The organism is Pseudoalteromonas sp. B131b, assembly GCF_037162545.1.
Classification (GTDB): domain Bacteria; phylum Pseudomonadota; class Gammaproteobacteria; order Enterobacterales; family Alteromonadaceae; genus Pseudoalteromonas; species Pseudoalteromonas fuliginea.
This window is the reverse complement of sequence record NZ_JARLUZ010000001.1, coordinates 461,372-519,042: the sequence shown is the minus strand read 5'-3', so window position 1 is coordinate 519,042 and position 57,671 is coordinate 461,372. Positions and strand designations below refer to the sequence as shown.

Annotated in this window: 39 protein-coding genes, 1 tRNA gene and 14 pseudogenes (2 of these 54 running past the window's edge); 31 read left to right on the top strand and 23 right to left on the bottom strand. The window is 38.8% G+C overall.

Features of this window, described 5'->3' with window-relative positions:
• A pseudogene (locus P4S65_RS02515) lies at positions 1–110 on the top strand (efflux RND transporter permease subunit) (its annotated part extends 289 nt beyond the left edge of the window); the annotation flags it as partial.
• A 197-nt stretch (positions 111–307) separates the two neighbouring features.
• Positions 308–762: pseudogene (locus P4S65_RS02510) on the top strand (hypothetical protein).
• Between the two features lie 47 nt (positions 763–809).
• On the opposite strand, the pseudogene P4S65_RS02505 reads toward P4S65_RS02510, so the two are convergent.
• From P4S65_RS02505 to P4S65_RS02495, 3 genes and pseudogenes are all read right to left on the bottom strand, one after another.
• A pseudogene (locus tag P4S65_RS02505) lies at positions 810–2,296 on the bottom strand (Ppx/GppA phosphatase family protein).
• Positions 2,289–4,375, bottom strand: a pseudogene (gene ppk1, locus P4S65_RS02500) (polyphosphate kinase 1). Before ppk1 ends, P4S65_RS02505 begins: the two co-directional pseudogenes overlap by 8 nt.
• A 96-nt stretch (positions 4,376–4,471) precedes the next feature.
• Positions 4,472–4,978 carry a glycine cleavage system protein R gene (locus P4S65_RS02495; RefSeq protein ID WP_007375981.1) on the bottom strand — a complete coding sequence of 169 codons (507 nt, stop codon included), beginning with the start codon at positions 4,976–4,978 and terminating at the stop codon, positions 4,472–4,474.
• A gap of 382 nt (positions 4,979–5,360) precedes the next feature.
• Between P4S65_RS02495 and P4S65_RS02490 the strand changes: the two are divergent.
• From P4S65_RS02490 to P4S65_RS02460, 7 genes and pseudogenes are all read left to right on the top strand, one after another.
• Positions 5,361–7,593: pseudogene (locus P4S65_RS02490) on the top strand (ABC transporter permease subunit).
• A gap of 15 nt (positions 7,594–7,608) precedes the next feature.
• Positions 7,609–9,257 (top strand): annotated as a pseudogene (gene pstA / locus P4S65_RS02485) (phosphate ABC transporter permease PstA).
• A gap of 27 nt (positions 9,258–9,284) precedes the next feature.
• The gene (gene pstB, locus P4S65_RS02480) at positions 9,285–10,112 is read left to right on the top strand and encodes a phosphate ABC transporter ATP-binding protein PstB (RefSeq protein ID WP_007375984.1); all 828 of its coding nucleotides are present in this window, start codon (positions 9,285–9,287) and stop codon (positions 10,110–10,112) included.
• Between the two features lie 46 nt (positions 10,113–10,158).
• Positions 10,159–10,860 carry a phosphate signaling complex protein PhoU gene (gene phoU / locus P4S65_RS02475; RefSeq protein ID WP_007375985.1) on the top strand — a complete coding sequence of 234 codons (702 nt, stop codon included), beginning with the start codon at positions 10,159–10,161 and terminating at the stop codon, positions 10,858–10,860.
• 150 nt (positions 10,861–11,010) lie between these two features.
• Positions 11,011–11,687: pseudogene (locus tag P4S65_RS02470) on the top strand (TIGR00153 family protein).
• Between the two features lie 39 nt (positions 11,688–11,726).
• On the top strand, positions 11,727–12,995 hold the full coding sequence (locus tag P4S65_RS02465) for an inorganic phosphate transporter (RefSeq protein WP_007375987.1): 1,269 nt from the start codon (positions 11,727–11,729) through the stop codon (positions 12,993–12,995).
• An 82-nt stretch (positions 12,996–13,077) separates the two neighbouring features.
• A complete protein-coding gene (locus tag P4S65_RS02460) occupies positions 13,078–14,004 on the top strand; it encodes a hydrogen peroxide-inducible genes activator (RefSeq protein WP_007375988.1) in 927 nt (308 codons plus the stop codon).
• 18 nt (positions 14,005–14,022) lie between these two features.
• Here P4S65_RS02460 and P4S65_RS02455 read toward each other — a convergent pair whose 3' ends face one another.
• Together P4S65_RS02455 and P4S65_RS02450 are read right to left on the bottom strand one after the other, a co-directional pair.
• Positions 14,023–14,235, bottom strand: a complete 213-nt coding sequence (locus P4S65_RS02455) for a hypothetical protein (protein WP_007375989.1) — start codon at positions 14,233–14,235, stop codon at positions 14,023–14,025.
• Between the two features lie 200 nt (positions 14,236–14,435).
• On the bottom strand, positions 14,436–16,949 hold the full coding sequence (locus P4S65_RS02450) for an EAL domain-containing protein (protein WP_337119507.1): 2,514 nt from the start codon (positions 16,947–16,949) through the stop codon (positions 14,436–14,438).
• Positions 16,950–17,134: 185 nt separating this feature from the next.
• Here P4S65_RS02450 and queA point away from each other — a divergent pair, with 185 nt between their 5' ends.
• From queA to P4S65_RS02415, 7 genes are all read left to right on the top strand, one after another.
• Positions 17,135–18,166 carry a tRNA preQ1(34) S-adenosylmethionine ribosyltransferase-isomerase QueA gene (queA, locus tag P4S65_RS02445; RefSeq protein WP_007375991.1) on the top strand — a complete coding sequence of 344 codons (1,032 nt, stop codon included), beginning with the start codon at positions 17,135–17,137 and terminating at the stop codon, positions 18,164–18,166.
• 270 nt (positions 18,167–18,436) lie between these two features.
• On the top strand, positions 18,437–19,564 hold the full coding sequence (gene tgt / locus P4S65_RS02440) for a tRNA guanosine(34) transglycosylase Tgt (RefSeq protein ID WP_007375992.1): 1,128 nt from the start codon (positions 18,437–18,439) through the stop codon (positions 19,562–19,564).
• Positions 19,565–19,590: 26 nt separating this feature from the next.
• Positions 19,591–19,929 (top strand): preprotein translocase subunit YajC, encoded by a 339-nt coding sequence (gene yajC / locus P4S65_RS02435; protein WP_007375993.1) that lies wholly within the window; start codon positions 19,591–19,593, stop codon positions 19,927–19,929.
• Between the two features lie 19 nt (positions 19,930–19,948).
• Positions 19,949–21,808, top strand: coding sequence for a protein translocase subunit SecD (gene secD, locus P4S65_RS02430; protein ID WP_008138893.1), 1,860 nt, complete (start codon positions 19,949–19,951; stop codon positions 21,806–21,808).
• 9 nt (positions 21,809–21,817) lie between these two features.
• A complete protein-coding gene (gene secF, locus P4S65_RS02425; protein ID WP_096793847.1) occupies positions 21,818–22,765 on the top strand; it encodes a protein translocase subunit SecF in 948 nt (315 codons plus the stop codon).
• 132 nt (positions 22,766–22,897) lie between these two features.
• A complete protein-coding gene (locus P4S65_RS02420; protein WP_008138895.1) occupies positions 22,898–24,682 on the top strand; it encodes a GGDEF domain-containing protein in 1,785 nt (594 codons plus the stop codon).
• A gap of 17 nt (positions 24,683–24,699) precedes the next feature.
• The gene (locus tag P4S65_RS02415; protein WP_007375997.1) at positions 24,700–25,509 is read left to right on the top strand and encodes a substrate-binding periplasmic protein; all 810 of its coding nucleotides are present in this window, start codon (positions 24,700–24,702) and stop codon (positions 25,507–25,509) included.
• Between the two features lie 121 nt (positions 25,510–25,630).
• On the opposite strand, the gene suhB is transcribed toward P4S65_RS02415, so the two are convergent.
• Positions 25,631–26,434, bottom strand: a complete 804-nt coding sequence (suhB, locus tag P4S65_RS02410) for an inositol-1-monophosphatase (RefSeq protein WP_007375998.1) — start codon at positions 26,432–26,434, stop codon at positions 25,631–25,633.
• A 234-nt stretch (positions 26,435–26,668) separates the two neighbouring features.
• Between suhB and P4S65_RS02405 the strand changes: the two genes are divergently transcribed.
• Positions 26,669–27,085, top strand: coding sequence for a VOC family protein (locus P4S65_RS02405; RefSeq protein ID WP_096793846.1), 417 nt, complete (start codon positions 26,669–26,671; stop codon positions 27,083–27,085).
• Positions 27,086–27,406: 321 nt separating this feature from the next.
• On the opposite strand, the gene P4S65_RS02400 is transcribed toward P4S65_RS02405, so the two are convergent.
• A complete protein-coding gene (locus tag P4S65_RS02400; protein WP_337119506.1) occupies positions 27,407–28,072 on the bottom strand; it encodes a LiaF domain-containing protein in 666 nt (221 codons plus the stop codon).
• A 316-nt stretch (positions 28,073–28,388) separates the two neighbouring features.
• Between P4S65_RS02400 and P4S65_RS02395 the strand changes: the two genes are divergently transcribed.
• The 5 genes from P4S65_RS02395 (at position 28,389) to P4S65_RS02375 (ending at position 31,620) form a co-directional block, all read left to right on the top strand.
• The gene (locus P4S65_RS02395; protein ID WP_007376001.1) at positions 28,389–28,955 is read left to right on the top strand and encodes a BON domain-containing protein; all 567 of its coding nucleotides are present in this window, start codon (positions 28,389–28,391) and stop codon (positions 28,953–28,955) included.
• A gap of 64 nt (positions 28,956–29,019) precedes the next feature.
• On the top strand, positions 29,020–29,178 hold the full coding sequence (locus P4S65_RS02390) for a YqaE/Pmp3 family membrane protein (protein WP_002957822.1): 159 nt from the start codon (positions 29,020–29,022) through the stop codon (positions 29,176–29,178).
• Between the two features lie 280 nt (positions 29,179–29,458).
• Positions 29,459–29,535: transfer RNA gene (locus tag P4S65_RS02385), tRNA-Ile, on the top strand.
• Positions 29,536–29,852: 317 nt separating this feature from the next.
• Positions 29,853–30,353: a RipA family octameric membrane protein gene (locus P4S65_RS02380; RefSeq protein WP_337119505.1), complete on the top strand. Its 501-nt coding sequence runs from the start codon at positions 29,853–29,855 to the stop codon at positions 30,351–30,353.
• A gap of 112 nt (positions 30,354–30,465) precedes the next feature.
• Positions 30,466–31,620 (top strand): PIN domain-containing protein, encoded by a 1,155-nt coding sequence (locus P4S65_RS02375; RefSeq protein ID WP_337119504.1) that lies wholly within the window; start codon positions 30,466–30,468, stop codon positions 31,618–31,620.
• A 36-nt stretch (positions 31,621–31,656) separates the two neighbouring features.
• Here P4S65_RS02375 and P4S65_RS02370 read toward each other — a convergent pair.
• A pseudogene (locus P4S65_RS02370) lies at positions 31,657–31,890 on the bottom strand (site-specific integrase); the annotation flags it as partial.
• A gap of 67 nt (positions 31,891–31,957) precedes the next feature.
• Here P4S65_RS02370 and P4S65_RS02365 point away from each other — a divergent pair.
• Positions 31,958–33,137 (top strand): annotated as a pseudogene (locus tag P4S65_RS02365) (IS3 family transposase).
• Positions 33,138–33,404: 267 nt separating this feature from the next.
• A complete protein-coding gene (locus P4S65_RS02360) occupies positions 33,405–35,003 on the top strand; it encodes an EAL domain-containing protein (RefSeq protein ID WP_337119503.1) in 1,599 nt (532 codons plus the stop codon).
• 69 nt (positions 35,004–35,072) lie between these two features.
• On the opposite strand, the gene P4S65_RS02355 is transcribed toward P4S65_RS02360, so the two are convergent.
• On the bottom strand, positions 35,073–35,402 hold the full coding sequence (locus P4S65_RS02355; RefSeq protein ID WP_007376008.1) for a 5-carboxymethyl-2-hydroxymuconate Delta-isomerase: 330 nt from the start codon (positions 35,400–35,402) through the stop codon (positions 35,073–35,075).
• Between the two features lie 204 nt (positions 35,403–35,606).
• Here P4S65_RS02355 and P4S65_RS02350 point away from each other — a divergent pair, with 204 nt between their 5' ends.
• From P4S65_RS02350 to P4S65_RS02325, 6 genes and pseudogenes are all read left to right on the top strand, one after another.
• Positions 35,607–36,128, top strand: coding sequence for a CreA family protein (locus P4S65_RS02350; RefSeq protein ID WP_337119502.1), 522 nt, complete (start codon positions 35,607–35,609; stop codon positions 36,126–36,128).
• Positions 36,122–36,894, top strand: a pseudogene (locus P4S65_RS02345) (hypothetical protein). The gene P4S65_RS02350 and the pseudogene P4S65_RS02345 overlap by 7 nt, the downstream one beginning before the upstream one ends.
• Positions 36,895–36,905: 11 nt before the next feature.
• Entirely contained in the window at positions 36,906–37,544 is a 639-nt protein-coding gene (locus P4S65_RS02340; RefSeq protein WP_337119501.1) for a LysE family translocator, read from the top strand.
• Between the two features lie 26 nt (positions 37,545–37,570).
• A complete protein-coding gene (locus P4S65_RS02335; protein ID WP_337119500.1) occupies positions 37,571–38,065 on the top strand; it encodes a gamma-glutamylcyclotransferase family protein in 495 nt (164 codons plus the stop codon).
• Between the two features lie 15 nt (positions 38,066–38,080).
• Entirely contained in the window at positions 38,081–39,622 is a 1,542-nt protein-coding gene (locus tag P4S65_RS02330) for a serine hydrolase (RefSeq protein WP_337119499.1), read from the top strand.
• 103 nt (positions 39,623–39,725) lie between these two features.
• Positions 39,726–40,643 carry a histone deacetylase family protein gene (locus P4S65_RS02325; protein WP_337119498.1) on the top strand — a complete coding sequence of 306 codons (918 nt, stop codon included), beginning with the start codon at positions 39,726–39,728 and terminating at the stop codon, positions 40,641–40,643.
• Positions 40,644–40,656: 13 nt separating this feature from the next.
• Here the strand turns inward: P4S65_RS02325 and P4S65_RS02320 are convergent, their stop codons facing one another.
• The 14 genes and pseudogenes from P4S65_RS02320 to rsmD all read right to left on the bottom strand — a co-directional run bounded on the left by P4S65_RS02320 (position 40,657) and on the right by rsmD (position 56,491).
• Positions 40,657–40,950, bottom strand: coding sequence for a hypothetical protein (locus P4S65_RS02320; RefSeq protein WP_337119497.1), 294 nt, complete (start codon positions 40,948–40,950; stop codon positions 40,657–40,659).
• 6 nt (positions 40,951–40,956) lie between these two features.
• Complete coding sequence (locus P4S65_RS02315) at positions 40,957–41,766, bottom strand: DUF2797 domain-containing protein (RefSeq protein ID WP_337119496.1); 810 nt, start codon at positions 41,764–41,766, stop codon at positions 40,957–40,959.
• A gap of 22 nt (positions 41,767–41,788) precedes the next feature.
• Positions 41,789–44,328, bottom strand: a pseudogene (locus P4S65_RS02310) (EAL domain-containing protein).
• Between the two features lie 113 nt (positions 44,329–44,441).
• Positions 44,442–45,725, bottom strand: a complete 1,284-nt coding sequence (gene purD, locus P4S65_RS02305; protein WP_337119495.1) for a phosphoribosylamine--glycine ligase — start codon at positions 45,723–45,725, stop codon at positions 44,442–44,444.
• Between the two features lie 15 nt (positions 45,726–45,740).
• On the bottom strand, positions 45,741–46,562 hold the full coding sequence (locus P4S65_RS02300; protein WP_007376020.1) for a class I SAM-dependent methyltransferase: 822 nt from the start codon (positions 46,560–46,562) through the stop codon (positions 45,741–45,743).
• Between the two features lie 106 nt (positions 46,563–46,668).
• Complete coding sequence (gene purH / locus P4S65_RS02295) at positions 46,669–48,255, bottom strand: bifunctional phosphoribosylaminoimidazolecarboxamide formyltransferase/IMP cyclohydrolase (RefSeq protein WP_337119494.1); 1,587 nt, start codon at positions 48,253–48,255, stop codon at positions 46,669–46,671.
• A gap of 324 nt (positions 48,256–48,579) precedes the next feature.
• Positions 48,580–48,870 carry a DNA-binding transcriptional regulator Fis gene (gene fis / locus P4S65_RS02290; RefSeq protein ID WP_002957804.1) on the bottom strand — a complete coding sequence of 97 codons (291 nt, stop codon included), beginning with the start codon at positions 48,868–48,870 and terminating at the stop codon, positions 48,580–48,582.
• A gap of 19 nt (positions 48,871–48,889) precedes the next feature.
• A pseudogene (gene dusB / locus P4S65_RS02285) lies at positions 48,890–49,860 on the bottom strand (tRNA dihydrouridine synthase DusB).
• Between the two features lie 280 nt (positions 49,861–50,140).
• Complete coding sequence (gene prmA, locus P4S65_RS02280; RefSeq protein WP_096793830.1) at positions 50,141–51,022, bottom strand: 50S ribosomal protein L11 methyltransferase; 882 nt, start codon at positions 51,020–51,022, stop codon at positions 50,141–50,143.
• Positions 51,023–51,090: 68 nt separating this feature from the next.
• On the bottom strand, positions 51,091–52,941 hold the full coding sequence (gene rpoD / locus P4S65_RS02275) for an RNA polymerase sigma factor RpoD (protein WP_007376024.1): 1,851 nt from the start codon (positions 52,939–52,941) through the stop codon (positions 51,091–51,093).
• A 124-nt stretch (positions 52,942–53,065) separates the two neighbouring features.
• Complete coding sequence (dnaG, locus tag P4S65_RS02270; protein ID WP_008136894.1) at positions 53,066–54,817, bottom strand: DNA primase; 1,752 nt, start codon at positions 54,815–54,817, stop codon at positions 53,066–53,068.
• A gap of 242 nt (positions 54,818–55,059) precedes the next feature.
• Positions 55,060–55,506: a GatB/YqeY domain-containing protein gene (locus tag P4S65_RS02265; RefSeq protein ID WP_007376027.1), complete on the bottom strand. Its 447-nt coding sequence runs from the start codon at positions 55,504–55,506 to the stop codon at positions 55,060–55,062.
• A gap of 19 nt (positions 55,507–55,525) precedes the next feature.
• Complete coding sequence (gene rpsU / locus P4S65_RS02260) at positions 55,526–55,741, bottom strand: 30S ribosomal protein S21 (RefSeq protein WP_002957797.1); 216 nt, start codon at positions 55,739–55,741, stop codon at positions 55,526–55,528.
• A gap of 145 nt (positions 55,742–55,886) precedes the next feature.
• Positions 55,887–56,491: pseudogene (gene rsmD, locus P4S65_RS02255) on the bottom strand (16S rRNA (guanine(966)-N(2))-methyltransferase RsmD).
• A gap of 483 nt (positions 56,492–56,974) precedes the next feature.
• On the opposite strand from rsmD, the pseudogene ftsY reads away from it, so the two are divergent.
• A pseudogene (gene ftsY / locus P4S65_RS02250) lies at positions 56,975–57,671 on the top strand (signal recognition particle-docking protein FtsY) (it continues 982 nt past the right edge of the window).

Here is a 57,671-nt window from a genome sequence, read left to right as displayed (position 1 = left end):
TGAGCCGAATAGCAGCGCCTGTGGTTGGCGGTATGGGCAGTGCAATTGTACTTACTTTACTTGTTATTCCTGCGGTTTACCTACTGTGGCGCAAACAAGGACTTAAATAATATAAAGCAACAAGACGATAGAGCAGTGCGGTTACTTCCCACGCATTGCTCTATAAAAATTACCTATAATTTGTAAGTTGTTCTATTAAATAGCTAGTTATTACTCATATTTAAATTAACCAACTGTTTTTAAATACCTTTTTAATTGGCACGCTTTACGCAACATTGTACTTCAGTCAACTAAATAAGGAATGCAGATGCAAGTTAAAACAATTAAAGAGGTATACGATTGGACCATTTTGTTTCATACGCAAATGGCGGCTAATTTTCATAGCGTAAAGGATTTACTTGATGAACATAATGCAATGCTGGTGGACTATTACTTAAATTATGAAAAAAACTGGCTGAAGATTTGGTCGGGTTTAAAGCGATAACCGAAATAAATACGCTCGATACGTACTGTTATGAATACTTTGCTAAAAACCCTGAGCTAATTACTTTTGAAGATATTAGTAAAGATCAGCAATTTGATGAAGAAGTTATTCAAGGCTATTTAGCACAGCAACATCAAAAAGTAATTGAGTTATACGAATACTTACTTGAACGCGCCGAAACCCAAAGCGGACAAGAAAAGCTTCAACAAATATTAGAGCTCGAAAAGCAAGGCATAAAGCAAATGATGCAAAGCACTAACCGTCATATGGATATGTAGCTGAAAAAGCGGGGTATTACTGATCCTGCTTTTGATATATGTTAGTTTTAGGAGCAATCAAGCGCTATACCCACTTTCTTTAAGTAACGCTGTTCTTGTATTAAATCAGCTTGTAGTAGTGTGTGTTCTTGCAAGTAGTTATCGCAAAATTTTATAAATAAGCCGGTGCTATTTGCGCTAATTTCCATATTGGGTTTTTGGCTTACTTGGCGTTTTTGATTAAATAGAATCGCTAAACGCAAAATAGTAATAAGCTTGAGCACTTGCTGCTGAGAAATAGTTATGAATTCAGGTAACTCATCGAGCCTAATTTTTTCCGGTAAAAGCGAATCAACGAACTTAATATTACCTGTTCTTGTTGGGTAAAGCCGGGCAGCTGGCTGTTAGCAACAATATAAGCGCTGTGTTTATTAATACCCGAAGAGTTAATTGATAGGCCAATTTCATGAAGACTAGCAGCCCATGTTAACAAGGCAATATCATCATTGTTATCAAGCTGCCACGGCGCTTTAAGTTGCTCATAAAGCCAAGTTGCAGTGTTAGTAACACGGATTGCATGTGCTTTATCTACAGTGTATCTATCACTTACGTTATTAATGGTATTGCTACGAATGTCTTTATCGGCCAACTTTTGCTGCATTTCATGTAATAAACCTTCACGTAGCGAAAAATCACTATAAGTTAGTTCTTTAATCAAAAACTCTCTAAAAATAGCAATGAGTATCGCTAAACCGCCACAAATACTTTGCTGTCGTTCCGGTGTTAAACCTTCAATGAGTAAATTATCGCTATGTCTGGCATTTATGAATTGTTGTTTAAGGGTGACTAAATCATTGTAGGTTATACAAGGCTGATGCGGATTTTGGGCGCCCACCATAGCCAAAATAGATTTAATAGTGCCAGATGTACCAATAACGTTTTGCCAACCCTCATTGATGTAATTAGCAAAAATAACCTCTATTTCTTGTTCTGCTTTTATCTCTGCTTTATTAAAGCGTTTGGCGTTTATTATGCCGTCACTAAAAAATTGCTTGGTATAACTTACGCACCCTATATTTCGGCTTGTGAGTAACTTATGTTTAAAGTGCTTACCTATTATTAGCTCGGTGCTGCCGCCGCCAATATCAATTACTAAGCGGTTTTCTTCATTGTGTACATAATGCGCGACACCTTGATAAATGAGCCGTGCCTCTTCTTGCCCTGCAATAACATCAATATGAAATGGAAAGATCTTACTGGCTTGTGTTAAGAACGCATGGATATTTTTAGCTCGTCTAAAAGTATACGTTGCAGCTACTTTTACATTACATGCAGGGAAGTCTTGTAGAGTATTTGCAAATTGTTTAAGCACTATTAAGGCACGATCAATTGCTTGCTGGCTTAGCCTAAATTTATCGTCTAGCCCGTCAGCTAAATATACACGTTGCTTTTCTTTATGCAGAATTTGCAGTGTGCCATCCACTTCACGGGCAACCACTAAATGAAAGCTATTAGAGCCTAAGTCGACAGCGGCAATAGAGGGGTGATCATCCATTATTATAGTTACCTTCCCACTTTTTTAGGTGGTCATAAATCGCTATTTGCGAGCGGATTTTTTTACGGTTTCCACGTCTTACATAGGCATTTTTTTGTTCGCTATCGATTAAGCGTGCTTTTGTACGGTCTTTAAATTGCAGTTCTAGAATATCAATAATGAGCTGCTTTAATTTCGCATCTAAAATAGGCACACCTACCTCAACGCGGTGATCGAGATTACGGGTCATCAAATCAGCAGATGAAATATAAACTTTGTCGTTTGCGTTATTACCAAAAACCATTACCCTTGGGTGTTCTAAAAAGCGATCTACAATGCTTATTATTCTTATATTGTCGCTAAATCTAGCTACCCCAGGTATTAATGAACACATGCCACGTACAATTATACGTATTTTAACGCCGCGACGACCAGCGTAGTAGAGTTTATCAACAAGCTGTTTATCAACAAGGTTGTTTACTTTAATAGTAATTTCACCTGCACAACCGTTCTCTACATGCTGAATTTCTTTATCGATTAAATCAAGTAAAGTGTCACGAGCATTTACAGGTGACAGCATTAAGTATTCAAAATTAAAAGGTTTGTAGCTACTTTCTATAAATTTAAATACGCTATCGCATTCCTCGCAGATCCCACCATGTTTTGTGAATAAACTAAAGTCGGTATAGATTTTTGCTGTTTTTTCGTGAAAGTTACCAGTGCCAATGTGTGCATACTTTACTATTTGACCTTTCTCTTTACGATGAATAATACATAACTTACTGTGTACTTTTAACGCGGGTATACCAAAAATCACTCTAATACCTGCGCCGCTTAATATCTTTGCCCACTCGATATTATTTTGTTCATCAAAGCGGGCTTTTAGCTCGACCATTACAGTGACTTGTTTACCATTTTTAGCGGCATTGATGAGTGATGATATCAATCGAGATTTACTGGCAACGCGATAAATATTAACTTTAATTTGCGTAACTTTTGGGTCGAATGCTGCTTGACGCACATACTCTAGTAAGTGGTTAAATGTGTGGTACGGATAATAAAGGAGAATATCTTGTTCGCTAATAGCATCAAATACGCTGGTGTGTTTATTAAATGCAGTGCTTTGTAATGCCGGCAGCGGTTTATTTTCAAGGTACTGACGCCCTACATTAGGAAAGGCTATAAAGTCTCTAAAGTTACGATAACGACCTGCTGGGATAAGTGCGTCGTGATGAGTTACGCTCAGGCGCTTTTTCATTACTTTAAGCATATTATCAGGCATGGTTTCGTCATATACCAAACGAACGGGCTCTGCGTAAATACGCTGTTTGAGGCCTTTAGACATTTTATCTAATAAGCCCTCTTCTAGTTCATCATCAAGATTGTATTCTGCATCGCGAGTAAGCTTAATTGAGTAACCTTGAATTGTTTTAAAACTAAAAAAGCTATTAAAAACATCATTTAAAAAATATAAAATAACGTCATCAAGCATCACAATTGTTTTATGGCGACGAGTTTTTTCAGACGGTAAATTTATAAATCTTGGCACGCGGTCTGTGGGTACTTCGAGCATAGCGTAATGGCTTTTTTCGTCACACATTTCTACGAATAGATAGGTCATGGTGTCGTTAACGTAATCTGAGTAATCTTTATTTTCATCAAGTAATATGGGCGAGATATGCTGTAGTACATTGTCATTAAAGTAAATTTTCAACCAATTTAAATGGAATTCGCTTAGCTTTTCAGGACGATCAACATGGATGTTATGTGCGGTTAAGTCACTTAAAATTTGCTGGTGAACTTGGTTAAATTTTTTACCAAGCAATAATACTTTTTTTGTACTTGGCCTAAAAGAACTTCGTCTTCTTCAAAATTAGCATCAGGTAGTTTGCTTAATAAAATACGACGCTTAACATCGGCCACTCGAACTCTGAAAAACTCATCAAGGTTGTTTGAAAAGATACCTAAGAAACGCATACGCTCAATGATTGGGTTACTTTTGTCTTTTGCTTCTTGTAATACGCGCTCGTTAAACGATAGCCAGCTTAACTCTTTTGCAAAATATTCAATAACTTGCGTTTTTCCTGTATGGGCATTCATATTTTATTCCGCGATTAGATGCTAAATAAAATATAGTGCAAGTTCATGACATTAAAATGACATGCGTGTCAGGTTTATGACACGCATTAAGGAAACTTAAACGTCTTCAACATCAACAATCAAATCGCTAGTTATCGATTCGAGAGCATCAATTACTTCATCTTTATTCATTCCATTGGGTAACGTTATGGTAGCTACGGCGCTAAAAATAGGGACTCCCCAGTTTGGGGCGCTCTGTTGCCTTGAGTTTAAATGGGTAATGTTAGCGCCCTTATGGCGAATAACACTGGCAAGTTCTTGTACTATTCCAGGGCGATCGTTTCCTGTAATCACAAAGTTTAGCTGTTCAAGTTCAACATGTTCTATTTCTGTATTGCCGGTTTCAATACGTACATCAAGCTTAGGCAATGCGTTTAATGCATTTTGAAGTGATTGTAAATGCTCTTCAGCGACCTCTAGCTGTATGATCCCCGCAAAGTGACCAAGCAAATGACTTAAGTTACTGCTGAGCCAATTACCGTTATTTTTTAAAATAATGGTTGAGATGCTTTCTACTAAGCCAGGGCGATCTTTCCCTAAAATTGTTATAACCAACTGCTTCATAAATAATTCTCTTTTTTAAGCCCAAAGAAGGTAAATGCATAGGCATTAAGTGTTTATCTAACTTAAATCTAAATATTATGGGTTGTTTTATAAACGATAGGTTCAAACCCTAGAGTTGTGCGCGTCTAGCAATGTGCACTAGGTGCTTAGCTCATTGCTATTGTTATTTATTAGGCGCCTTTCAGTATTGACCTCGATAAATACTTTGTCCAATAAATTTATAATTAAGTTCACTTATAAACTATTCGTTTAATGCAAAATATGCAATGAATTAAACCACCTTATTATTACCTGGCTAAAAAGGTTTATTGTTACCGCTGTAACAATACTGTCATCTTGATGAAATATAATTTATGCAACGTTAAGATTTAAGGGTGTTTTGATGACTTCCAATCCGAATAAGCCGACTTTTAATACGGATCGAAGCCGTCTATTTAAAGATCGGTTTGCCAAGTTTGGCATAACCGCAGGTGGAGTAATGGTATTAATAGCGCTGCTATTAATTTTTTCTACCTCCTTTATGTAGTACAACCGATTTTTGAATCAGCAAAAGTTGAAAAGCGCGACAGTTTCAATGTTGCCAATGCAGATCAAATTGTTGGTTTAGGTGTTGAAGAGCAAACAGAAGTTGCTTTTTTACTTAGCAAGCAAGGCAATGTAGATTTTTACAATGTAGAAAAAGCTAGTTTTGGTAAAAAACTTAAAACACTTGATGTAGAACTACCAAGTGAAGTGAGTAGCTTTGCGACCAGCGCACCGTTTCAGGGGCAATATGCCTATGGCTTACAAAACGGTTCGGTGGTGATTGTTGCACCTAAATTTTTAGTCACGTTTCCAAATAATGAACGTAAATTAACGCCGCGAGTTGATTATCCACTTGGCGAAATGGCGCTAGAAGTAGATGAAGAAGGCGCTGCTATATCGCGTTTTGCATTTAGTCATTATGAAGATAAAACAGCTGTTGTGGCATTAACGGCTGACAAACGTGTTTTGTTTAGTAGCTTTGTAGCTGAAGAAAACATGTTTACTGGCGAGGTAGAATGGGTTGTTGAACGTACTGAGTTGAACATTGAAGGGCGCGTCGATGAGCTTTTAATTTCACCTGATACAACGCGTACTTTTATTCGTTCAGCTAATCAAATTTATGTATACGATACACGCGATTCAAGCGACGTTGAGCTAATTCAATTACTTTCGGCAAATGAAGAAAATGCAAATATAGTATCTGCACAATTACTTGCCGGTGCTAACTCATTGATGCTTGCTAATGATAATGGTGAGGTTTCACAATGGTTTGAAGTAAATACTGAGACTGGTCGTGAATATCAAAAAATCCGCTCATTTGAAACAAGCAAACAAAGTAAGTTAAATATATTTACAGAGTTTTATCGCCGAACTTTTTTACTACCAGCAGTAATGGCGAACTTGGTGTGTACTATACAACAAGCGAAGCCAAATTATGGCAAGGCAAGGTGAGTGAAGGTGCTATTAAAGACTTTGCTATTGCACCACGCTCTAACGCCGCATTAATTTTAGCTGACAATAAACTTACGGTACTTGAAATACATAACGAACACCCTGAGGTAACCTGGTCTGCGCTATGGGAAGAAGTATGGTACGAAGGCTACCCTGAGCCGGGTTATATTTGGCAGTCAACATCAGCAAGTGATGACTTTGAATCTAAGTTTTCACTCGTACCTATTTCGTTTGGCACAATAAAGGCAGCATTTTATGCCATGTTATTTGCGGTACCTATTGCACTTTCTGCAGCCATTTATACAGCCTACTTTATGTCGAGTGAGCTTCGTAAGGTAGTGAAACCAACCGTAGAAATAATGGAAGCATTACCCACTGTTATTTTAGGTTTTTTAGCTGGTCTTTGGTTGGCTCCTTTAATTGAAGAGCATTTGCCAGCCATTGTTGGGTTATTAGTATTACTGCCATTGGGCATTTTAGGTACGGCATTAGGCTGGACAAAGTTGCCAGCAAGCATTCGCCATAAAATACCAGAAGGTTCTCATTCAATCATCCTTATTCCGGTTGTGTTACTTATTGGCTGGTTTTCGTTCGCAATGAGCGAAACAATTGAACTGTGGATGTTTGATGGCAATGTTCGTCAATATTTAACGAATGAATTAGGCATGACGTTCGATCAGCGAAACTCGTTAGTTGTTGGTATTGCGATGGGGTTTGCGGTTATTCCTACTATATTTTCGATTGCTGAAGATGCGGTATTTAGTGTGCCAAAACATTTATCAAACGGTTCATTAGCTCTGGGAGCTACTCAGTGGCAAACGCTTGTGCGTGTTGTATTACTAACAGCCAGCCCAGGTATTTTTTCAGCAGTAATGATGGGGTTAGGCCGTGCAGTTGGCGAAACAATGATTGTATTAATGGCGACAGGTAATACACCTATTATGGATTGGAGTATTTTCCAAGGCATGCGTACTCTTGCGGCAAATATTGCGGTGGAAATGCCAGAGTCAGAAGTGGGTAGTTCACATTATAGAATTTTGTTTTTAGCCGCTTTTGTACTATTCATATTCACCTTCATTTTTAACACAGTGGCTGAGTTTGTTCGTCAGCAACTACGTGAAAAATACAGCTCAATGTAAGTGGAGAGACACGACATGATAAAGCAGTGGTTTAGGTCTGGTTCTCCTTGGATTTGGATGACCGGTGGTGCAGTGAGCATCAGTTTAATTTCAGTGCTAGGTATCCTAGCAATGATAGCCTGGAAGGGATTAAGTTTTTTTGGCCTTCTCAAGTTGTACAGTTTGAACTTGAAGGGTCAATTGCAAAACAAACCGTAATAGGTGAAATTTACGACCGTGAACTTGTTCCTAAAGAGCGTCTGACGGCAACGGGTATTGATGTATCTGCATTCGATAAAGAAGAGTTTGAACGTTTACTGATAAAAACGGGTAATCGGGAATACGTAGATTTAGATTTTCGTTGGATATTAGAAACTGACATAAAAGATAAATCAACGCCAGCGGCACTTGCAGTATTCGAACGTAGCAAAAACGGTAACTTTTATGGCTATGTAGAAAATGTAATTAAAGATGGCAAGCCGGTGGCTGGCGATAAAGTAGAAATACTACATGAGCTTGTTGAACGTGCTGTTGATTTAAACGATGAGGCACTCGATTTACAAAATGGCGATATAGGCCATATTAACTACGAACTTGAGCGTCTTCGTTTAAAAGAAAAGGGCTACTTACTCGATAACGCATTAACAGATGAACGTGTAGCAGACCTTGCTCAAGCGCGTGCTGATTTACGTGCCGAATATGGCGTACTTGAAAAAGATTTATTTGCACTACGTAAGCAAGCTAAACGTGACTACGTAACCGTAAAAGATATGCGCGGTGAAATTGTTACTATTCCTATGTACCAAGTACTTGATGTTTGGTTTCCAAACGACATGGGCTTTTTTGCAAAGTTAGGGCACTACTTTGTACAGTTAGGTAAGTTTGTATCTGATGACCCACGTGAAGCAAATACCGAAGGCGGCGTTTTTCCTGCTATATTTGGTACAGTGTTTATGGTTATGTTGATGGCTGTAATCGTGACGCCGTTTGGTGTTGTTGCTGCAATTTATTTGCACGAGTATGCCGCTAAAAATGCTATCACTAAAATGATTCGCATCGCGGTGATTAACTTAGCGGGTGTTCCTTCAATTGTATACGGTGTATTTGGCCTTGGCTTTTTTGTATACATGTTAGGTGGCAGCTTAGACCAATTATTTTATCCAGAAGCATCACCAACCCCAGTATTTGGTACACCTGGTGTAATGTGGTCGGCGTTAACGCTCGCTATACTGACTTTACCTGTTGTTATTGTATCGACTGAAGAGGGTTTATCTCGTATTCCTAGTACTGTGCGCGATGGTTCACTCGCACTTGGCGCAACAAAAGTTGAAACGTTATGGCGTATAGTAATTCCAATGGCAAGTCCTGCAATTATGACCGGTTTAATATTGGCAGTTGCACGTGCTGCAGGTGAAGTTGCACCACTAATGTTGGTGGGCGTTGTGAAAATGGCACCTACATTACCACTGGATGGCAACTTCCCGTACTTTCACTTAGATAGAAAGTTCATGCATTTAGGTTTTCATATTTACGATGTTGGCTTCCAAAGTCCTAATGTTGAAGCGGCGCGTCCGCTGGTATACGCAACGGCCTTTTTATTAGTGTCGGTGATTATTACGCTTAACATAACGGCTATTGGTATACGTAATCATTTACGTGAAAAATTCAGATCGCTTGAACACTAATTTGTAAAGATTTTATAGGTAACAAACATGATTACAGTCGCTCCACAAGTAAACCAAGCAAATTTAGGCTTGAAGTTAGATTTAGAAAACTTAACTGACGATCAAAAAGCGTTAGAGATTAAAAATCTCGATCTTTACTACGGTGATAAGCAAGCACTTAATAAAGTGAATATGAACATTCCTAAAGGTCAAGTAACCGCGTTTATCGGCCCATCGGGTTGCGGTAAATCAACATTGCTGCGCTGTATCAACCGCATGAATGATTTGGTTGATATTTGCCGAATTGAAGGTGAGATATTACTTCATGGGCAAAATATATATGATAAAAGTGTTGATGTAGCCGCACTTCGCCGTAACGTAGGCATGGTATTTCAGCGTCCGAACCCATTTCCTAAATCTATTTATGAGAATGTGGTATATGGACTACGCTTACAAGGCATTAAAGAGAAACGTAAATTAGACGAAGTAGTAGAGCAGTCGCTTCGTGGTGCAGCATTGTGGGATGAAGTAAAAGACAGATTACACGATAGTGCGTTTGGTTTGTCGGGTGGTCAGCAGCAACGTTTAGTTATTGCTCGTTCAATTGCGATTGAGCCAGAAGTGTTACTATTAGATGAGCCTACATCAGCGCTTGATCCAATTTCAACGTTGGTAATTGAAGAGCTTATTAACGATTTAAAAAACAAATTTACCGTTGTTATTGTTACACATAACATGCAACAAGCAGCGCGAGTGTCTGATCAAACAGCCTTTATGTATATGGGTGAATTGATTGAGTATTCAGATACAAATACCTTATTTACAACACCAACTAAGAAAAAGACCGAAGACTACATTACCGGTCGTTACGGTTAATTAGCCCGTTATAACGTGTTGTATAAGATTAAGAGAGAAGGCAATTATGGAACATAATATCAATAAGCATATTTCTGGCCGGTTTAATCAAGAGCTAGAAAATGTACGCAACCATGTATTAAGCATGGGAGGCCTCGTTGAACAACAACTAAGCAGCGCACTTGACGCCGTTAGTCGTAACGATGCAGAGCTTGCTCAAAAGGTGCGTCAGAACGATTACAAAGTAAATGCTATGGAAGTGAACATTGACGAAGAGTGCACTCGCATTATTGCTCGTCGTCAGCCAGCAGCCAGTGATTTACGGTTAGTAATTGCAATTGCAAAAACGATTGCTGATTTAGAGCGTATTGGCGATGAAGCAAAGCGCATTGCAAAAGTGGCATTGGATTCATTTACTAAAGATCAGCAAGATTTATTAGTTAATATTGAAAATATGGGTCGCCAAGTATTAAAAATGCTTCATGATGTGCTTGATGCGTTTGCGCGTATGGATGTACAACGTGCATTTCAGGTTCACAAGGAAGATGCAAAGGTAGATAGAGAGTATGAAGCCATTACACGTCAAATAATGACCTATATGATGGAAGATCCTCGCTCAATCCCGAAAATTATGGATTTAGTGTGGTCTGTGCGTTCGCTTGAGCGTATCGGAGATCGTTGCCAAAATATTGCGGAATACATTATATATTTCGTAAATGGCAAAGATATTCGTCATACATCTCAAGAAGATATAGAAAAATCTCTATAAATTTAATTATTTCATTCTTTTGTATTAAAGCGGCCTTGTGTCGCTTTGTGCATTGTTAGCACAAGTGAAGCAATAAAAAGCATTCACAATCGTTGTGAATACTGTAAAATTCATGCTGCAAAGCATATCAATTTGATTAAAGGGTCAGTTATGCCTACAAACGCGTTTTTAGGAGTATTTGCAAAATCTCCTATCAAACCTATGGAAGAACACATCAAGAAGGTTCATCAAGCAAGTAAAGCTTTGATACCTTTTTTAATCACGTATTTAAAGAAGAGTGGGTACAAGCAGAAGAGCTTCGTATCACTATTCGTAATTTAGAGCGTGAAGCCGATGATATGAAAAGAGATATACGTTTACAGCTACCGCGTGGATTATTCATGCCGGTAGAGCGTACAGATCTGCTCGAATTAGTAACCCAACAAGACAAAATTGCTAATAAAGCGAAAGACATTGCTGGACGTGTGATTGGTCGTGAAATGACCATTCCTAAAGTTATGCAAGTTGATTTTCTTGCTTATTTAACTCGTTGTGTAGATGCAACTAAACAAGCATCTAAAGCAATTAATGAGTTAGAAGAATTGCTAGAAACTGGTTTTAAAGGTCGCGAAGTGACCTTAGTAGAAAAAATGCTAGTAGAATTGGATGCGATAGAACAAGACACGGATGAAATGCAAATAAAAGTACGTCGCCAACTGCGAGTTGTAGAAGGTGAGCTAAATCCAATTGATGTAATGTTTTTATACAAAATCATTGAGTGGGTTGGCGAGCTTGCAGATATTGCAGAGCGCGTAGGATCACGTCTTGAGCTGATGTTAGCTCGTTAATTTAAAATCAGTTCAATTACGAAAGATTAAGGTTACACAATGGATATCATTGCATCTTACGGCACGGTATTAATTTTAATTGCCGCAGCAGTCGGCTTTTTTATGGCTTATGGTATTGGCGCGAATGACGTTGCTAATGCTATGGGTACTTCAGTAGGTTCTAAAGCGCTTACAATCAAACAAGCAATTTTTATTGCGATGATTTTTGAATTTGCAGGTGCTTACTTAGCAGGTGGTGAGGTTACATCAACAATCCGTAAAGGAATTATTGATGCAGCACCATTTGCAGATATTCCTGAGCTTATGGTTCTGGGCATGATTGCTTCTTTATTTGCAGCCGGAACATGGCTATTAATGGCTTCGTTCCTAGGTTGGCCGGTATCAACTACTCACTCAATCATTGGCGCAATCATTGGTTTTGCTTTAGTTGCTGTTGGTACTGAGGCAATCCAATGGGATAAAGTAGGTGGTATTGTTGGTAGTTGGATTATAACACCGGCTATATCAGGCTTTATTGCATACTTAATATTTATGAGTGCGCAAAAGCTTATTTTTGATACAGACGCTCCACTTAAAAATGCTAAACGTTATGTACCGCTTTATATGGGTCTAGCGGGCTTTATTATGGCTTTAGTTACAATTAAAAAAGGCTTAAAGCATGTTGGCATAGATTTAGGTGCTGTTGAAGGCTATGCACTTTCTATCGCTATTGCGGTTATTGTGGGTATTATTGGTAAAATTGCTATTTCTCGTTTGAAGATTGATCCTCAAGCGGATAAGCAAATGCAGTTCAACAATGTTGAAAAAGTATTTGCTGTATTAATGGTATTAACTGCATGTTGTATGGCATTCGCCCATGGTTCTAATGACGTTGCTAATGCTATTGGTCCACTAGCTGCTGTTGTAAACATTGTTGAAAACAATGGTGAAATTGCTAAGAAAGCCGCTATTGCATGGTGGATTCTACCGCTTGGTGGTTTTGGTATTGTGGCCGGTCTTGCTATTTTAGGTAAAAAAGTAATTAAAACAATTGGTGAAGGCATTACACATTTAACGCCTAGCCGTGGTTTTGCTGCTGAACTAGCTGCTGCTTCAACGGTTGTTATTGCATCAGGTACTGGTATGCCAATCTCTACTACTCAGACCTTAGTTGGCGCGGTATTAGGTGTAGGTATGGCACGTGGAATTGGAGCACTTAATATGGGCGTAATCAGAAACATTGTAGTTTCTTGGGTAATTACGTTGCCAGTTGGTGCTGCCCTTGCTATTGTTATTTTCTACGTACTAAGAACCGCTTTTGGGGTTTAACAAAAAAGTACTTAAAGACTTTTAGCTTGAAAAGATCTCAACGCCCTAGGTGTTGGGGTCTTTTTATTTGTGGAAAGAAAAAATGACCAATCTTCCAAGCATCAAACAGCTACAGTATTTATTAGCTGTTCATCAACATCAACACTTTGGGCGTGCCGCGAGCGCGTGCTTTATAGGTCAATCCACTTTAAGTAGTGCGATTCAAAACCTTGAAGAAACACTTGGTTGTCAGCTCATCGAGCGAGAAAATCGTAGCCTTATGTTTACCAGCATCGGCGAAGAAGTTGTAGAGCGTTCTCGTAAAATAATTAATGATACAATTAGCTTAAAAGAGCTGACTAAAAGCTTTTTAACTCCCCTCAGCGGTAAGTTAACCGTGGGTGTAATACCGACTATAGCGAGCTTTATTGCTGCGCCGCTCTATCACTTTTGCAAACAAACTTTTTGCGACTTAGAGCTGGTATTGATAGAAGACACGAGCGATAAACTACTCGACAAGCTCGAGCATGGTCATATTGATTTAGCGCTATTAGCCTTACCATACGAAACGGATAAGTTTCATACTCAAATTTTGGCAAAAGATCATTTTAGCTTAGTGCATCATAAAGAATATATGCCTGCAAAGGGGGTAGAGGACTTTAATTTGCTACCAGATGCGAGTGTATTCTTACTGGAGCGTGAGCATTGTATGACAGGGCATGCGCTTAGTGCGTGTCACTTAAATCGTGCTAGTTGTATTAATCCATTTGAAGCAGCAAGCTTGCATACTTTGCTTAGCATGGTTGAACATCAACTTGGCGTGACTTTTTTACCGCAAATGGCAATTAATGCAGGGATTTTAGATAATAAAAATATGACAGCGACACCATCGCAAAGCGATGCATACCGTGATATCGGTATATTGTGGCGTAAAACAACAGGACGAATTCGCGACTTTAAGTTATTTAGTCAGCAGCTTGAGGTGTTTTTACAACGCCAATGTAGTTTGGAGTTTAATAAAACAAAGTGATTTAAATGTTAAAGCAGCCTAAAGAGGCTGCTTTTGATCATGGTTATGGTGTTCAAAAGGTTCTAGCTCCGGTAAAAATAATAAATAGATCCACACCACTAAATTAAAATAAGGCATGCAACCTAATACTGTAAATACTCGAATTGGGTAGCCCTTTATGCTCGCGTATCGATAGCATTGATACGCTATTGCAAAGTGAATAAGTAGTAATAAGATAATCAATTGCGTCATATTTATCTCCTCAAACCTTATTTTAAAACAGCCCGTGATTTAGGGTTCTGTATTTGCAATAGGTAATGTCATGTTTGTTAAGCGTAATCCTTTAAATAACGTGACATTCGTATTGTGATGAGGAAAGTATAGGTAAAAAAGATAATAATGATAGTAATAAAATGCTTAAAATTGTTTATTAATGCTTAATATGAGCTAGGTTATTGTTGGTAAAAAACTTTATTTTTTAAAATATTTTCAAGCTCTGTCTTTACTTTTTCAACCGCCATAGGACGTGCAATAAAGTAGCCTTGTCCGTAATCCACACCAATCTCTTTTAGTGCAAAAAATATATCTTTATTTTCAACATACTCAGCCACAGAACGCTTATCGAGTGACCGGCTTATATCATTAATTGCTTTTACTAACGCTAAATCGATGGGGTCGTTAAGCATGTCACGTACAAATGAGCCGTCAATTTTTACATGCTGTGCGGGAAGCTGCTTTAAATAATTAAAAGTACTAAAGCCGGTACCAAAGTCATCTATAGAAAAGTGACAACCTAAGCTATTGAGCTTCTCAATCATCTTACGTGTTGCTTTTAGATTATTAATACTTGCAGATTCAGTAATTTCAAAAATAATACGAGTAGGTGATACTTGATATTTTTCTAAGCTTGACTCTATAAGCGGCAGTAATCGTTCATCTAAAAATGATTGTGCTGATAGATTAATTGCGACTTGATTTAATTCTGGGTGTTTTTCAACACAAGCAAGCGTGTTGCGAATAACACATTGATCCATCAAAAATGTATCGTTTAACATTTCAAGCGATGGAATAAATTGATTGGGGTACACAAGTTTATCATTGAGCTTTAATCGTAGCAGCACTTCAAAGTAAGCAACTTTACTTTGTTTGAAGTCCCAAATAGGCTGATAATGAAGCTCTATATTATCTTGTTGTAATGCTTGGCGGATTTCGTGACCCCATTCCAAACCTGTTTGCAATGTCTTATTTTGCGAGTCTTCTTTTGAATAACAGTGGACTAAATTTCGACCTAAATTTTTAGCTATATATAAGGCGATGTCGGCTTGTTTTAAGCATTCATTGGGATCGCAATTTTTAGATGTTATTTGAGCTAAGCCAATAGAGCAGCTTATTGTGTAAACTTGATCCTCTGATTTAAAAGTATGTTGTTCAATTGCGATACAAACACCTTCGGCCACTAAATGCGCTTCTAATAAGTTCATGTTTGTTAAAATAACAGCAAATTCATCACCGCCAATACGGCAAACAAGGTGTTCATCACCGATATTGTCTTTAAACAGTTGAGCCACTTCTTTTAAGACAATATCGCCCTGGTGGTGGCCCTTACTGTCATTTATTATTTTAAAGTGATCAAGATCGATATAAATAATAGCATGTTCTATATCATCGAAAGTGTGCTTTGGTTGGCAGATACGATTAAGTTGTTGATCAAAATAATAGCGGTTATGTAAGCCTGTAAGTGGATCGTGATGCGCTAAATGGCGTAACTGTAATTCAGCTTGCTTTCGCTCATGAATATTGTCGATTGTGGCGGTAATTGTTGCTGTATTACGACTATTTTTGATCAGTTGAAACCTGCATTCTACCCAAATTTGAGTGCCATTTTTGTGCTGTAACTTAATTTCTACTTGTTGCTGATTTTCACCCCCTAAAATATCACAAATCGTATTTTGTAATTTTTCTTGGCATTCATTAATACAAAATGCGGTTAAAGGTTTTTGCAGTGTTGGTTTTACGCCATGACCACTTAGTGTTTCCCAAGCTGGATTTATAAAGCGTATTTTACCTAGTTGATCAAGTTCAAGTACCACGGTATTTAAGTGTAATAGAATGCGTTGGTGGGCTGAGAATAACTCTTTATATTTCACTTCACTTACACTCAATTGCTCAACTTTGTTGGCAAATTCAGCATAACTGACCATAAAGTCTTCTCGACGTGCTGCGTGGTCACATACTTTATTTAAAAAAGAAGGGTCGTAGGGGGCACGAATAAAATCGGTAACACCTGATAATAAGAGCTGCTCTGCATAATTTGCATCATCATTATCTATAATTGTTACAATTGCCTGTTTTGGGTTATGTTGCAAAATCTCTTCTACTAAAACACTCGACGTTTCAGCTCTTGCGGCTGTGGCATCTAACAGTACGATGGCAAATTTTTGCTGGTAGTAAGCGTTTAGCGCTTCTTTGCTTGTTGTTGTATGTGTAATTGCAAAGTTTAGCTTTAGTTGTGCGCTAATATCATTGGCTTTATCTTGCAGTGGCTCAAGTAATAAGAGGTTTAAGCGGCTACTTTTTTCTAAATGTGTCGACAGCACATTAGCCAAAACCTGTGGCAGCATGTCTTGTTGCTCAAAAGGCAGTACGGCATCAATACCATAACTACGCGCAGTTGTTTCTGCGATGCGTTCACAATAAATGGGAGGGATGAGTAGTATCGGCGTATTCTTTGGTGTTTTTAATAAACCCGAACGGATCATCCGTGAAAAGCGCCAACCATCTATTTTACCGACATTGAGGCCCGTGATAATAATATCAACAGGCTGTTGCTTTAATAGTTTTAAAGCTTGTTGGCTGTCTTGTACTTCAATAAAAGCAAAAACATTCAGGCTCTCTAAAGTGGCACGAATAGTAAGGCGTTCAGCACGACTTGCGTTTAATATTAGCAATTTAAGTTGCTCTACCACGTATTTCTCAACCCATATTTATTTAACCGAATAAGAATAGTGATTTTTTGATTGAAGAACAAGAAAATTAATGGTCATTCGTAGGCTTGCGTACTTCAATTTTGCAGAATATAAGGGGATTTCTTGAGCTTGATAGGCGATAGATATACACTTGGCGCGATTTTAAATGATGTGGATTACTAACTATGCGCGTAGCTGATTTTAGCTTTGACTTACCTGATGAATTAATAGCTCGCTTTCCTAAGCCGGATCGTACGAGTAGTCGTTTACTTAGCCTAGATGGGCCTAGTGGTAGTGTAGAACACAAAGTCTTTAGTGACATACTTGAACTGGTAAATGAAAACGACTTACTGGTTTTTAATAATACCAGAGTAATCCCTGCACGCATGTTTGGTCAAAAAGCATCAGGTGGTAAAGTTGAAGTATTAGTTGAACGTGTACTTGATGAACATCGTGTGCTTGCACATGTCCGTGCTAGCAAATCATTAAAGCCTGGTAATGAAGTTATTTTAGAAGGTAAGGCCAAGGCAATAATGGTTGCACGGCATGACACGTTATTTGAGCTTGAATTTGATCACAGTCAAAACGTACTTGATATATTAAACGACATTGGACACATGCCATTACCGCCTTATATCGACCGTCCTGATAACGAGGCAGATCGTGAGCGCTATCAAACAGTTTATGGTGAAAAACCAGGGGCAGTGGCAGCGCCTACTGCTGGTTTACATTTTGATAAACAGTTAATGGCTGCATTAAAGGATAAGGGCGTGCAAATGGCTTTTGTTACCTTGCATGTTGGTGCAGGTACTTTTCAGCCAGTGCGTGTTGACAGTGTTGACGATCATATAATGCATTCCGAATACATTGAAGTGCCAGAAGATGTGGTAGCGGCTGTTGCAAAAACTAAAGCGAAAGGTGGGCGCGTTATTGCCGTTGGTACAACCTCAGTGCGTTCATTAGAATCTGCAGCAAAAGTACATGGTGGCAAGCTAGACACTTACTTTGGTGATACAGATATATTCATTTATCCGGGTTATCAGTTTAATGTAGTGGATGCCATGGTTACTAATTTTCACCTACCGGAATCAACGCTTATAATGTTAGTGAGCGCCTTTAGCGGGCAAGACAACATTATGGGTGCGTATAACACGGCAATTGAACAGCAGTATCGTTTTTTTAGTTATGGCGACGCGATGTTTTTAACACGTAAATAGTTAAGTAACCGGCCCTATTGCAAGTAAATTCAACACAGTTAGCGCTGAAAATAGTTGCTTGAGACAGACTTATTATCCAGGGTTCAGGTTAAGTATTAAATTATCAGTAAAAATGATTACAAACCCCAGTTAAGTTGCTGGGGTTTTTTATTTGAATGAAGTTATCAGTATTGAATTTACCGCAGCTAATAGTATTGGCTGGTCAAAAAGGGTAGAATCGAGCGGTTAAATTATAGCTTGTTGGACTGTTTTTCTGACATTGAGGATGATATGAAATTTGAATTAGACCGTACTGACGGAAAAGCGCGCCGTGGCCGCTTGATTTTTGACCGTGGTGTGATAGAAACACCTGCATTTATGCCTGTTGGTACTTACGGTACTGTAAAAGGTATGACGCCAGATGAAGTAAAAGCGACTGGTGCACAAATTTGTTTAGGTAATACCTTCCACTTAATGCTTCGCCCAGGTACTGAGATCATTAAGCAGCATGGTGATTTACATGACTTTATGAACTGGGATTTCCCTATTTTAACTGACTCAGGCGGTTTTCAGGTATTTAGCCTAGGCGCAATGCGTAAAATCACTGAAGAGGGCGTATTATTTCAATCACCTGTAAATGGTGATGAAATTATGATGTCACCTGAAAAATCGATGGAAGTACAACGCGATTTAGGTTCAGATATTGTAATGATATTTGACGAATGTACGCCGTATCCAGCGACTGAAAAAGAAGCTAAAGATTCTATGGAGCTATCTCTTCGTTGGGCTAAGCGCTCTAAAGAAGGTCATGGCGACAACCCATCTGCTTTGTTTGGTATTATTCAAGGTGGTATGTACCCAGAATTACGTGCACAATCACAAGCCGGTCTTGAAGACATTGGTTTTGACGGTTATGCATTAGGTGGCCTATCAGTAGGCGAGCCTAAAAACGAAATGATGAACATTCTTGATCACTGTGCGTTTAAAATGCCAGAAGACAAACCTCGTTACCTTATGGGTGTAGGCAAACCAGAGGACTTAGTTGAGTCGGTTCGCCGAGGCATTGATATGTTTGACTGTGTTATGCCAACGCGTAATGCACGTAATGGTCATTTATTTATTACCACAGGTGTGGTTAAAATACGTAACGCAGTGCATAAAACAGATACAGGGCCACTTGACCCTGAGTGTGATTGCCATACGTGTGGGAATTATTCACGAGCTTATTTGCATCACCTTGATAAATGTAACGAAATTTTAGGTGCGCGACTAAACACAATTCATAATTTACGTTACTATCAACGTGTTATGGAAGGTTTACGCAATGCAATTAGCGAAGGTAAATTAGAAGAATTCGTAAAAGATTTTTATGCTCGCCGAGGCCAAGATGTGCCAGAGCTAGCAGATATAAAAAATTAAACTTTAAAAATTAAAGAGGAAGTATCATGAGTTTATTTATTTCAAACGCACAAGCAAGTACAGGCGCAGCAGCGGCAGGCGGCGGCACTATGCAAATGCTAATTATGTTAGCTATTTTTGGTTTAGTTTTTTACTTTTTGATTTATCGCCCACAAGCTAATCGTGTTAAAGAACACAAAAGCCTAATGAATGCGATGGCTAAAGGTGACGAAGTGCTAACTCAAGGTGGTTTAGTAGGTAAAATAGTTAAAATTTCTGAAGATAAAGATTTCATCGTTATCTCTTTAAATGAGCAAGCAGAAGTAACAGTACAAAAATCATCTGTATCTGCAGTATTGCCAAAAGGCACAATGAAGTCGCTATAAAAATAATAAGGACGACCCCGTGTTAAACAAGTTTCCGGTTTGGAAGTATTTACTTGTTTTAGCTGTGGTAGCCATTGGCCTTTTATATGCTTCTCCAAACTTGTATGGTCGCGATCCGGCTATACAAGTTTCAGGTGCTAAAGGTGCTGATGTTGATCTCAGTGTTGTAGACAAAGTAAACGAAATCCTCAAAAAAAATAATGTAACCGCTAAATCGACAATACTTGAAGATGGACAAATTTTAGTTCGTTTAAAAAATGTTGAAGAGCAGTTAAAAGCGCAAGATTTACTGCGTGATTCGCTTAGTGATGATTACATTTCTGCTATTAATATGGCACCTGCTCAACCAGCTTGGTTAAAAGCGGTTGGTGGCAACCCAATGAAGTTAGGCCTTGATTTAAGTGGTGGCGTACATTTCACCATGGAAATCGACATGGCAACAGCGGTTGATAACCAGCTTGAGCAAATGGAACAAGATTTTCGCAGTGATCTGCGCGAAGAAAAACTACGTTACCGTAGTGTTCGCCGTGTAGCTGGCTCTGAACGTATGCGTGTAGAAATGCGTACCGAAGAAGACAAAAATGCTGCAGAAAGTTTCTTAGAAACTCGCTACCCGCTAAACGTTTACATTGATGATAGCAGCAACGATAAAGCATTTTTTGCAACAATGAGTGAGCAAAAACTCAAAGAAATTCGTGACTACGCTATCAAGCAAAATGAAACGATTATTCGTAACCGTATCAACCAAATTGGTGTTGCAGAGCCTAACGTACAACGCCAAGGCGCTGAGCGTATTATTGTTCAACTACCCGGTATTCAAGATACAGCACGCGCTAAAGAAATTTTAGGTGCGACAGCAACACTTGAATTTCGTGAAGTAGACGAAAATGCCGATGCAAGTGCTGCTGCTCAAGGTCGTATTCCAGCGGGTACTGAAATGATCATGAGCCGCGACGGTTACCCTGTTGTACTTAAAAAGCGTATTATTTTAGAGGGCAGCCATATTACGGGCGCGCAATCTGGCGCTGATGAATACCAACGTCCGCAAGTAAGTATTACGCTAGATAGCAAAGGTGGGGCAAAAATGAATGCCTTTACCAAACGTGCTATTGGCAAGCGTATGGCAACGGTATTTATTGAATACAAGCCATCAGGTAAAAAAGATGCTAACGGTAAAGCACTTCCACCTATTAAAGTTGAAGAAGTTATTAACGTGGCAACGATTCAAGCTCGTCTTGATCGCTCGTTCCGTATTACCGGCATTGATAATCCAGCAGAAGCACATAACTTAAGTTTACTACTTCGTGCTGGTGCACTTGTAGCGCCAATTCAAATTGTTGAAGAGCGCACAGTAGGTCCAAGCTTAGGACAAGAAAATATTGAAGCGGGTATGACTGCGGTTGCACTTGGCTTTGCGTTTGTACTTGTGTTTATGCTTGTGTACTACAAAGGTTTTGGTATGGTTGCAAACCTTGCGCTTGCGGCTAATTTAGTACTAATTGTAGGTGTTATGTCTTTAATTCCGGGCGCTACACTTACGCTACCTGGTATTGCCGGTATTGTATTAACCGTAGGCATGGCGGTTGATGCTAACGTACTTATTTTTGAACGTATTCGTGAAGAGCTGGCCGATGGCCGTAGCCCTCAACAAGCGATTCATTTTGGTTACGATAGCGCATTTAGCACTATATTTGATGCCAACATCACGACACTAATTGCTGCCATTATACTGTTTGCAGTGGGCACTGGTCCAATTGCGGGCTTTGCAGTGACACTTGCGATAGGTATTTTAACTTCAATGTTTACAGCCATCGTTGGTACCCGTGCGGTAATCAACTTATTTGTTGGTGGTAAACGCATTGATAAACTTTCGATTTAAGGAGCAGACATGCAAATTTTAAGTTTGGGTAGTAGAACCCTTCGTTTCATGTCTCTTCGAAAAGTGGCTATGGGTTTTTCGACGTTACTAATTTTAGCGTCGTTTGCATCAATTTTTGTTAAAGGCTTAAACTTTGGTTTAGATTTTACAGGCGGTACTGCTGTAGAAGTTGGTTTTTCACAACCTGCTGACCTTAAAAAAGTACGTGATGCGCTAGCTGAAAATGGCTTTGCTGATGCTTCGGTACAATTGTTTGGTTCAAGCCAAGAGATTTTAGTTCGCTTAGCGCCACGCGGTAGCGATGTAAAAGCTGAAGTAATTGGTAACCAAGTAATCGACGCACTTAAAAAAGCAGACGACAGCGTAGTAATGCGCCGCATTGAATTTGTTGGCCCAAGTGTTGGTGAAGATTTAAAAGAGCAGGGTGGCCTAGCCATGTTAACTGCACTTATTTGTATCTTAATCTATGTTGCATTTCGCTTTGAATGGCGCTTCGCTGTGGGTGCGGTAGGTGCACTATTACACGATGTTATTATTACTGTAGGTTTGTTTTCTATATTAGGTTTAGAGTTTGATTTAACTATATTGGCGGCAATTCTTGCGGTAATTGGTTATTCACTTAACGATACCATTGTTGTGTCGGACCGTATTCGTGAAAACTTCCGTAAAGTACGCATTGACGACACAGTTGAAATTATTGATATTTCACTTACCCAAACACTTAACCGTACACTTGTAACATCAATCACCACTATTTTAGTATTGATTGCCTTGTTTGCATGGGGCGGACAAACTATTCATGGCTTTGCAACTGCATTGTTATTTGGTGTGTTTATTGGTACTTATTCTTCTATTTATGTTGCCAGCTCTGTTGCACTTGCAATGGGCGTAAGCAAAGAAGATTTAATACCAGAAGTAATTGAAAAAGAAGGTGCAGATCAAGACGCTATGCCGTAATGGTTGTGTAACTGTTAAAAAAACCGCTCTGTTGAGCGGTTTTTTATTGCGTGGCGTTTATTTCAGTGCAATAAAATTGTAATACAGGCTTGCTACTTTATTATTCTTATCAAATTATAATTAGAGTCCGACGTGACCGTACAACACAAAGTTTTAGAGTATATTTTAAATAATGCTGAAATAACGACATTATTTCAGCCTATTTTTAATATATCTAATCAAAGTATTATTGGTTACGAAGCGCTCAGTCGCGGTCCTAAAAATAGTCCACTTGAAATGCCGAATAAATTATTTGAAGTGGCTCATCAGCATGCATTAATTTCAGAACTTGAATTATTATGTCGCTCTAAAGCAATCGAAAACTTTGTAAAATTAAACCTCCAAGGCAAGCTCTTTTTAAATGTAAGCCCTAAAACTTTACTCGATCCGTGTCACCCCAAAGGCGAAACGTTGCATTTAATTGAGCAATTTGGATTAGCTGCGAACAGAGTTGTGATTGAGGTTACTGAGCAAGAGAAAGTTGATGATGGGTTTTTACTTTTAAAAACAATTGCTCATTATCGAGAGCTTGGTTTTACCATTGCTATTGATGATTTAGGCGCTGGCTACTCAGGGTTAAAGCAGTGGTCTGAGTTATGTCCAGATTTTGTAAAAATAGATCGCTATTTTATTGATTTTTGTGATGAGAGTGACGTTAAAAAAGAGTTTTTAAAATCAATCACTATACTTGCTAAAGCAACTAATACAGCCGTTATTGCAGAAGGTATTGAGCGTCCGGAGGAGCTGGCGTTAGTTGAGAGCTTAGGCATTAGTAACGTACAGGGATTTTTACTCGAAAGGCCCAGTTTACGACCAAGTTATGACTTTAGTTCTGAGCAAATACAAGCACTAACATTTAAAGCAAAGGCGCTCTGTGAGCAATCAATGGCAATAGGGTATCTTGCTTTAACTCAGTCAGCAATTGATAGCGAAACACGCTGTAAGGATGCTCACAAGCTATTTGAGCAAGACAAATCAATTATTAGTATCCCAGTATTAAATCAAGATGACCAGCCAATTGGTTTACTTCATAAAGATCAGCTAACGGAAGTATTTGCGGCCCCCTACGGGCACGCACTTTATGATAAACGCCCAGTTACAGAATTAATGGACAAGCAACCATTAGTCGTTGACGAGAATCAAATGCTTGATGTCGTAAGTAAGCAAATAACAGATCAGGATTTTGATATACGCAGGCATATAGTTATTACACGCAATAATAAATACTTGGGATTAGCGCCACTGAGAGATATTTTAAAACATATTACCGAAGAAAAAATTCGCCACGCACAGCACGCTAATCCGCTTACTATGCTACCAGGTAATGTTGCTATAAATGAAGCTATAGAGCAAAGGCTGCGTAATAAGTTAAAATTTTCATTAGCTTATATAGACCTAAATCACTTTAAACAATTTAATGACTTATATGGTTATGCCAGCGGTGATAGTGTAATTAAATTATTAGCCGATGTAACAGTGCAAGCTTGCACAAACAGTGCTAACTTTGTAGGACATATTGGCGGTGATGACTTTATGGTTGTGTTTGACCAAAGTGATGCAGTTACAATTTGCAATACAATTATTGAACGGTTTGAATTGCAGTCACAGCTATTTTTTACTCCTGAGCATATTAAAAGCAAAGGATACTGGGCTACAAATCGCGAAGGTGAAAAGCAATTTGTCCCTTTACTGACCTTATCGATTGGTTTGGTTGAACCTGATTTACAACAGTGTAAAAATAGTCATCAAGTAGCTGCATTAGCGACTGATGCTAAAAAAGAGGCCAAACGATACCGTCATAGCTATCTTTTTATCTGTAAGCGAAGAAGGCCTACACCAGCGGTGGTGCGTTTAGCAAATAGTAAAAAGGTAGTTTAACAAAGTAGGTGATTATTATGTTGCCATTTAAGTATCTGGTTAGCGTTGTAAGCTTGTTTGTGTGTAGTGCTATAGCAAGCGAAGTCAATATTATTAATGTCCCTCAAGATCAACACTCGCATTTTACGCGTGACGACTACCTCAATGAATTACTCTCAAAAGCACTTATCAGAGCAGATTACTCAGCTGAAATAAATTTAGTGCCAGTTCACCCTCATCAACAACGAAATCTTATGGCACTTGATGGGAACGCCCTTGATTTATATTGGAGTATGAGTAGCCCTGAGCGAGAGTCGTTGGCGATTGCAATTAAAATCCCTTTATTTAAAGGGTATATTGGTAAAAGAGCACTGCTTACGAATACAAAAAATGTAGATAAATTTAAAGGTATTACCTCTGTTGAGCAATTATCAATGCTTATTGCAGTGCAAGGTCATGATTGGCCTGACATGCGGATATTAGTTAACAATGGACTAAGTGTTAGGCCACTTTCTAATTTAAACTCGATGTTTGCATTAACAAGTCAGGGGCGGATTGATTATTTTCCGCGCTCATTCATCGAAGTTAATTCAGAGCTTATGGATTTAAAAGATAAGAATTTAGTAATAGTGCCAGATTTATACATTAGCTATCCAACTGGGCTTTATTATTTTGTCTCAAAAAATAAACCCGAACTGGCTCAAGCGATTGAAAAAGGGCTTAAGATCATGCAAAAAAATGGTGAATTTGATGCGCTATTTTATGAGTATTTCGCGACAGAGCTTAATTCATTACCTTACACAAAAGGTAAAACAATAGAGCTTAAGCTTGATAACCCTTATTTTTAGACACAAAAAAAGGAGCCTGAGCTCCTTTTTAGTATACTGCTGTACCAATCTACTTAGGTAGGGAAATTTAATTCGTTAAATTGTTCAAATACTTATGCAGATTAGTATTAGTAGCATTAAATTAGCGAAGTAACGACTCAGTTAATACTGGGCGAATTTCACGAATAATTGCTTGAGTCAATTTTGGTGAACCACAGATGATATTACCGCTGTGGCTATAGTTATTACCACCAGCAAAATCTACAACCATACCGCCGGCTTCTTTAACCATTAGTTCGCCCGCTGCAGAATTCCACGGTTTTAAACCAATTTCAAAAAATCCATCAACACGACCCGCTGCAACGTATGCCATATCTAGTGCAGAACAACCTGCGCGACGAATATCAGCAGTGTGTACAAACAATGCTTTAAACGCTTCAGTGTATGCATCCATGTGGTTTTTATTTTTGAAAGGGAAACCAGTAGCAAGTACAGTGCCCGCAAGAACGGTAGTTTTGCTTACACGAAGACGTTTGCTGTTAAGTTGAGTGCCTTGACCACGAGAAGCAGTGAAAAGCTCACCACGAATTGGATCATAAATAACAGCTTGGTCTAAACGACCTTTAACTTTAAGTGCGATAGAAACCGCGTAATGAGGGATGCCTTTGATGAAATTAGTTGTTCCATCGATAGGATCTACAATCCATTGGTAATCATCATCCTTGCCTTTATGCTCACCTAACTCTTCACCAACAATCGAGTGAGTTGGGTAAGATTGTAAAATAGTGTCACGAATTACGGCTTCAGCTTCTTTATCAATGTTAGTTACTAAGTCGTTAGCGCCTTTTTGTTGCACTTCAACTTTTGATAAATCTTCACTTGCGCGAAGTAAAATTTTGCCTGCGTTACGCGCAGCGCGAACCGCAATGTTTAACATTGGATGCATGGAGTTACCTTTGGGTTGTAAAAGAACGTTTATATATTTCAGCCGGCGTATTTTAGCGATTTCTGCCATAAAGTAAACAATAAACCCTAAATACTTTTGTGTGTTTTTTATACTTTATTGTTCTGCATATATATTTGCGGCTGTATAAAATTTAAATAAATCTAAAAAACCACTTTACCTAAAGTTAACTTGAGGTTTTATTGTGTTTGCATACTCAATCAAGAAGGACACATTATGTATTTAGAACATGTCAATTTAGTGGTTAATAATATTGAGGATATGATTAAATTTTATCAAGCGGTATTCCCTTATTGGTCAATCCGAAGTGAAGGTAGGGGCACTTGGCATGGTAAACCAAGGCGCTGGGTGCATTTTGGTGATGACACACAATACATTGCAATGAGCGATCATGGTGAAGGTGAAAACCGAGATTTAGCAGGCCATCAATTAGGTTTAGCGCACTTTGCTTACGTTACTCAAAATTTAGATGCAGTAGTAAAGCGTTTGCAACAAGTTGGTTTTAAAATAGATAAACAAGGCGGTGACAACCCATTTAGAAAAAATGTTTATTTTATCGATCCGGCTGGATTTGAAGTAGAGTTTGTAGAATATTTAAGTGATATACCAAGCGAGCGAAATAACGATTTATAATAAAACGTCAGGCAGTAACTTAGGCTTATTTATCTTTCGAAGTTGAATTTTAAGCCGTGTGTTTGGTTTTTAGTAGAACACACCTATGTGGTGTACTTATTCCCTATAAATAGGTAATAACAACGTATAAATGCCAAACACAGGCTAACGAAAGGCTCTACCTAGGACTGCAGTTAGCACTGAAAATAGTTGCTTGAGATCGATTTATTATCCAGAGTTCGGGTTATTTAGGTTACAAATCTCGGGCAGCGATTAAACACACCTAATTAAGGCAATATCTGACCTTAAAGGTCAATCGACTCTAACGCGCTGCTAGATAAATTATAATGAGCGGTTATTATTAACGCCAAGTTGTGTTTTTAGCTCGTTTGCAAAGCTCATAAACTTCTCTTTTATGGTGCGTTTTATTTTAACTTCAATCGACCCCATTACTGCTTTACCTTCAATATGAATAGTGGGTCCTTGGCGCTTGTTAAGCGATACCGACTTGTTTTCAAGGCTGCTTAAAATACAAAACATTTTAGAGACTACATTTACATGCTCGGGTACATAAATTTCATCGCTACCAAAAATACAGTTAACGTGAATCGTTACATTTTGATGGGTAAAAATGGCATCAGTAAAATCAAGCACTACAGAGCCCATAAAATTGGTTAAGTATATATTTTTTGGCACAACCCATTGGCCGCTGCGCTCGTTAGAACCCAAAATGCTGCGTAGCGTAAAATCATCATCGCTGTTTTGCTGTGCACTATAATGTGGAGTAAATTGCGATTGTTTTTCTGCTTTATATTGCTGATCGGTATTAAGTGTTAAGTCTTCAACTAGGATTAACAAAGCTTCATTACTACTTGCATCCATAGCCTCATCTAAGCGTCTTTCAAATGCATCCACTGAAATAACGCCATGGCTGTAATTATAAATTAATTGATCAATCACTTGTTCGCGTACTTGCTCTATTGGGCGGTCTTCAACTTTTACAGACATGGGTATTCCTTATTATATTTACTATTGGTAGTGAGTAAGCAAACGGCGTACCAAATATAATTTCAATAATTATCAGAGGCTTAATTTTTCAGTCTGTTTTTAGTTTTGTTATATTAACGATAGATTAACCAAAACAGCAATTATCTAGCTATTTTCACAATGTGAGAAAGTTTTACCGATGAGTCTGTAAATAGTTACACGGCTATAACATGAAATGAGTTGATTTAAATTCCCAACTCATTGAATTTAAATGTTAAATTTAGTTGGCCTAAAGTTCGCATTAGTTAAAGTGTCTTTAATCAAAAGGAGAAAGATTATGAAAACATTTAACAAATCTATTATCGCGGCTTTAGTTCTTGGTACTACGGCTATGAGTGCCCAAGCAAACAGCTGGGAAAACGAAAGTAAAGATGCTTGGATTGATGGTAAGGCAGAAACAGTGCTACTTATGAACACTAATCTAAACAACTTTGACATTAACACTGATGTAAAAAATGGCAAGGTAGTACTTACAGGTAAAGTTGATAGCGAAATTGAAAAAGAGTTAGCAGAAGAACTTGTACTTAGCCTAGATGGCGTATCCGATGTTGAAAACAGCCTGACTGTTGTAAAAAACATGGATACCAAAAACACAGACAAAGACATGATGGATGATGGTGATAACGACCTAACAGACGCTAAAATCACCACCGTAATCACAACACGCTTCCTATTTGACTCAGAAGTTGGTGGTACAGACATCGATGTTGATACCGATAACGGTATTGTAACTCTAAACGGTTCTGTAGAATCTGAAGCTGAAAAACAGCTAGCGGTTAAAATTGCCAAAAATGCTGAAGATGTGCGCGACGTGGTAGATAAATTATCTATCGTTGCTGAATAATGCACTATACTCAAAGCCCAGTGAATCTGGGCTTTTTGTTTTTTAATTTTAAAGGAGTTAAGTTATGGATATCATTCGTATAATATTGTCAGTTTTATTACCGCCACTAGGTGTATTTTTGCAAGTAGGCTTAGGTATGCATTTTTGGTTAAATATTTTATTAACACTGCTAGGTTATTTCCCAGGGTTAATACACGCCATTTATATTATTGCTAAAAAGTAACGTTGTGTTATTTGTATTATTAGTTGTGTAAGTCAATTTTAAATACAGCTTAAATAGGCACTTTTAATTGGCTTGCATGAATCCCTTCTCTTAAATTCCCTCATTTTTACACATTACTCCCTCATAAAAGATTACTATTTAAGCAGTTAGCTTACTGATTGTTAAAATAAAGGTTTTTAGTAGTGACAAGCCCCCAAAAAGTTTTTATACTGCAACCCGCTTTAGTCGCTCTGTGACTGAACGCTTCAAAAATTAACTGCCTAGCAGTTATATAAAAGTTGGCCCCTTAGCTCAGTTGGTTAGAGCACACGACTCATAATCGTTAGGTCCCCAGTTCGAGTCTGGGAGGGGCCACCACTTTTCAAAGCTTTCCAAGTAAATACCTACTAACCGAAATTACCCTGTGCTACCTCTGTGCTACCTCTGTGCTACTTTTTATTCTAGCAAATTAATTTTATAGAGTAACTTTTGAATTTCAGGTAAATAAAAGGAATATTCGTCTAAATTGCTATTCATAGGTCTTGAAGTAAATTGAATGCGAATTTTTATGTTTAGAAGTCATTCAATTATTGCTAGCAATTTGCTAAAAGTATGCGATCCAATTACTAGATGATATAGCTAAACTACATTTATTTTAGTAAGTTAAAAGTATAGAGTTACTTTAAGGAGTTGCTATGGGAAAGCAAAGCGGGGATTCAGTGAGCAAGTTTGAAGTATATAAAATAGCACTGGATACTAGGAACATGGAAATAGAGCTGTTTTGGAAGCGATCAAACTACTTTTTAGTGTTAAATACAGCTGTTGCAGCAGGCTTTTTCTTGAAAGCTGGTGATAGTCACCAGTTACTCCTTGGTTTTTTTGGTCTTGTTGTAGCTATACTTTGGTTGTTCGTTAACATCGGCGGGAAGTTTTGGCAGTCTCGTTGGGAGAGGAGGCTTCATCTTACCGAAGAATCCTTAAATCTCACTAATAAACTATTTTCATCTGATTGGGGTGAAATCAACAACGATGTAAAAGAAAGTATTAGATTTAGTGACCATTCAGGTATTAGAAAACTGTTTGATATGATTTTGCTAAAAAAGCCATCGGTCAGTTTCATGATGGAACTACTTTCTATTACTTTTATAGTATTGTGGTTATCACTGATTACTATGGAAATCTTAAACTTACGGTAAATTGCTAAAGCCACTGCCGGTTCTTTTTTGTACTAGCATTTGCAAACGTAATTCTATCTTTACTACAGGCAGCCGCTAAAGATGTATTGGCACCAATAAGATCGGATATAAGATGATTAAACTAATATTAGACACAAATATATTGCATCAAGAAGGGTTGAACTCTGGTCGAATGCAATTACTAAAAAAATTAATAGATGTTGAATTTGTTCATTTATATATCCCAGAGCTAGTCAAATATGAATTTATAACAAAAAGAACTAATACAACAACAGAAGCTATGCTTAAGTCTGCAAATGGGCTAAAGATAATAGCTCCAAATTTCGAGTTATCTGAAGAGTTTAAAGCTGACTTAAATGAGATTGAAAATTCAATTAGAGCTAAAATAGACCTAGTCGCAGAAGAGATGAATGTAGAATTTAGTGATTGGGCTAAGAATTATCGTGTAACCGAATTGGCATTTAACCCTGAAGACATTAATTCTGTAATGAATGATTACTTCAACGGTAAGGGAGTCTATCGAAGCATAAAAAGTAGAGATGATATACCTGATGCTATGATAAACACATGTATAGAGAAGCTTATTAGTGATGTCGGTGAAGTTTCAATTATAATAAAAGATGGTGTTTTCCGGAAGTACCTAGAGAAAAACTCATCAATCAATATATTTGATAGTTTATCTGATTTCTTTAAGGCCGAAGCTGTTGAAGCATTAAAAGACAAAGCAGAAAAAGTTGAAATTGTTAAAGAGTATTTGGTTAGTGATGAAGCAATTACTTATTTTTATGAATATTTTAGTAATTTAAGTGGTGAAATTAGTTGGATATATTTAGACGATGATGCGCTCTTGAATAAAGAGCTTATAGCTGAACGAGTCTATAATGTTGAAATAAACTCAGAAATAAATGAAAACATCGAAAACCTTTCAATTAATAACCTTTATCCATTAACAGCACAAAACTTTGTTGGTGACCTCTCGTTTGAAATCGATACTACAGTCCATTTTATTACCGATTACAGTACTTACCTAGAAATAGAAAATGATAAAAGCAGAACTGTTGATATAGAGAGTATGAATGGAGATGGTATCTGTGATTTATATGAAGATTATAGAGTGCGCTTTTTTGGACAAATAGAAATAGTTTTTGACGAAAGTTTTGATGAATCAGTTGTTAAGGTCTTAATGAGAAATATTAAGCAAAACGAAGAAACAATTAGAGTTAATTTTGACTTAAAGTCGTGTGAATTAATTTTAGATGAAGATTAATCTTGGGAGAGGATGTAACTAATTTTGTGTAATAGCCTACCTTAAATAAACCTCAGTAACTTCAGCCCTGAAATGACCTAGCTCTTGCGACACAGTTTCGAGAGCTGTTGCTCTACTTAAGCCTAAGTTTTTTAATTCATTCATTCTCTCTTGTGCGTAGCTATGCCTGAGGCCATGACCGCCATTAGAAAAAAAGAGTGTGCGACTAGATGCTTTTGAGAATGAGCATGACCATTTATGACCACCACCAATATCATAACTGTAGTGGTACAGTGATTTTGGCCACCCATTAAGAAAGAAATGTTATGCTAATAAGCATACAAATTTGGGTGAAAAAATGACGAAATTAAAACGCGCAACATATTCAGCGGCAATTAAATTAGAAACGGCTCAGCTTGTAGTAGACCAAGGTTATACGCAAGAAGACGCAGCAAAAGCTATGGGGGTGGGTAAATCAACCGTAAGTAAATGGGTTACTCAATTAAAGCTAGAACGCAATGGTCAGACACCCACAGCTTCACCAATGACGCCCGAACAAATTGAAATCCGCGAACTTAAAAAGCAAATCCAACGCATTGAATTAGAAAAGGATATATTAAAAAAGGCTACCGCTCTCTTGATGTCCGACTCCCTGAACAATTCTCGTTAATCGAGAAGTTAAATCAACGAGAGCGTTATCCAGTTAGTCTGCTGTGTAGCGTATTCAATGTGCATCGCAGCAGCTATAAGTACTGGGCCATACGGGATACAGCGCCGACACCTGAGCAAGCAAGATTAGAGGCTGAAGTAAAAGCAATACATGCGATGAGTGGTGGTTCAGCAGGGGCACGGACAATCGCAGCGATAGCAACGAACAATGATTTTGAATTGAGCCGTTATCGTGCAGCTAAGCTAATGGTTAAATTAAAGCTCGAAAGCTGCCAAGTACCTCAACATTCATATAAACGTGGTGGTAATGAACACCTTGAAATCCCAAACCTGCTTGATAGACAGTTTGATGTTGTTGAGCCGGATACCGTGTGGTGCGGTGATGTGACGTATATTTGGACAGGCAATCGCTGGGCTTATTTAGCCGTGGTTATTGATTTATTTGCACGCAAAGTGGTTGGCTGGGCAATGTCGTTGTCACCAGATACTAATTTAACGCTAAAAGCGCTTGAACTCGCATATGAAAGCAGAGGGAAACCGACAGGACTCATGTTCCATTCAGACCAAGGTAGCCATTATACAAGTTTAAAATATCGTCAACGTTTATGGCGCTATAAAATCACACAAAGTATGAGTAGACGTGGAAATTGTTGGGATAATGCGCCAATGGAGCGATTTTTAGAAGCTTTAAGACGGAATGGATGCCAAAGATTGGATATGGAAACTTTATAGACGCTAAATATAGCGTGAGTGATTACATAAATGGATATTACAACAATGTTAGGCCGCATCATTATAATGCCGGTTTAGCACCAAATGAATCTGAGGTTAGATATCAAGATTCTAAAACTGTGGCCAAAATTAGTTGACCACTACAGTCTAGCGCTGGACGGCTATCAGCTTTACGCTCTGATACTTTGGCTATTGTTAAAAGCTCATACGCTCTTTGCTATTTTTTAACTGAGAGTTAAATACAATTAAATTTTTAGCCACTATTGATGGAAGTGAAATAATGCTGTTTTTAGCAACATTGCTAGTCAAAAGTAAAATTTAAGTGTTTATGTAAATTAATTTATTGTTAGTATTAGGTTATGTTTATTGGAGTTTTGAAAGCCATTCATTCTGGGAATTGTATAGTGCCAAAGTTTCAGTATAAGTTTAAAGCATTCGTTATTGCTACTATTAGCGTATTGCTAGTTATGTTGATTGACTACCCATTAGAGGTTGTTTCTAAAAAAGCTTTTTTGCGCTCTCAAGTAAAGGCTGATTTTAATTGGTTTAAAAGCGATTTAAATAAACAGTTAAAGCAGCTTAATGATTTTTTTGTTGAAAATGACAACCTTACTCCTTCTTGTACCCCAGCAACGTTGTTAGCACTGCGTAAAGCGCACTTTAATATTCAAAATATAGCTGAACTAGGGATTAGAGACCCTAAAGGTAATTTAATTTGTACGAGTTGGCAAAAACTTAAAAAGCCTATGAAAACATCCGGAATTAAACCAACTAAATCTAAACGATTACGCTTTTTTGGGCCTATTGCTGCTAATTTTATTGGTGAAACCGCTTTAATTATCGCTAAAACCAGAAGTGATGGATACGAAATTAATGCATTGCTACCGCAATCGCTGTTAAATCGCCGTATTAATGAACTCGATAGAAATTATACTTATGTTGCTACTGTTGATGCTAGAAAAGGTAAAGTAGTAACAGTGGTTGGGGATTATACTTTACCGATTAACTACCCGCTATTTCCATTAACAAAACCGCTTACTGTAAAAGGTGTCGTATTTGATGATGCAAAAAAACATTTTTTAATTATTGAGCCACTGAAATATTTACCACGCCTTGCCTTAATGATAGCGATTGATGAAAACGTACTATACGAAGATGTGTATTACCCCTCATATAGCCATGTTGCTTTGTATATCATTATTTTTTTGTTGATTTTCATTTTTACTGAGGTGTATCAACAAAACTACCAAAGTAGAAAAAGTGAATTGCGAAATTATTTAAAACAAGGGCGTTTTGTTAATTATTATCAACTCATTTGGGATTCGAATATAAAACAGTTTGCTGGGGCTGAAACATTGGTTCGTTTAAAGCATCCTATTGAAGGTGTTTTAACACCAAATCGTTTTTTACCTGATATCGAAAGCAATCACCTGAATATAAGCCTTACCTATGCTGTAATTAAAAACTTAATAGCAGACTCCGCAGAGTTAATTGGTTGGGATAGCAATATAAAAATAAACATTAATATTACAGGTGAGCATTTAAAGGATGCTTATTTTAAACAGTTAGTTTTTGCGTTAAACGCTGTTATTCCTCACTTGGTTCTGGAGCTGACAGAAAATGAGTTAATTGATTTAGACGATCAAGAAGTCATTCAGACTATGCAAGACTTCAAAGATCAAAATATTCTAATTGCAATTGATGACTTTGGAACTGGTTATGCGGGCTTACAGTACCTCAAGGCATTGCCTTTAGACATATTAAAAATTGATAGAAGTTATGTCAGTGCTATAGGCACTGAGTCACAACTGGCTATTTTGCTTGATGCATTAATTGAGCTTGCTAAAACGATTGGAATTGATGTTGTTGCTGAGGGGGTTGAAACCCAAGAGCAAGCTGATTACCTTTTATCAAAAGGGGTATTTTTACACCAAGGTTGGCTTTATCACAAAGCGAGCCCTGTGAGTCAGATTATTGGTAACCTTGAGAAGCGCATACTTTAAATTTAAAAAAGTTTTGTGCAACAGTAATGCAGCGTCATCGAATGTTTACTCGTTTTCTAAAAATACGTTCTAATTTTTACGATATACATCATGATCCATATCGTAAATATTGACGCTTAAGCTATCAGAGTCTCTGCAGTAGGTTTTTAAACATGCGAGTAGGTGCTCACTTAACATTTGTTTTTGTTCTACCGTTCGCCCTGCCATTATATGCACTTGAATATGAATAAACCCTTCTTTACCTATACCTAGTTGGTATTGTTGATATGCAATTGCGCGTGTTTTAATTGTTTCTAAATCAAAAAGTCCGCTTTCAAAAGTACTGTTATGAATTTTCTCTACTAGTACTTGTGGTAAAACAGGGAGGTCTTCTGAGTGTTCAATAATAATATGCGGCATTTAGGCGTTTCCTATTATGAGTTACTGCATTAGCGAGGGTTAATTGTATCAAATACAACAGGGTTCGCTAAACCTAGGGCTATCTAAAATCTTTACTTTAAACTAATTTAGTCGTATTTATTTTTGATGTTAGTATAAAACAAACAGGTGAACCTTTGCTTAGTGACGTAGATGCTAAGTTACCTATTATAGATAAGGATAAGTATGAAATTACCACAAAAATTTAAACGTTTAGCTTTACTTGCAGGTGCGGTAGTTACGTTGAGTGCTTGCTCTGATGATGTTGCGTCGGTAAGCCTTGGGTTATTTACAACTAAAGATGTCGTGGTTAATTCGCAGCAAGATCCGATTATTAAAGGTGTTACGTGCCACATTAGCCATATTGAAGCTGATTTAGACTTTTCTGATCCGTCTGATATGTCAATTGCGTGTCGACAAACGGGGCCTATTACAGCGCAGCAGCTACAAGAAATTGACCGAAGTAAGTCGGGCGAGGTGGTATTTAAATCATCTAAAAGTATTTTATTTAAATCTTTAAAGGTGCGTCGTATTTACGATGCTGAAAACCGCACCTTATTGTATTTATCGTACTCAACGAAAGAATCCAGTGGCAGCCATCATCATGCGCTATCAACAGTGCCGCTATACAATACTCAAGCGTGGGAATGGGCGCTTACACAAAAAACTAAACTAGCACCTAAAACTTATAAGAGCACCTTATGTTAGCTTTATTTAAATCGGCACCATTATTGGAAGATCAAGAACAGCAATGGCTTATTGATACGTTTATTTGGGCGGTAGAGAATTTTGATGCGGAGTACTTTACTAAGCAAACAAAAATAATATTGCCGACAGCAGCGTTTTTTCCTGATTCGGTATCAAGTATTGAAGAAATGGCGACTAACGTTTTTACCCGCGTTACTAATTATGCAGGTATGAGCGCGTGGCCTATTCAGTTAGTTGCGCCTCAGCAATTGCAGCCTCAGGTTTTTCCACACTTTGAATTTAGCAATGAAATACGTGGAGAAGGCAGTCATTTAATTGTGCCGCCAAGCCATAAGGTCAGCATTTCTTTTAATCCTAATCAGATTAATCAACCACAAGATTTAGTAGCAAGTTATGCGGGTACTCTGGCCACCATACTTATTCATCACGTTGGGGTGCTACCGCCAGGTGGTAGGGAGTATTTACCACAAGCTGCCGATGCGCTTGCCTGTTTTTTAGGGTTTGGTGTGATGATGAGCAACACGGTGTATCAGTTTAAAGGGGTTGTGGCTCTTGTTATAATCCATACGCTAACCGTGAAGCTAAGTTAAGTGAAACACATACGGTATTTATGCATGCCCTTATTAGCTACTTTAAAAACGATAAAGTCTCTAAAAAACACTTAAAACCGCATCTGCGTGGTCAGTTTAAAAAAGCACAAAAAGAAATTAAAGCATTGGTAAATAACTCGGCCAACCCGCTGTTATTAGCTTATTCGCCAAACTAGCAAGGACTTGCGTGGAATACTTAGATGAATTTTTACTGATTGTTATTGCTCATTTTTTTGCAGTAGCAAGCCCTGGGCCTGACTTTGCCGTTGTGCTCAAGCAAAGTGTGCAACAAGGTAGGGGCAATGCATTATGGACAAGCGCCGGTGTTGGCGCTGCTATTTTACTGCACGTTGCCTATTGCGTGTTAGGTGTAGCGCTTGTTTTAACGCAATCGCCTAGTTTATTTATGACACTTAAGTACCTTGCTGGTGCATATTTAGCGTATTTAGGCGTACAAGCTCTTAGATCTGCAAAACCGCCTGCAAGTAATGAAGGCGAGGCTGCAAAAGATATTGAAAACAAAACCGTTCAAGAGGAACCTGTTTGGGTTGCTTTTAGACGCGGCTTTTTCACCAATGCATTAAACCCAAAAGCCACGTTATTTTTTATGTCGTTATTTACACTCGTGATTAGTCCAACAACACCTACTAGCGTGCAGGTCGTTTATGGCGTGTACATGGCACTGGCTACTTGGGTGTGGTTTTCAATGCTTTCAATAATGCTTTCTCGAGATAATGTAAGGGGCTTTTTCCAGCAGCGCGGTTATTGGTTTGACCGTGGAATTGGCGTTATTTTAATTGCCCTTGCAGTACGTGTTGTTATTTAACTTATTTAAAAAGCGCAGGAGATAAAATGCCGTTATATAATTTTTCGTTTGGCTCTAATATGTCATCTAACCGTTTGTTGGCGCGTTTACCGAATGTAAAGCGTGTAGGAACAGCGGTACTTGAAGGTTACGAGCTTACTTTTGATATGTTATTTAAAGATGGCTCAGGTAAGTGCAGTATTTGCCCAAGCAATAAAGAAGATGCGTTGGTTTATGGCGTTATTTATGAGCTTAATGAAGAAGAGAAAACCATTTTAGACAGTATTGAGGGCGCAGGTTACGACTGCGTAGATATAACCCCAACGCTTTTAACGGGTGAGACTGTAGCCGCACATTGTTATATAGCTAATACCCATGACAGCGATGTACTCCCATATGATTGGTACATAAAACACGTTCATCGCGGCGCACTTGAAGCAGGCGTACCAAAAGAATACAGTGATGCAATACTCAATAGGCCGCACAAAAGCGATACCAATAAAGAGCGTGCCGAAATTGAATTTGCAGTTCATCAAAAATAATAAAATAGGATTGATATGAAATTAACCAAATTAGCCGCAATTGCATTACTAGCAAGCACTACGTTTAGTAGCTGGGCACAAGTCGATACCAACAAAATTGACGACGTTATTAAAGCGTCAATGGCACGTTTTGACGTACCCGGTATGGCAGTCGCCATTGTTGAAAACGATAAAGTGATATTTGCTAAAGGCTTTGGTGTAACTAATCTCGATACCAACAAAAAAGTAAACAAAGATACCTTGTTTGGTATTGCTTCAAACACGAAAGCGTTTACAACTGCAGCACTTGCCAAGTTGGTTGATGAAGGAAAATTAAGCTGGGATGACCGCGTAATTGATCATTTACCAGAGTTTAGATTGTACGACTCGTACGTAACACGCGAGATGCGTATTCGTGATTTATTAAGTCATCGCAGTGGGCTAGGGCTTGGGCAAGGCGATTTAATGATTTGGCCAAGCACGGATAAGCCCGTTGATGAAATTTTAGCGGGGTTACAGTATTTAAAACCAGCGAGCAGCTTTCGTAGTAAGTACGCTTATAACAACTTGATGTTTGTTACCGCTGGCGAAGTGGTTGCACGTGTGTCGGGTATGAGCTGGAACGATTACATCGAAAAAAATATATTACAACCGCTGCACATGGATAACTCACGCGCAGGTTTTTCACGCATCCCAAAAAGCAACACTAACTGGGCAACAGGTCATATTCCTATGGATGGCTCACTTCATCCCTTTTTTGTGAACTACCTAGAAGACTTTAGAGGCGCAGGCGCCATCGCTTCAAGTGTAAGCGATATGAGTCAATGGCTTCGTACGCAATTAGCGGGCGGTAAAATGCCTAATGGCGAGCAGCTGTTTAGCGAAAAGCAACAAGCGCAAATGTGGCACCCACATATTACGTCTATGGCATCTAAAAGCGCGTTTGAGTCGTACCATCAGCAGTTTAGAGGATATGGGCTAGGTTGGAGCATTGAAGACTACCACGGCTTTAAAAAGTTAGGTCACGGCGGTGGTATTTTAGGTATGGTATCGCAAGTTACTTTATTGCCTGAGAAAAAACTCGGTATTGTTATTTTATCTAACCAACAAGCTTTTGGTGCGCTTTCGGCGGTAACCCATGAAGTACTTGAAGATGCGCTTGAACTTGAAGATAAAGACTGGGTAGAAGATCTAGCTAAAAGCCATTTTGAAAGAAAACAAAAAGCGTACGCTAATGCAAAACCAGAAGCACCTGCTGACTACCAGCCACAATTACCAAATATTAATTACACCGGTACATTGCACGACAATTGGTATGGTGATGTGATTATTGAGCAGCTCGATAGTAAATTACACATTGATTTTACGCATACTAAACGTTTAAAAGGCACACTTGAGCACTACACTGGCAATACATTTATTGTTAAGTGGGATGAAAAGCTACTTGAAGCAGATGCGTTTATTACCTTTGATATGGATGTTAGTAATCGTGTAAACAGCGCTAAAATGCGTGCAGTATCAACACAAGTGACCGACTTTAGCTTTGATTTTAGAAACCTGCATTTAAAAGCAAAGTAGTTAATAGTTTTGATATTTAAAGTGTTGATATAAACCAAAGTCGCAAAGCCACCAGCCGGTGGCTTTGTTATATTAAGTTTTTACACCTTGTAAGGGACTTTTTATGCGTACCGCTGTTATTTCTCATCCTCATTGCCGTAAGCATAAAATGATAGACGACCATCCTGAGTGCCCAGAGCGCTTAGATGCAATAACCGACAGATTATTAGCCAGCGGTGTAGATGTTGGCTTAACACACCTGCAAGCACCTAAGGCCGAGCGTGAGCATTATTTACTTGCTCACGATGAAGCTTTAGTTAAACACGTAGAAACTACACTACCAACCGAAGGACTCGCTAATTTAGATGGCGATACTTGGCTGTGCCCCGATTCGTTTAAAGCGATTGAGCGTGCAGTAGGTGCAGGATTGTTAGCTGTTGATGAAATACTTGCCGATAAACTCGATGCTGCTTTTTGCTCAGTACGCCCGCCAGGACACCATGCTAATAAAGCGTCATCATCTGGGTTTTGTGTGTTTAATAACTTAGCTATTGCCGTTAAGTACGCACAAAGCAAAGGGGTTAAACGCATTGCTATTGCGGATTTTGATGTACACCATGGTAATGGCACACAAGACATTTTTATTGATGACGAAAATGTACTGCTTTGTTCGTTATTTCAGTATCCGTTTTACCCAAATACAGCAGTTAAAAATAATAGCCATATAGTTAATTCCCCTCTGCCAATTGCTAGTAATGGCGACGACCTAAAAGACGTGTTTACTGGGCAATGGTTACCAAAATTAAAAGCGTTTAAGCCTGAATTGCTTTTTATAAGCGCAGGGTTTGATGCGCACCTAGAAGATGATATGGCAAGCTTAAAGTTTGTTGAAAGTGACTACATTTGGCTCACCGAGCAGCTATGCAGTGTGGCAAAGGAGGGCGGTTGCAAAGGGGTTATTTCGTATTTAGAAGGTGGCTATGCGCTATCAGCGTTAGGTCGCAGTGCTGTAGCGCATATAAAAGTGCTTACTGAGGTTTAAATAATAAGAGTGTTTATAGCCCTAGTAAATCAAACGCCTGCGCTGTGCTTAGGGTTTTTATTTTACCAAGGCAACATTGTCCTTCATTTAATAAGTAAGCTGTAACAAGCTGTGCTAGCTGCTCGCCATTCAATTCAGGGCAAACAGTGCCTTGTAAATTAAGGTAGTCACCTTGCTTATTAAGTACTCGCACATCGCTTAGCTCACTTTGCATAACGCTGTGTAAGCACTCTTGTTGCTCTTTTTGGTTTTGAGCTATCTCAAGCTCATTATAAATAACCAATAACTGTGGGTAGCTGTTTAACATAGCCCGTTAGCCTACGGTTACTTCATAAGACGTAAATTTACGAATATTAATAACGCCTTTTTCAAAGATTAGGTACTGACCTTTAATACCTTGTAAAACACCACCTACAACAGGGTCTTTATCAAAGTTAAATGAGCTGATTTTTGTTGGGTATTCGGTTACTGGAAAATCTAAATCAACCACATCTTCGTCAAGTTGCTCTATTGCTGTTGCGCCAAATAACTCACTTAGCTCGTTTAGTTTTTCGCTAATTTGTGGAATTAGTTCGGCTGCGGCTGCTTTTAAATCAAGTGCGTCGTTTTGACCTTTTAGCATATTACGCCAATTAGTTTTGTCGGCAATAAATTCAGCCAAAGCAACTTCCACTAAACCCGATTGCAGGCGAGTTTGCACTTTAAAAATAGGTAATGCCTGAGTAGCGCCTTGATCCACCCAACGAGTCGGTATTTGTGTGTGGCGGGTAATACCTACTTTTAATCCAGAGGTGTTAGCGAGATACACATAGTGTGGGATCATGCAATTTTCTTCGCCCCACTGTGGCTCTCGGCAAGTGCCTTGATCGTAGTGGCAAGTTTCTGGTTTCATAATACACATGTCGCAACTAGCGAGCTTGCGCATGCATACAAAACAGTGACCTTGAGAATAGCTTTTTTTGGTTTTTTTACCGCAGTTAGAACATAAAATAGTGCCACTAAAGGTGAGCGTAAGCTCCTTACCTATAAATGCATTTAAGTCTACTAAGTGCTCACCTACAGGTAAGTGATATTGTACTGGTTCGGTTAAACTCGATTTTAGTTTACGCAGTGTGCCTTGCATCTTTACTTGGCCCCTAAAGATGTTAAAAAGAGGAGTCTAACATTTTTAAGCTATATTGGCTTTTTAAGAAGTGTAAATAGTCGGTGTAAGGCAGTGCTTTTGCGTATAAATAACCTTGGGCAGAATCAGCATTCATGTCTTTAAGTAAGTGATGAATCTCCTGAGTTTCTACCCCCTCAATTGTTATTGATAAATTAAGGTTGTGCGCCATATCAATGGCTGTTTGTACAATAACTTGATGAGTGGGGTTATTAGGTAAATCAAAAACAAACGACTTATCTATTTTTAGTTCACTAAAATGGTAGTTAACTAAGTAGTTAAGTGATGCGTAACCTGTACCAAAGTCGTCTAAAACAACGTTAATGTCTAATGCCGATAATTCATCAACTAATTTAATGAGTGCATCTTGACTCTCTACAAAAGCTGATTCGGTTAGTTCAAACTTAAGTAAACGAGCCGGTACTTGGTATTTAATGAGTATATTTTCTACTTTTTCAGCTAAGTTATTTATGGTCAAGTTTTTAGCGCTGAGGTTGACGCTAATAGTATGATTGATGTAACCATTTTTTGTTAGTTCGGCAATATCTTTACACGCTTGTTCAATGACCCACAGTGTTAGTTCGTTAATAATACCTGTATGTTCAGCAAGAATTACTAACTCTTCAATCGGTAAATTATTAAAGGTTGGATCGGGCCAGCGTAGTAAAGCTTCTGCGCCAATTACTTGGTTATTTAATAAATTTATTTGTGGCTGGTAATAGAGTGTAAGTTGATTTGTTTTTATGGCTTTTTGTAGCTTTGCAGCTAAGGAAACGTCCATCATTTGGTTATTCACGTTTGATGATAACCCTACTTGATTAACACTACTTTTTGCTTTTTTAAGTGCTAAATATCCACGTTTTAACCAATACTCAAAGTCGTTAGTTTTACCCGCACAGCTAATGCCAATACTGTAATTAAGTTGCAGGTTTAGCCCTTTTATTTCGTATTGTTTTGGTAAGTTGCTAATTACTTTGGTGAGAAGTGCTTCTAGCATTTCTTGGTTTTGTGTTTTAGTCGAAATACAGGCAAATACGCCGCTATTGAGATCGGCTAATCGAGGGATGGTGTTTAAGTTAGTATCAAGATTTATAAATTCGCGCTCGTGGCTCAATTCTAACTCTAATTCTCTCGCTATATGTTTTATAAGTGCATAGCCTTGAGAAGGGGTAATTATAGTATTAAGAGAGTTAAAGTGGCGTATTTTAATCAAACACAAAGTTGTTGAGCGGTTTTTTGCTTGTAACTCCATAAAGGTTTGCTTGAGCTTAGCACTATTAAGAAGCTTTGTTTGTTGAGTGTGCGTAGCGTGATATAAAGCACGTTCACGCTGATACCTAACTCGGTCTGCTAATGCCATTGCCATTAATATTACTTCGCATAGTATAGCCATTAAAAAGGCGTGGCGTGTGGTAAAGCTATAAGGTAAAAGGCCAGTCAGTTCCATAGGTTGAATCGCCGCGCCAAAAATTAGTGGCACCCATGAAAAAACATAAAATTTAGCCCATCTAAAACCACTACGTAATTTGTTATAAATTAAAATAATACACGCTATATAAAGTAGGCTCATCACTCCAAAAAAATAGGTGCTGCTATATTTTCAGGGATAAAAAGGCTGCTTACAGCAAGAACAAACATAAGCTTAAGTAGCGCTGTACTCATTTTATAGCGCCAGCATTTTTCTTTGTGGTAACGTAAAAACATAATACAGAAGGAGAGTGTAAAAAAAGCAACGCCGTAATTACCAAGTACTATTTTTTCGTGAATAAATAATTGCCATTCCATTGGCCATAAATAAAAGCCAAAACCTAATACCGCTCCCATTAGTATAATAGCGCTAATAATGTAGCCAATATAAATTAAGTAAACTCGGTCTTTTATACCAAAATAAAGAACAAGATTGTACAGTGCAGCCATTAGCAATACGCCAACAAAAATCCCCCAAATCCCTGTTTGCGAACGCACTAAGTCAATAAACTCTTTATCACGATATAAATTTACAGGTGTTTTACTTATACCTATCGTATCTATTTTCATTACGAGTCGTTGTGAGGACTTACTTTCGAGCGAAAAGCGGATATGCGGCACACTGTATTGAAATAAAGTAAGTGCTTGTTCTTTATCTCCGAGCTTATAAGTATCAATTAATTGGTTGTTTTTATTGAGTCGAAAAATAGTTAGGTGATCAACCATGGGGTTATCAAAATGGGCAACAACGTTTTCTTTTTTGAAGCTCTTATTTTCTAAATCGAGAAACAGCCAATAATTTTGTTGAGTAAAACTCCATGGTATTTCCGAAAATTTTTGATGAGTGAGTAACTGCGGCTGGGTTATAACATCGTTAAAAGTAAGGCTCTTAGTTTCATCAATATAGTACGCGTAATCAAGATATACGGGCGCGGTTTTATCAATTGTATATCGTGTAGGCACGACGAGGTTTGATGCCAGTGTACTTATAATAAAAAATATAAGTACTAGTATGGCAACAGCAATTGCATGATAACGTAAAGTTCTTAGTTCCAACGTTTGCGTACTTTTAAAAAAACTTTTAATTAGTGTAGCACTAAAAAAGCGCAGAGAGACTGCGCTTTTGTAGTTAAATTAACTGGTTATACCAATAAACAGGTATTTTAAGCCTATTGCTCGCGGGCAATAGCACGATAAGCAATATCTGTACGATATTCCATACCATCCCAGCTTATTTGTTTAACAAGCTCATAGGCGCGTTGCTGCGCTTGCGTAACAGTATTACCAAGTGCTGTTGCGCATAATACGCGACCGCCTGCGGTTACAACGTCATTGCCATCTTGCTTAGTACCCGCATGAAACACTTTTTCACCCGCAGGGTAATCAACTTGTAGCCCCGAAATAGCATCGCCTTTAGGGTAATCGCCAGGGTAACCTTTAGCGGCAAGTACAACACCAACAGCTGCACGTGGGTCAAACTTAATTGTTGTTTTATCAAGTTCTACACGGTTAGCGGCTTCAATCAATTCAACTAGGTCTGATTGCAAACGTAGCATCATTGGTTGAGTTTCAGGGTCGCCAAAGCGACAGTTGTACTCAATGACTTTAGGGGTGCCTGTTTCATCAATCATTAAACCTGCGTATAAAAAGCCTGTGTATGGATGGCCTTCGCTTGCCATGCCCTCTACCGTAGGGTAGATCACTTCGTTCATAATACGCTGGTGGATTTCATCAGTAACAACTGGCGCAGGTGAGTATGCACCCATGCCACCCGTATTAGGACCCGCATCGCCATTGTAAGCGCGTTTATGGTCCTGACTGGTCGCAAATGGTAATACGTTTTTACCATCAACCATTACGATGAAAGACGCTTCTTCACCGTCTAAAAACTCTTCAATAACAACACGACTTCCCGCATCGCCAAAAGCATTACCCGCAAGCATATCGCGAATAGCTTCTTCGGCATCGGCTTGCGTCATGGCTACAATTACGCCTTTACCCGCAGCTAAACCATCTGCTTTTACAACAATTGGCGCGCCTTTCTCTTTTAAATAAGCAAGAGCAGGCTCAATCTGTTCAAACGTTTGGTAGTCGCCCGTTGGGATTTTATGACGTGCTAAAAAGTCTTTAGTAAACGATTTAGAGCCTTCAAGCTGAGCTGCGCCCGCCGTTGGGCCAAAAATAGCCATGTTATGTTCACGAAACTTATCAACAACACCCAGTACTAACGGTATTTCAGGACCTACAATAGTAAGCTCTACCTTATTTTGCTGTGCAAAACTAAGTAAACCATCTAAGTCGTCAACGTTTATTGCTACGTTTTCAAGTTTTGGTTCAAGTGCAGTACCTGCATTACCAGGGGCTACAAATACAGTATTTACTTTGGTGTTTTGAGCGGCTTTAAACGCAAGTGCGTGTTCGCGGCCGCCGCTGCCAATGACTAAAACATTCATGGCGAAAATTCCTATTTAAAGCGGTTTCTTAAATTTCAGCGTCATGCGGTCGCTTTCACCAATGGCTTTATATTTATCAGCATCTTGTTCGCCGAGTCTTAAGCTTGGTGGTAGCGTCCATACACCTTTAGGGTGATCGGCTGTATCTTTTGGATTTGCATTTATTTCACTGCTTGCTACTAATTCAAACCCTGCTTGTTTAGCAAGGTCTACTACGTAGCTCTGCTTCATATAACCTGATGTTTTTTGATCTTCGTCAGCACGTTCTTCAGCTAAACGGTGTTCAACTAAACCTAATGTACCACCTGGTTTAAGGGCTTTATAAAAAGCTTGGAATGCACTTAATGCACCGCTTTTATCTTTGCCCATGTACCAGTTATGTACATTACGAAATGTTAAAACCATATCGGCACTGCCAGCTGGCGCAATATCTAAATGTGTTACAGGTGCAAACTCAGTAATTTTAACGCTACTAAAACGCTTATCTTCAGCTACTTTTTGTTTAAAGCCCGCAAGAGAGCGTTGGTAGTAGCCAACTGATGAATCAGCAGGAAAGTGCGCGGCATAATAAGTGCCTTGCTCTTTTAGTGCTGGCGCTAAAATTTCACTATACCAACCACCGCCGGGCGCAATTTCAACAACTGTCATAGTTGGTTTAAAGCCAAAAAATGCCAGTGTTTGAGCCGGGTGACGATATTCGTCACGAACGCTGTTTTTAGCGCTGCGTTCGCTTGATTGAAGTGCATGTTCAAGGCTCGATTCGTGGTTATGGCTAAGCGCCATAGTCGATGTCATCGTTAGTGTGGCTACAAGTAGCGATTTTAGCGCAAATTTCATTGTTTGTTCCTTCACATTATAATTTTAAATAGGTTATTGAATAATCAGAATACGTGAATTTATAGCAAACAAAAAGGGTTAAACCAACGTTTAACCCTTTGTGTGATTAGTGGCGGAAATGGCGCATACCAGTTAGTACCATTGCCATGCCAGCTTCATCAGCAGCTGCAATCACTTCTTCATCACGCATTGAGCCACCAGGCTGAATTACCGCAGTAATGCCAGCGGCTGCGGCTGCGTCAATGCCATCACGGAATGGGAAGAACGCATCAGACGCCATAACTGAACCTTTAACTTCAAGGTTTTCGTCTGCAGCTTTTATGCCTGCAATTTTAGCTGAGTATACGCGGCTCATTTGGCCTGCGCCTACGCCAATAGTCATACCGTCACGGGCATAAACAATTGCGTTTGATTTAACAAACTTAGCTACTTTCCAGCAAAACAGTAAATCTTTAAGTTCTTGCTCTGTAGGTTGGCGTTTAGAAACAACTTTTAAGTCGCCTTGCGTTACCATGCCTAAGTCGCGGTCTTGAACTAAAATACCGCCGTTAACGCGTTTAATATCTTGGCCAGCGGCTTTGCCTGTCCACTGTCCACATTCTAATAAACGAACGTTCTTTTTAGCTTCAACAATTTTTGCAGCGTCGCTCGAAATACTCGGTGCAATAATTACTTCAACAAATTGACGGTCAACAATGGCTTGTGCCGTTGCACCATCTAGCTCTCGGTTAAAGGCAATAATGCCACCAAATGCTGATGTAGGGTCTGTTTTAAAAGCACGCTCGTATGCTTGTAGGATATTGTCGCCAATTGAAACACCACACGGGTTAGCATGTTTTACAATTACGCACGCAGGTACATCAAATTCTTTAACGCATTCAAGCGCTGCGTCGGTATCGGCAATATTGTTAAACGAAAGGGCTTTACCTTGCAATTGAGTTGCTGTTGCAACTGATGCTTCAGCAATGTCATTTTCAACATAAAAAGCAGCATCTTGATGTGAGTTTTCACCGTAGCGCATATCTTGCTTTTTAGTGAACTGTATATTGATAGTACGTGGGAATTTAGTCTCTACAGCAGCTTCCTCGGTGTAATCAGGCACCATTTTACCGAAGTAGTTAGCAATCATGCCATCGTATGCGGCAGTGTGCTCGTAAGCAGCAATCGCTAAGTCAAAACGTGTTTTATACGTAGTAGAGCCATTGTTGTTTTGCATTTCGCCAATAACACGGTCGTAGTCGCTCGCGTTTACCACGATTGTTACGTCTTTGTGGTTTTTAGCGGCTGCACGAACCATTGTAGGGCCGCCAATATCAATATTTTCAATAGCATCTTCAAGGCTGCAGTTTTCTTGAGCGACTGTATTCGCAAAGGGGTATAAGTTAACTACAACTATGTCGATAGCAGAAATGTTGTTATCTGCCATTACGCTTTCATCTTGTCCGCGACGGGCTAATATGCCGCCGTGAATTTTTGGATGAAGAGTTTTTACGCGGCCATCCATGATTTCAGGGTGGCCTGTGTGATCTGATACTTCAGTCACTTTTATGCCGTTATCAGCAAGTAGTTTACATGTGCCGCCAGTTGATAAAATATCAACGCCTTGCGCTTCTAGTGCGCGGGCAAATTCAACAATACCGGTTTTATCAGACACACTTAATAGTGCGCGACGAATGGGACGATGAGTATCCATTGTAGTTTGATTTCCTCAGTTAATGAGCTAGCTTAGAAGCGGGCATTTTAACTGATTACAACTCAAAAAACGACTTATAAAGCGCCGATGAGGGTGAGCATTTTGCAATTTGGTTAATAAGTTGTAGGCATAAAAAAGCACCCGAGGGTGCTTTTTTTGCATAATACCAGTTGTATTGGATTAGTAAGTAGTTATAACGATAGAAAAACAAGTCTATAACAAGGCAAAAATTTTGCTGTGTAGTTATTCTACATAAAAAATTATTAACGACGTTATGGGCTTGTTTAACTCGTTAGAATACTTACGCTTTCAATATAATTGGTATTAGTTCATGCCGTATTTTTTAAGCTTTTTACGTAAAGTACCACGGTTGATACCTAGTAAAATTGCTGCACGAGTTTGGTTACCACGTGTATATGTCATCACTTCTTCAAGTAATGGCGCTTCTAGCTCTGAAAGAACAAGGTCGTAAACGTCTTGCACATCTTGACCGTTAAGCTGCTTTAAATAGTGGTGAACAGCTTTTTTTACTGCATCACGCAATGGCTGCGGTTTCTCGTGTGACTGAACATGAGGGTTAGTGATAAATGGAGAAGTCACGTTTTGTTCGAACATTATTAAGTCTCTTTCTTTCTTAGTTAGCTGCTAGTGTTTTAAAGTATTGCTCTAATGCGACGACCTGTGCCTGTGGGTTGTCGAGCGCATTAAATACTCGCCTAAACTGACCATCACTGTCATGGGTTTGCAAATACCAAGATACATGTTTGCGAGCAATTCGCGCTCCCATTGGCTCACCGTAAAACAAATGGAGGTTTGTTAAATGCTCCATTAATATACTGCGCACCTCTGCAATAGCAGGCGGCTGTAAATGTTCCCCAGTTCGCAAATAGTGGTCTATCTCCCTAAATATCCAAGGGCGACCTTGGGCGGCTCGGCCAATCATAATGGCATCTGCACCCGTATAGTCTAAAACCTGTTTTGCTTTTTCTGGTGATGTAATATCACCATTGGCAACAACAGGAATCGACACTGAACGTTTTATATCCCTAATCGTGGCGTACTCAGCATCACCTTTGTACATACATGCGCGCGTTCGCCCATGTACAGCAAGTGATGCAATGCCATAACGTTCAGCTATTCTCGCAATCTCTACACCATTACGGTTATCCGGATCCCATCCTGTACGGATTTTAAGTGTTACAGGTATATCTACAGCGTTAACGACTGCATCAATAATCTCTTCCACAAGTTCAGGAAACTGTAATAAGGCAGAGCCTGCGAGTTTCTTGTTCACTTTTTTGCTGGGCACCCCATATTGATATCTATGATCTGTGCACCGTTAGCAACATTGAATTGTGCGGCCTGCGCCATAAGCTCAGGATCTGCTCCTGCAATTTGCACAGCACGTATACCCGACTCACCGCTGTGATCCATACGGTTCATCGACTTTTCTGTTTTCCAAACCTTAGGATTTGACGATAGCATTTCAGACACAGCTAAGCCCGCACCTAAGCGTCGACAAAGTTGTCTAAATGGTCTGTCTGTAATGCCCGCCATTGGCGCGACAATTACATTATTCTCAAGTTGGTATTTACCGATACGCACTATATTCAATAGGCCTCTTTTCAAGGGGCGCTAAGTTTACGGTTTTTTTAGCAAAAATCAAAGGCTATAAATTGAACAAAAGTGACTTTTTTTGCCCTTTTCGTATTGACATTTGATAACCGTATGAGGAATGGCTTTATTTGTGCGAAATTTGAGCGCATTTTGTTTTTGCAACAAAATAAGTTTATTTTTTATTATGTAAAAAAATAGTAAAGCCTGTTAAATACAGGCTTTACATGCATGTTTTGAGTTAATGCTCTAAATTTGATTGTGCAGTTTATTACGCTTTTTTAGTGCCACTCACTCGAGTCCAATCACCTTCAACGGCAATGTCATCTAGCTCAATAAACGGTGCATAAATGTCAGCAACCGATTGGGCTTGCTCTTCTAATATGCCCGACATAGCAATTTTACCACCTCGCTTTAATAACCCTAAAATCACACTATGTAATTCGCGAAGTGGCTGGGCTAAAATATTAGCCACAACTATATCGGCAGTAAACTCAGGTTGGTTTTCTGGAAGGTATACTTCGAGTTTGTCTGCAACACCATTTCGGTTAGCGTTATCAAGGCTTGCTTCAAGCGCTTGAGGGTCAATATCTATCCCAATCATACGTTCTGCACCTAGTTTTATAGCTGCAATACCTAAAATTCCTGAGCCACAACCAAAATCAACAACCGTTTTACCCGTCAGATCTTGGCTTTCTAACCACTTAAGACATAAGGCCGTTGTTGCATGTGTGCCCGTGCCAAAAGCAAGGCCAGGGTCTAGCAATACATTTACTGCATCAGGGTCAGGAATGTCGCGCCAGCTTGGGCAAATCCATAGTTTTTCGCCAAATTGAATAGGGTGGAAGTTATCCATCCATTCACGTTCCCAGTCTTTATCTTCAAGTTGCTCTATTTTGTATACTAAATTGTCTTTTAGCTCATCATGGCGCTTCAATAACGCAACAACTGCGTTCATATCGTGATTAGCTTCGAACAAGCCAATGACTGTGGTATCAGCCCAGAACACAACAGTGCCAATTTTAGGCTCGTAAATAGGGGTGTCTTTTGCGTCAATAAAGGTTACTGAGGCGCTACCCGCTTCCATTAATAGGTCGCTTACGGCATCAGCTGTTGCAGCATTGGCATTAATACGAATTTGGATCCAAGCCATGGTTATTTCCTTCAAATAGAAAAAAGGCCGCTATAGCGGCCTTTTTAGTTTATATAGTAGCGCTAAAATTATTTAGCGTCTAAAAAGCTTTTCAGTAAATCTGAGCGAGAAGGGTGGCGTAATTTACGCAGCGCTTTCGCTTCTATTTGACGAATACGTTCACGTGTTACGTCAAACTGTTTACCTACTTCTTCTAAGGTGTGGTCGGTATTCATATCAATACCAAAACGCATACGTAGTACTTTAGCTTCACGAGCTGTTAGGCCTGCAAGTACATCGTTAGTTGCGCCTCGAAGAGACTCCATTGTTGCCGAATCGATTGGCGAATCAATGGTTGTATCTTCGATAAAGTCACCTAAGTGAGAATCTTCATCATCACCGATTGGTGTTTCCATTGAAATTGGCTCTTTAGCAATCTTAAGTACCTTACGGATTTTATCCTCAGGCATCATCATGCGTTCTGCTAATTCTTCTGGATTTGGCTCACGACCCATTTCTTGTAACATTTGACGAGAAATACGGTTAAGTTTATTAATCGTTTCAATCATATGTACCGGAATACGGATTGTTCTTGCTTGGTCAGCAATAGAGCGAGTGATTGCTTGACGTATCCACCACGTAGCATAAGTAGAGAACTTATAACCACGGCGATATTCAAACTTATCAACGGCTTTCATCAGACCAATGTTACCTTCTTGGATCAAATCCAAGAATTGTAAGCCACGGTTTGTATATTTTTTAGCAATTGAGATTACAAGACGTAAGTTAGCTTCAACCATTTCTTTTTTCGCGCGGCGTGCTTTCGCTTCACCAATGCTCATTCGACGGTTAATGTCTTTAATACGCTCAATGCTTAAACCTGTTGTTTGTTCAATAACAGATAATTTATTAATACTACGAATGATTTCTGGCTTAACTTCTTCAAGCTTAGCTGAATACTTTTCGTTACCTGAAATTTCTAAATCAACCCAAGAAGCGTCAGTTTCGTTGTTAGCAAAGTGCTTAACGAACGTTTTCTTCGGTAATTTAGCAATTTGTACAGCTTGTTTCATGATTAGACGTTCTTGAACGCGAACTCTGTCCATCATTTCACGCATGTTATTTACCATGCGGTCAAACTGTTTAGGTATTAATTTAAAGGTTCTGAAAAGCTCGCCAATTTCAAAAATGGCTGCTTGTGATTCAGGATGCGAACGACCTTTAGCTTCAAACGTATCACGTGCTTTGTTGTATAAATCACGTAGATTTTCAAAATGAATGCGAGCTTCTTCAGGATCTGGTCCTGTGTCTATCTCTTCTTCATCTTCATCGTCGCTATCAGCATCGTCTTTGTCGTCTTTATCATCGTCGTCAAGTTGCTTAGCACTTAATTCTGAACCAATATTAGTTGCTGAAATTGGCGCTGTATCTTCATTCGGATCGATAAACCCAACGATGATATCGCTTAAACGCATTTCTTCAGCTTCAAACTTATCCCACTGTTCAAGTAGGTAAGTGATTGCTTCAGGGTACTCTGCAACAGAAATCTGAACTTGGTTAATGCCTTCTTCAATACGTTTAGCGATTACAATTTCGCCTTCACGTGTCAGAAGTTCAACAGTACCCATTTCACGCATGTACATGCGTACCGGATCAGTTGTACGGCCGATTTCTTTTTCTACAGTCGCAAGGGCTGCAGCGGCAGCTTCTGCTGCGTCTTCGTCTGTCGTTGTTTCTTGCATCATTAATTCATCAGCATCAGGCGCATTTTCGCTAACCTTGATACCCATATCATTAATCATGCTTATGATATCTTCTACTTGATCTGAGTCTATAATGTCTTGTGGAAGGTGATCATTTACTTCTGCAAAAGTTAAGTAGCCTTGCTCTTTACCTTTCTGAATCAGAAGTTTTAATTGTGACTGAGGAGTTGGATCCATAGAGATTTTTTCTTCCACTCTGATAAGTTGATACAACAGGCGCCATCATGTAGTTTGCATTTAAGCCAACTAGAATAATGTGACGCAGTGAATAGCACAGTATAACAGCCAAAATTAGATCTGACTAGCTGTTAGTCGCTTTTAACGCTGTCATTAACAAATGACATTCAAGTCTTTCATCGCTATTGAGACCTTGTGTCTTGTCCTTTATTAATAAGGTCTCTAGTCGATAATTTAAACACTGATCTTCAATAAATTTAAAAGTATTTTGAAAAACAGTCTCTAAACGCTCTTCATTTATTTCGTGTTGCCACGTTGCAAGCTTTATTAATGGCTCGTAATCTTCAGTTCCTCTAAAAAATTCGAGTAATTGCGCGGTGGTAACATTCTCTTTTTCTAATGCTTGTTCTTGTAGGCGCAGTAATAATCCAATACCGGCTATGCTCATTTGCGCTAAATCGGGCAAATAAGGAATACTTTTAGCCAATTGTGGGTGCTGAATTAAAATACCAATGGCCTGTCGCATAGGTGTTATTTTAAATTTTCGCTCAATAGAGTGCTGTTGCTTAGGTGTTTTTAAGCGACTATTAAGCTGCTCACGTGTTCGACCAATTAAACGACCGAGTTGTTCAAGAATGTTTTCTTGATAAAACTCACTGGGTATTTTTTCTATTAATGGCAGTGCAGCACTAAGTAATTTTGCCTTGCCAGAATCGAGTGTTAAATCTATTTCTAGGCTTAATTTATTGAATAATACTTTAGTAAAGTCATCGGCTTCACTCAAGCGTTGTTCAAACAGCTCTTTACCTTCTTTTTGTACTAGAGAGTCAGGGTCTTCACCATCGGGTAAAAAAACAAAATTTAAGGCTTTCCCGTCATTCAAATAAGGAAGAGCATTTTCAAGTGCCCGCCACGCTGCATCTCGCCCTGCGCGATCCCCATCGTAACAACAAATAACTTTATCTGTTGTTCTAAAAAGGGTGTGCATGTGTTCGCTCGTAGTTGCAGTACCAAGTGCAGCAACAGCATATTCAATACCTTGTTCAGCAAGCGCCACCACATCCATATAACCTTCAACAATAAGTACATGGTCTAACTTTTTATGAGCTTGTTTTGCCTCATATAAACCATATAACTCAAAACCTTTATGAAAAATTCTGGTTTCTGGAGAGTTTAAATATTTAGGACCTTGGTCGGCTTGCATTACACGCCCACCAAAGGCGATAACACGTCCGCGTTTATCGCGAATAGGAAACATTAAGCGGTCGCGGAAAAAATCAAATTGTCTACCGGGTGTTTTTTCTGAAGCGAGCTTTAGCTCAACTAATTGCTCTTTTTGTTCTTTGTTGCGGCCAAGCTGTAGGCATAAACCATCCCATTCACTTGGAGCGTAACCAATCATAAATTTTTTAACTATTTCACCACTTAAACCTCGGCCCTTAACGTAGTCTATTACAGCCGTTGAATTGCTGTGGTGTTTTAATTGGTGTTGATAAAAGCGTGCTGTGTGGAGCATTAAATCGTAATCAGAGCGCTTTTGTGCTGCGGTGCGTTCTGGTGCTGAACTTGTGCCTTGTTCTCGAGGTACTTCTAAATTAAGCATGCTGGCTATTTCTTCAATAGCATCAACAAACTCGAGCTTTTCGTATTCCATTATAAATGAAATCGCATTCCCGTTAGCGCCACAGCCAAAACAATGATAAAACTGCTTATCTTGAGATACCGTGAACGAAGGGGACTTTTCATTATGAAAAGGGCAGCAAGCTTGATAATCTTTACCTGCTTTTTTTAGACCTACTTTTGAGTCTATCAGGTCGACAATATCGGTTCTGGCAAGTAAATCGTCTATAAAGTTACGTGGGATCTTTCCAGCCATTAGTAAAATGCAGTCCTGAGATAATGATAAAAATAACGAATGTGAAATTTACTTTTTATACTCGCTTGGCGCAGAGTATAACGTGCTTTAACTTACCAAAACGAAAGCTAAATAAACAGAGTAGCTATAAATAATTTTATCTTTAAATAACCACATTGAAGCACTTTTATTAAAGTTAAAAACAAAGAAACCGAGCACAAGGCTCGGTTTACTTCAATCATACTTTAATGTATGTGGGAGTATTAGGCAGTTAATCGTTGCTTAATTAAACCAGAGATCTTGCCCATATCGGCGCGACCCTCAGCCTTGCTTTTGATTATACCCATTACTTTACCCATGTCTTGCATACCTGCTGCATTAGTATCAGCAATAGCCGCGTCAATGAGAGCAATGATTTCTTCTTCACTCAATTGTTGAGGTAAAAAAGTTTCAAGCGCTACTATTTCATTGGCTTCAATATCAGCTAAATCATCACGCCCAGCATCTTTGTACTGAGTGTAAGAGTCACGACGTTGTTTAACAAGCTTCACTATAACGGAGGTAATACCTGCGTCGTCTAGCGTTATTTGCTCGTCAATTTCACGTTGCTTGATTGCAGCAAGTACCATACGAATAGGGTTAAGACGTTGCTTGTCTTTGGCTCTCATCGCATCTTTTTGCGCATCTTTTAGCGTTATTAAAAGGCTCATTTATACAAGACCTAATATATTAGTATAATTTAACGCGACGAGCGTTATCACGAGAAAGTTTTTTCATGTGACGTTTAACTGCAGCAGCTTTTTTACGTTTACGTTCAGCTGTTGGTTTTTCATAGTGCTCGCGACGACGAACTTCTGAAAGGATTCCTGCTTTTTCACATGAACGCTTGAAGCGACGAAGTGCTACGTCAAACGGTTCGTTCTCTCTTACTTTAATTACTGGCATTAAAAATTCACCTACCTAAATTATGAGCGTTGCTCAAGTTGATCAAACATTGATCAACTGGTTCAAAAATGGTGCGGTATTGTAATCCGAAGCAACACCACATGTAAAGGACAATATTAACAGAAACACATCATGTAAAACAGTATTAATTTGATTGGCGTTGGTACAACCTAGAAAACACTTGCCCAGCTTTTTTTCTTTAATTAACAGCCAGTTATCTGGTTTTGTGAATGAGTTTAAATCACTTTCAACTTCAACGTAAATTAAAGCTTCTGAGCTGAGCCATTGATTCTTTTCTAAAAAATCGCAGCTAATTTGGGCTAGGTTTTTACGAAAAGGGGGATCAACGAAAACGAGGTCAAAAGGTTCATTTAGGTTTTTTTGTTCTAAAAACGATAATGTATTTATATTTTTTACGTGCGCGTTTTGCAATTTTAAAGTTGTTATATTGTGTTCTAATTGCGTTGCTGCTAATAAATCAAGCTCAATAAAAGTAGCGCTTTTAGCAAAACGAGATAATGCTTCAAACCCTAAACCACCAGAGCCGGCAAAGCAATCAAGTACGTTTGTATCTCGCGTATCTTGCATTAACCAGTTAAATACTGTTTCTTTTATGCGATCGGTGGTTGGACGCAGACCTTGCACATCCTTTACTGGTAGCTTTCTGCCACGAAATTGACCGCTTATAATTCTAATAAAGCCATCACTTGATTTATTAATTACTTTATTTTGCGCCGTTTTATTTCTCATTTAGCTCACTAAAAAATGGTATCTGGGATCTAGCTCAGATAATATTGCAGTAGATTACGTATAGCTTCATTTTTCAACTGCATTAAAAGTGTTACTATTTAGCTCTTAATGTTTTGAACTGTTTTTTTGCTGGCAGATATTGCCGAGCACAATAAAGCTATTTTCAAATTTTAGTTTATCAGATTTTTATAAGTGGTTATTAGCAAGTATGGCAAAAAAAGTAAATTCCTGTCTTGGTTTGGTTTTGGTAAGTCAGATGAAAAACAAGCAGAGCAAGTAAAAGAAACTAATAACCAACAAGCGTTGGCCGAACAACAAGAAGCTGAGCGTATAGAGCAAGAGCGCGCTGAAACTGAGAAGCACGATGCAGAGCAAGCTGAAAAGTTAGCGGTTGAACAAGCAAATGCTGAATTATTGGCAAAAGAACAAGCTGATGCCCACGCAAAACAATTAGAGCTGCAACAGCGTTTAGCCGAACAAGAAATGCAAATGCGCCTTGAGCAAGAGCGAATTGCGGCTGAAAAAGCTGAAACCGAGCGTTTAGAGCAAGCGCGTATTGCAGCAGAACAAGCAGAAAGCGATCGTCTAGAACAAGCGCGTGTTGAGGCTGAAAAAGCTGAAAGCGAGCGTTTAGAGCAAGCACGTATTGAGGCTGAAAAAGCTGAAATCGAGCGTTTAGAGCAAGCGCGTGTTGAGGCTGAAAAAGCTGAAACCGAGCGTTTAGAGCTGGCGCGTATTGAGGCTGAAAAAGCTGAAACCGAGCGTTTAGAGCTGGCGCGTATTGCAGCAGAACAAGCAGAAAGCGATCGTCTAGAGCAAGAGCGTGTTGAGGCTGAAAAAGCTGAAACCGAGCGTTTAGAGCAAGCACGTATTGAGGCTGAAAAAGCTGAAACCGAGCGTTTAGAGCAAGCACGTATTGAGGCTGAAAAAGTTGAAACCGAGCGTTTAGAGCAAGCACGTATTGAGGCTGAAAAAGCTGAAAGCGATCGTTTAGAGCAAGCGCGTATTGAGGCTGAAAAAGCTGAAACCGAGCGTTTAGAGCTGGCGCGTGTTGCAGCTGAAAAAGTTGAAAACGATCGTCTAGAGCAAGCACGTGTTGCAGCTGAAAAAGCTGAAGCTGAACGTCTAGAACAAGAGAGTGTTGCGGCTGAAAAAGTTGAAAGTGAGCGTTTAGAGCAAG

Bases quoted from the DNA above. Each gene is read 5' to 3' on its own strand.
- P4S65_RS02495 (WP_007375981.1), bottom strand. From the start codon at position 4,978: ATGAAGCAGTTGGTTATAACAATTTTAGGGAAAGATCGCCCTGGCTTA.
- P4S65_RS02460 (WP_007375988.1), top strand. From the start codon at position 13,078: ATGACCAATCTTCCAAGCATCAAACAGCTACAGTATTTATTAGCTGTT.
- P4S65_RS02455 (WP_007375989.1), bottom strand. From the start codon at position 14,235: ATGACGCAATTGATTATCTTATTACTACTTATTCACTTTGCAATAGCG.
- P4S65_RS02355 (WP_007376008.1), bottom strand. From the start codon at position 35,402: ATGCCGCATATTATTATTGAACACTCAGAAGACCTCCCTGTTTTACCA.
- P4S65_RS02315 (WP_337119496.1), bottom strand. From the start codon at position 41,766: ATGCAAGGCACACTGCGTAAACTAAAATCGAGTTTAACCGAACCAGTA.
- prmA (WP_096793830.1), bottom strand. From the start codon at position 51,022: ATGGCTTGGATCCAAATTCGTATTAATGCCAATGCTGCAACAGCTGAT.
- P4S65_RS02330 (WP_337119499.1), top strand. From the start codon at position 38,081: ATGAAATTAACCAAATTAGCCGCAATTGCATTACTAGCAAGCACTACG.
- P4S65_RS02350 (WP_337119502.1), top strand. From the start codon at position 35,607: ATGAAATTACCACAAAAATTTAAACGTTTAGCTTTACTTGCAGGTGCG.
- rpoD (WP_007376024.1), bottom strand. From the start codon at position 52,941: ATGGATCCAACTCCTCAGTCACAATTAAAACTTCTGATTCAGAAAGGT.
- P4S65_RS02265 (WP_007376027.1), bottom strand. From the start codon at position 55,506: ATGAGCCTTTTAATAACGCTAAAAGATGCGCAAAAAGATGCGATGAGA.
- yajC (WP_007375993.1), top strand. From the start codon at position 19,591: ATGAGTTTATTTATTTCAAACGCACAAGCAAGTACAGGCGCAGCAGCG.
- P4S65_RS02320 (WP_337119497.1), bottom strand. From the start codon at position 40,950: ATGTTAAACAGCTACCCACAGTTATTGGTTATTTATAATGAGCTTGAG.
- P4S65_RS02300 (WP_007376020.1), bottom strand. From the start codon at position 46,562: ATGAAATTTGCGCTAAAATCGCTACTTGTAGCCACACTAACGATGACA.
- purH (WP_337119494.1), bottom strand. From the start codon at position 48,255: ATGGATACTCATCGTCCCATTCGTCGCGCACTATTAAGTGTGTCTGAT.
- P4S65_RS02335 (WP_337119500.1), top strand. From the start codon at position 37,571: ATGCCGTTATATAATTTTTCGTTTGGCTCTAATATGTCATCTAACCGT.
- P4S65_RS02465 (WP_007375987.1), top strand. From the start codon at position 11,727: ATGGATATCATTGCATCTTACGGCACGGTATTAATTTTAATTGCCGCA.
- phoU (WP_007375985.1), top strand. From the start codon at position 10,159: ATGGAACATAATATCAATAAGCATATTTCTGGCCGGTTTAATCAAGAG.
- suhB (WP_007375998.1), bottom strand. From the start codon at position 26,434: ATGCATCCAATGTTAAACATTGCGGTTCGCGCTGCGCGTAACGCAGGC.
- queA (WP_007375991.1), top strand. From the start codon at position 17,135: ATGCGCGTAGCTGATTTTAGCTTTGACTTACCTGATGAATTAATAGCT.
- P4S65_RS02415 (WP_007375997.1), top strand. From the start codon at position 24,700: ATGTTGCCATTTAAGTATCTGGTTAGCGTTGTAAGCTTGTTTGTGTGT.
- secF (WP_096793847.1), top strand. From the start codon at position 21,818: ATGCAAATTTTAAGTTTGGGTAGTAGAACCCTTCGTTTCATGTCTCTT.
- fis (WP_002957804.1), bottom strand. From the start codon at position 48,870: ATGTTCGAACAAAACGTGACTTCTCCATTTATCACTAACCCTCATGTT.
- P4S65_RS02405 (WP_096793846.1), top strand. From the start codon at position 26,669: ATGTATTTAGAACATGTCAATTTAGTGGTTAATAATATTGAGGATATG.
- P4S65_RS02400 (WP_337119506.1), bottom strand. From the start codon at position 28,072: ATGTCTGTAAAAGTTGAAGACCGCCCAATAGAGCAAGTACGCGAACAA.
- P4S65_RS02325 (WP_337119498.1), top strand. From the start codon at position 39,726: ATGCGTACCGCTGTTATTTCTCATCCTCATTGCCGTAAGCATAAAATG.
- purD (WP_337119495.1), bottom strand. From the start codon at position 45,725: ATGAATGTTTTAGTCATTGGCAGCGGCGGCCGCGAACACGCACTTGCG.
- rpsU (WP_002957797.1), bottom strand. From the start codon at position 55,741: ATGCCAGTAATTAAAGTAAGAGAGAACGAACCGTTTGACGTAGCACTT.
- dnaG (WP_008136894.1), bottom strand. From the start codon at position 54,817: ATGGCTGGAAAGATCCCACGTAACTTTATAGACGATTTACTTGCCAGA.
- tgt (WP_007375992.1), top strand. From the start codon at position 18,437: ATGAAATTTGAATTAGACCGTACTGACGGAAAAGCGCGCCGTGGCCGC.
- P4S65_RS02390 (WP_002957822.1), top strand. From the start codon at position 29,020: ATGGATATCATTCGTATAATATTGTCAGTTTTATTACCGCCACTAGGT.
- P4S65_RS02380 (WP_337119505.1), top strand. From the start codon at position 29,853: ATGGGAAAGCAAAGCGGGGATTCAGTGAGCAAGTTTGAAGTATATAAA.
- pstB (WP_007375984.1), top strand. From the start codon at position 9,285: ATGATTACAGTCGCTCCACAAGTAAACCAAGCAAATTTAGGCTTGAAG.
- P4S65_RS02375 (WP_337119504.1), top strand. From the start codon at position 30,466: ATGATTAAACTAATATTAGACACAAATATATTGCATCAAGAAGGGTTG.
- P4S65_RS02395 (WP_007376001.1), top strand. From the start codon at position 28,389: ATGAAAACATTTAACAAATCTATTATCGCGGCTTTAGTTCTTGGTACT.